Origin of the sequence: Micromonospora sediminimaris (assembly GCF_016863575.1) — a bacterium.
Lineage (GTDB): Bacteria > Actinomycetota > Actinomycetes > Mycobacteriales > Micromonosporaceae > Micromonospora > Micromonospora sediminimaris.
Window position 1 is genome coordinate 114913 of record NZ_BOPD01000011.1, and the last position, 56607, is coordinate 171519.

Below are 56607 nucleotides of genomic sequence, written 5' to 3' on the forward strand. Positions count from 1 at the left end.
GGCTCGCACTGTGCGAGAAGTACGGTCTGAAGGTCATGCTCGACGTGCACAGCGCCGAGGCGGACAACTCCGGCCACGTCTATCCGGTGTGGTGGAAGGGCAGCATCACCCCGGAGCTGTTCTTCCAGGGCTGGGAATGGATCACCACCCGCTACCGGACCAACGACACCATCGTCGCGATGGACGTCAAGAACGAGCCGCACGGGACGCCGAACGATCCCGAGCGGGCCAAGTGGGACTCCAGCACCGACCAGGACAACTTCAAGTACGCGTGCGAGACGGCGGGCCGGCGGATCCTGGCGATCAACCCGAACCTGCTGATCCTCTGTGAGGGCATCGAGATCTATCCGCGGGCCGGCGCCACCTGGGACTCGCCCAACACCAACCCCGACCGCAGCCCCAACTACCACTACAACTGGTGGGGCGGCAACCTGCGCGGCGTCGCCGAGCACCCGGTCAACCTCGGTGCCCAGCAGGACCAACTCGTCTACTCGCCGCACGACTACGGACCGCTGGTGTACGAGCAGCCGTGGTTCGAGGGCGACTTCGACAAGGACTCGCTTACCAACGACGTGTGGCGACCGAACTGGTTCTACATCCACGAGCAGAACATCGCGCCGCTGCTGATCGGGGAGTGGGGCGGCCGGCTGGGGCAGGACGCCCGGCAGGACCGCTGGATGGCCGCGCTGCGCGACCTGATGATCGAGAACGGCATCCACCACACGTTCTGGTGTCTCAACCCCAACTCAGGTGACACCGGTGGCCTGCTGCTCGACGACTGGGCGAGCTGGGACGAGACGAAGTACAACCAGATGCTCAAGCCCGCGCTGTGGCAGCACAACGGCAAGTTCGTCGGCCTCGACCACCAGGTGCGCCTCGGCGGCACCGACTCCACCACCGGCATGAGCCTCGCCGAACGCTACGCCGGCGGCCCCGGCCCCGGTGACACCACCGCGCCGACCGCACCGGGGCGGCCGACCGCCACCGACGTGACCGCCACCGCCGCCACGCTGAGCTGGGCGGCGGCCACGGACGACGTGGGCGTCACCTCGTACGAGGTGCTGCGGGCGACCGGATCCGGGGCAGCCACCGTGGTCGGCACGGTCTCCGGAACCACCTACCGGGCGACGGGGCTGAACGCCTCGACCAGCTACACCTTCACCGTGCGGGCGCGCGACGCGGCCGGCAACGTCTCGGCGGCCTCGCCGCCGTCGACCGTCACCACCCCGGCCGGCAACGACAACGGCGACGCCGGCTGCGCCGCCACGTACCGGGTCACCAGCTCCTGGCAGGGTGGCTACCAGGCGGAGGTGACCGTCCGGAACACCGGTACGGCGGCCATCTCCGGCTGGACGGTCAGTTGGACCGCCCCCGCCGGCACCACCATCTCGTCACTGTGGAACGGCCGGCTCACCACCTCCGGAACCACAGTGACGGTGCGCAACGAGCCCTACAACGGGCAACTCGCCGCCGGCACCAGCACCACGTTCGGGCTGACCGGCAGCGGATCGGGTACGCCTTCCGGGCTGACCTGCGCCGCGTCCTGACGATGGGTGCCCCTGCCCCACCCGGTGGATCGCGGGTGGGGCAGGGGCCGTCCGGGGGCGTGACGCCACCTCGGACGGCCCCGCGCGGCCCGGGCCTGGGTGGGCCGCGTCACCGCGTTCGCATCGCCGAGCGCCGGGTCACGCCAACCGGATGGCGTCCCCGTCGACGGTGACGTTCGCGGCGGGCAGCGGCGCCCCCGCCGGGCCGCTGCGTACCGAGCCGTCGGCGATGTCGAACACACTGTTGTGGCAGGCGCAGACGATGGTGCCGTCGGAGACCGAGGTGACCGTGCAGCCCTGGTGGGTGCAGGTCGCGGAGTACGCCTTGATGATCCCGTCGGTCGGCTGGGTCACCACCACGCCGGCGTCGGCGAAGATCGCGCCGCCACCGACCGGGATGTCGGCCAGCGTGGCCAGTGCCGGTGTACCGGGATCAGCGCCGTCATCGCCCGGCGTGGCGGTGCCGGACGGGTCGACACCCGAGGTGTCCGACGGGTCGACGCCGGAGCTGCCGGCGGGCGGTGCGGCCGGCGGTGCCGCCGTGGGCTGACCGTACGTCGCACAGCCGGTCAACGCGGCCACGCCCACCGCGCCGGTACCGGCCAGCAGGGCGCGTCGTGACCGGCAGCAGCCAGCCTGCTCGTGGTTCATCCGAGGTGCCTTGCCTTTCCGGGGGGATCAGAACTGGATTCCGAACGTGGTGAAGTACCAGACCGACGAGGTCAGGAAGACACCGATCAGGGCGACGAACACGACCCCGCCGATGGTGGGGAGCACCCAACCGGCGAGGCCCCGCTTGGGCAGGGTCAGCATCTTGGTGGCGAAGGCGCCGAAGAAGAAGCAGCCCAGCAGGGAGTGCAGCAGCGTACGGGTGTCGTAGTCGGCGAAGCCGAGCGCGTAGAGGCAGTGCACCGCGACCGGCACGGTGAGCAGGAACGCGATCCGCCCTGACCAGCGGTGTGCCGAGCCGGCCCAGGACGGGGAGAAGCCGCCGAGCCGACCCCACATCGCCAACGCGGACAGCAACTGGATGACGGCGAAGAACGCCGCCCCGGTGCCCAGCCACACCTTCACCGTCAACGGCGAGGAGAAGCCGGCCACGTTCACCGCGATGCCGGTGGGGGTGTGGGTGCGTCCGTAGACGCCGAGCGCCACCGCCACCCCGGCCCCGACCACCAGCGGCACCAGCAGCGAGGGCCGCCGTCTCGGTGCGCTCGGCGGCGGGGCGCCAAAGTCACGCATCACCTCGACCGTGGGCTCCGGCGCCCGGCGGGGCACGGTGCGTGCCCCGCCGTGTCGGTGCTGGGACATCACCGCGCCCCGGGGACGACCGGCTCGGCGACGAGGGTCACTCCGTTGACCACGGTGCTGTTGAAGGCGGGGTCCAACGGCGGTGCCGGAATGGGCTTGCCGTTCCAGGTGACGATGCCGATCTGGGTGCCGTCGGGCCGCATGATCCAGCCGCCGTCGTAGCCGGCCCTGCGGGTCTCCTCGGTCACCCGGTAGATCGCCGGAGCGGTGCCCGAACCGGACTTCACCACCGCTTCGTCGGCCGACGTGTCGTCGGGTCGGGCGGTGAACTTCCAGCGCCGTACGCCGACGATCATCTCACCGCTGGCGCGGTCGCCCCGGATGACACCGGTCAGCTTCGCGTCCTTGCCGGTCAGCTCGATCTTGCCGTCGCGTACCGTGCCGGACAGCCAGAGCTCCATGCTCCGGCCGTCGCAGACGTACGCCTCGGCCTTGCCGTCCTTCACGGTGATGGCGATGGTGGCACCGTTCTCGAGTTCACCGATCCAGTTCTGCTCGACCGATGTCACCTCGGTCCCCGCCGACGAGGCGTCCGGATCCGTCGGCGGCGAGGTGCCGGCCGGTCGCCGGGCGTCGGCGTCGGGGTCGGTCGGTTCCTCACCGGGCGCGACCGCGTCGGGGTCCGCCTCCACGTCGGCGGACGGGGCCGGCGCGGCGGCCGGTGCACCTCCGCCGGCCGCGGGTTGGGTGCCCGGCGGGGATGCCTGTGCACTCATTGTGAACAGCACAGCAGCCGTCACCGCCCCCGACAGGAGGGTGAGCAACGGGGTCAGGCGCTTCATGGGCCACTCCCTTCGCACTCAGGTACGGGCGGAGGTGGTGGATCGGTTCAACCGCGCGCCAGGAACCTCCTGCGGGAGCCGTCTGCGACGCCGTCAGAGACGCTTCCGTGCCGTTGACGCGCGAGTGGCCCGACGGATGCGCCCAGCTCCGGCCCGAACACCAGCAGCAGGACCGCGGCGACCAGACACAGCACGCCCAGCGCGATGGCCGGCAGCACGAGCCCGTTACCGAGGGAGAGGACCAGCAGCATGGTGGACGGTCCGAGGATGCCACCGACCTTGGTGGCCGCACCGGCGAAGCCGGAGCCGGTGGCCCGCATCGCGGTCGGGTAGATCTCGGCGCTGTACGGCAGCAGCATCGCGTTGACCGCGGACAGCGACAGCACCAGCAGGCCGATGGAAGCCAACAGCAGCGCCGTCCCGCCGCTGTCGGCGCTCCAGAGGGCCACTCCGCTGAGCCCGATCGCGGTGATCGCGATAAACAGCGCCAGCGCCCGGCGACCGCTCCAGGCCGCGTAGAGCAGCACGACGAGAGCCAGGGCCGGGGTCGAGTAGAGCGCCGAGTCGGCGAGCAGGCCACTCGCGACCCCACCGGCGAGCCCGGCCTCCCGCAGTTGCGCGGGCAGCATGACCAGGAAGCCGAAGTTCACCAGCCCCCACACCACACCGACCACGCCGATCACCGACGTCACGACGGGATACGTCCGAAGCATCGCCCCCACGCCGAGCTGTGTCTCCGCGACCCCCGCTGCCGGTGGCGTGGCACTCAGACGGGATCCGTAACGACGGAGCACGGCCTCCGCCTCGGTGCGCCGCCCGGCGCGCAGCAGGTACAGCGGCGACTCGGGGATCGACGGCGCCATCAGCAACAGCAGCAGCCCGGAGGGCAGCCCGATCAGCCAGAGCGCGCGCCAGGTCAGCGCCGGCTCGAGGTGGCGGGCCGCCTCACTGGCCGCCAGGTACCCGCCCAGACCACCGATTCCACCGACGGTCACCGCCACCCAGCCGCGGTGTCGGCGTGGGGTCAGCTCGGCGATCAGTGTGAACACCAGGGGCAGCAGGCCACCGGCGGAGGTGCCCATCGCGAAGCACATCACCAGGTTCCACTCGAAGCTGGGCATGGCCCCGCACGCCGAGGTCGCGATGAACAGCAGGGTGGCCAGGAGCAGGGCGGTCCGCCGACCGTACCGGTCGCCGAGCAGGCCCCAGAGGACCGACCCGACGGCGGTACCGGTGAGGGCGACCAGGGGCAGGATCGAGATCGATTCGAGTGACATGCCGTACTCGTCGCTCATGCCGGGCATGACGAAGCCGAGGGTGAGTGGCTTCATGATGTCGACCACCAAGGCGATGGTCAGCACCGCGCAGGTGATCCAGTAGGCCGGTCTCAGCCGACCATGCTCGATCGACTCCACGGTGACGCCTTCGGAGTCCGGTCGCTGGATGCCCGCGAACAGCGCCCGCCCAGCCAGCAGCAGGCCGGCGAGGAGCAGCAGCATGCCGAGGATCATCGTGGGCGTCCACATGTCCATCGGCTGGCCGGGGGGAACGCCCTCCATGCCGGGCATGCCCGGCATGGAGGGCTCCGCCTGTCGCATGCGGGCATGGTCGATCATCATCCGTACGTCAGGCAGTTGAAACAGGACGCCGGCCGTCACCAGCGCCACGCCGAGCAGGAATCCGAGCCGTCCGCGACGCTTCGTGGATATGACGCCGGCACTACGGGTTTCGGGCATGGATTACCGACCTCCGGGTTGTCCCGGTACGAGAAGAACGTCGGCGGATCGACGACTGCCGAAACCTACTGGGGCTTTATCAGACAATCATCAATGTCGTGCTCGGGTCGATCACGTTGCCCGTACGTGATCGGCGGCTTCTCGCCCTGGTCGGGTCGGATTTCAGGGGCAGTACCGGCATCCCGCCGAGGTCAGACGGTGACGCGGCTTGCCGGACGGCGGGCCGTGGGCAGCGAGGACACCTCGGCGGCGGGCCGTGGCACGTCGTTGGGTGTCACGTCGACCGACGAGATGCCGGCCGGAACGGCGTTCTGCACCGCTGCGGCACTCAGTTGATCGAGCGCAGCGTCGAGGCTGTCGAAGATCGGGAAGACCCCGTCGAGCTTCATGGTGTGCAGGACGGTACGAATGAACCTCGACGGCGCGGCGAGGCACAGCCGCCCACCCTGCTCGCGTACGTCCCGGTGGGCCCGGACGAGCATGCCCAGCCCGACTGAGTCGATGACCTGCACGTGGGTCAGGTCCACCACCACCGTCCCGGCCACGTCGAACGCGGCGCGCAGCGCGGTCCGCAGCGCGTCGCCGGTGCCCGGGTCGAGGTCGCTGTCGGCGGGAGCCGCCTCGGCGTTGCGGACCGACCCGCCGCGCTCGCTGTCACCGGGTGGGCTGCCCGGCGGCAGCGAACTGCACCGGGGGCAGCGGTGCGGACCGGTGGCGAACGGTGAACCGCTCCATCCGTGGTCGGAGACCAGCGTCCAGACAACCTCGGCGTCGGGCAGCACGCAGGCGGTGCCGGTGGTGGTGTCGCCACAGACGTCGCAGATCAGGGTCATCAGGTTGTCGTCCGGTACGACGGTCATCCTGCTTCCTCTCCGGTGCCGCGGCCGGTCGGCCGGGGTACGGAACTCGGGGCGGCGGGCGGAGCGCCGTCGCCGTGCGGACTACTCACCGGGAGTCGGAGCGTTCCTTGCCGGTCGTGGCGACCACGATCACCACCGCGATCGCGGCGAGCCCGGCCTGCACCACCAGACCCAGCAGGCTGAACCCCTGAACACCGGCGAGCCAGGCGGTGATGGCACCGAGCAGCGCGGCCACCGCGCCGATGGTCGTGGTGAGCCACAACGGCACGGCCGGGCGGCCGGGCAGGACCAGTCGCCCGAGGGCACCGACGGCAAGGCCCACGGCGAGGGCCGCGACGATCCCGGCGCTGGTCATGCTGCTCCTCGTGCTCACGTCTGATGCGGTCGGCTGCGGTGGGTCAGGTGCGTACGGTGACCGCGGCGCGGCCGTACGCGGCAGCGCGCGGCGCCACACTCGGCGGCGGTGTCCCGCCGGCCGGTGGGCCAATACCCGCACCGACGGAGGTAGCGGCGGCGGGGGCCGCCGGGGCGGCTCCCGCGTCGGCCGCCGTGGCCGGGGCGGCTTCCGCGTCGGTGTGCACCGGCAGGATCTGGTCCAGCCGGGCGGTCTGCAGGATCCGGGTGATGCGCGGGTTCGGATTGCGTACCGCCAGCACACCTCCGGCGCGGACCATCCGGCGGTGCACGTCGAGCAGCAGGCCGATGGCGGCGGCGTCGATGTGTCGGCAGCCGGCCAGGTCGATCACGACCTGCTGGGGACGCAGGGCCAGCAGCTGATCGAGGACCGCACCGGTCTCGGGTAGGCAGCTCAGATCGAACTCGGTGATGGACACCTCCACCAGCGGCACCGAGCACTCGGGGCGTCGTGGTGCGGTCACGGCCAAGGCCCCCTCTCCTGCGGTCTCCAAGTGGCTCTCACCCTGCCCAGCGGGGTTGGCGGGCACCGCGCGGACGGATGACAGTTGCGTGACAAAACACCCTGTTGTCGATCGTGGTTGGTCCGGTGGTCAGGGCTTGGGGATGATTCCGGTATGACAGCGGTACTGGTGATCGAGGACGACGACCGGATCCGGCTGGCGTTGCTGCTCGCTCTGGAGGACGAGGGCTACGAGGCCCGGGGAGCGGCCACCGCCGAGGAGGGGCTGCGTACGCAGCGCCGGGATCCCGCCGACTACGTCCTGGTCGACCTGATGCTGCCCGGCATCGACGGCTTCGAGGGCATCCGCCAACTGCGCCGCGACGACGACGTCCCGATCGTCGTGGTCAGCGCCCGCGACGACACCCACGACATCGTCGCCGCGCTGGAGGCCGGTGCCGACGACTACGTGGTCAAGCCGGTGGCGATCAAGGAACTGACCGCCCGGCTGCGCGCCCTGCGCCGACGCGGTCGCGCGGTGACCGCGCCGGACGGCCCCGAGCCGGTACCGGTGCTCGCCTTCGGCGAGCTGGAGGTGAGCCCGGAGGCGGGGGAGGTGCGGCGGTCCGGCGAGCCGGTCGCGGTCACCCGTACGGAGTTCCGGTTGCTGTGCGAGCTGGCCGAACACGCCGGCCGGGTGCTGTCGCGCCAGCAGCTGCTCAGCCGGGTCTGGGGGTACGACAGCGGCGACGAACGGCTGGTCGACGTGCACGTCGGTCGGCTGCGCCAGAAGATCGAGGCCGACCCGGCAAACCCCCGGCACCTGGTGACGTTGCGCGGCCTCGGTTACAAACTGCAACGATGAGACGCCTCGGACTACGTGCCCGGGTCACCGCCGCGTTCGCGATCGGCGCGTTGCTGCTGTCCGCCTCGATGGCTCTGGTGTCGTACGAGCTGACCCGCCGCACCCTGCTCAACGAGCGGGAGCGCACCGTGCTGCGGGCGGCGTACTACGACGCGGCGGTGGTCCGCGCCGGCCTGAACACCGAGAACCCGGACGTTGCGGAGGCGCTGCGGGCGCTGGACACCGGCACCGGCCGACGACCCCTGGTGCTGCTCGACGGCGAGTGGTACGCCCGCAGCGCCGACACCGGGCTCACCACAATCGTTCCGGCCCAGCTCCAGGACCTGGTCTCGGCGGGGGAGCCGGCGGTGCAGCGGGTACGCCTCAACGACAGCCCGGTGATGCTGGTCGGGGTGCCGCTGTCCGAGTCGACCGCCTTCTACGAGATCGCCTCGCTGCGGGAGCTGGAGCAGACCTTCCAGGTGCTGGCGCTGGCGCTCACCGCGGTCGCGATCATGGTCGCCGGGTCGGGGGCGGCCCTCGGGTGGTACGCCACCCGGCACGGGTTGCGCCCGTTGACCGCCGTGGCCGACGCCGCCGAACGGATCGCGGCCGGCGACTTCACCACCCGGCTCGCCCCGGACACCGACCCGGACCTGAACCGCCTTTCCACCTCCTTCAACCGGATGGTCGACGAGTTGGCCGGGCGGATCGACCGGGACCGGCGCTTCGCCGCCGACGTCAGCCATGAGCTGCGCTCGCCGTTGCAGACCCTCGCCGCGGCCGCGAGTGTGCTGTCCCGACGCCGGGAGAACCAGGACGAGCGGACCGCCACCGCCGCCCGGCTCGTCGCCGACGAGATCGAGCGCTTCCAGCAACTCGTCAACGACCTGCTGGACCTGTCCCGTGGTGATCAGCCGGTGCACCGGGAGCCGGTTGACCTGCCCGAGCTGGCCCGCCAGGCGTGCCGGGACCGGGACCTGCCGGAGTCGATGGTGCAGCTGGCGGCGGGGACCCCGCCCAGTTGGCGGGTGGACCGCCGCCGGGTCACCCAGGTGTTGACCAACCTGCTGGACAACGCCGAGCGGTACGGTGCGGGGCCGATCGCGGTGCGGCTGTCCCACACCGCGGACACGGGCGTGATCGAGGTCGACGACGAGGGCCCGGGAGTGCCGATGGAAGACCGCGAGGTGATCTTCGACCGCTTCGTCCGGGGTCGGGCGGCCAACTACCGGGGCGGCGGCGACGGCACCGGCCTGGGGTTGGCCCTGGTGGCCCAGCACGCCGCCGCGCACGGCGGAGACGCCTCGGTCAGCGACCGCCCGGAGGGCGGCGCCCGGTTCCGCGTCACCCTGCCCGGGAGCGTCTCATGACCGGGCCCGTCGCCGTCGGGTCCGCGTACGCCGGTCAACCTGCCCGGGCCGTGCGTACCGTTCGGGCCGGGTGGAAGGCCGGGGTAGCCCTGGTGGTGGCCACGGTGCTTGCCCTGCTCGGGGGGTGCGGGGTGCCCGCCGAGGACCAACCCCGCGCGGTCACCCCGCCACCCGTACCCTTCCCGTCCACCGCCACGGCGGCACCGACGGCGGCCGAGACCGGCGCGGTCACCGAGGTGCTCTACTTCTCCCGCGACGAACGCCTGGTGCCGGTGATCCGCCGCGCCGACCAGGTGCCCGCGCTCGACGCGCAGTTGCGGGCCCTGTTGGCCGGGCCGACCCCGGCCGAGCGCGACGACGGGCTGACCAGCGCTCTGCCGGGGGCCTTCACCAGCGCGGTGGTCGAGCTGGTCGACGGGTTGGCCCGGGTCACCGTCGGACTGACGGCGGTGGACACCGGCCGCATCGACGGTCGGCTGGCGTACGGTCAGATCGTCTGCACGCTCAGCGCCCGCACCGACGTCACGGCGGTGCTGTTCCTGGAGGGCGGCACGCCGTTGAGCGTCCCCCGGGCGGACGGTTCGCTGTCGTCGGGGCCGCTCACCGCGGCCGACTACGCCGTGTTGATCAATCCGCGTTGAGGAGAGGCGGACCACCCGACGCACGCGCAGCGCGACGACTCGTATCCTTTCCGCGAACCGTCGTGGCGACGACCGGAAAGGACTTGGTGTGAACGACCGGGCCGAGACGTTGGAGTTCCAGGCCGAGGCGCGTCAGCTGCTCCGGCTGATGGTCCACTCGATCTACTCGAACAAGGACGTGTTCCTCCGCGAGTTGATCTCGAACGCCTCCGACGCGCTGGACAAGCTGCGCCTGGCGTCGATGGTCGACAAGGATCTTGCCGTCGACACCGGCGACCTGCACATCGCCATCGAGGTCGACAAGGACGCCCGTACCCTCACCGTGCGCGACAACGGCATCGGCATGAGCCGCGACGAGGTGGTCTCCGTCATCGGCACGATCGCCAAGTCCGGCACCGCGGAGCTGCTGCGGCAGTTGCGCGAGGCCAAGGACGCGGGTGCCTCGCAGGAGCTGATCGGTCAGTTCGGCGTGGGCTTCTACGCCGCGTTCATGGTCGCCGAGCGGGTCGAGCTGGTCACCCGGCGGGCCGGCGAGAGCGGCGGTACCCGCTGGGAGTCCACCGGCGAGGGCACCTACACCATCACCGAGCTGGACGACGCTGCCCAGGGCACGGCGGTGACCCTGCACCTCAAGCCCGCCGACGCCGATGACAACCTGCACGACTACACGGCCGAGTGGACGATCCGGGAGATCGTCAAGCGCTACTCCGACTTCATCGCCCACCCGATCCGGATGACCGTCGAGCGGCCCGGCACCGACGACGCCCCCGCCACCACCGAGACCGTGACCCTCAACTCGATGAAGGCGCTGTGGGCCCGCCCACGCGGCGAGGTCGAGCCCGCCGAGTACCACGAGTTCTACAAGCATGTCAGCCACGACTGGGCGGACCCGCTCGAAACCATCCACATGCGCGGGGAGGGGACCTTCGAGTACGAGGCGTTGCTGTTCATCCCCACCCACGCGCCGCTGGACCTGTTCTCCCCGCAGGGGCGCCGGGGGGTGCAGCTCTACGTCAAGCGCGTCTTCATCATGGACGACTGCGACGCGTTGATGCCCAACTACCTGCGGTTCATCAAGGGTGTGGTGGATGCCCACGACCTGTCGCTGAACATCTCCCGGGAGATCCTCCAGCAGGACCGGCAGATCCGCGCCGTACGCCGCCGCCTGGTCAAGAAGATCCTCGCCACGGTCAAGGAACTCAAGACCGACCAGCCGGAGCGGTACCGCACCTTCTGGACCGAGTTCGGGCCGGCGGTCAAGGAGGGTCTGCTGGAGGACACCGACAACCAGGAAACCCTGCTGGAGATCCTCTCGGTGGCCTCGACCCACGACCCGGCCGAGCAGACCGACCTGGCCGGCTACGTGGAACGCATGCGGGAGGGGCAGAGCGACATCTACTACGCCACCGGCGAGAACCGGGTCACCATCGAGAACTCCCCGCACATGGAGGCGTTCCGCGCCAAGGGCTACGAGGTGCTGCTGCTCACCGACCCGGTCGACGAGGTCTGGGTCGAGCGGGTGGGCAGCTACGCCGGCAAGACGCTGCGCTCGGTCGCCAAGGGGCAGGTCGACCTGGACACCGAGCAGGAGCGTACCGAGGCCGAGGCCGAGCGGGAGCGGCAGCGCACCGAGTACGCCGACCTGCTCGGCTGGATGGGCACCGTGCTGGCGGACAACGTCAAGGAGGTCCGGCTGTCGTCGCGGCTGACCACCTCGCCCGCCTGCGTGGTCGGCGACGCCCACGACATCACGCCCACCCTGGAGAAGATGTACCGGGCGATGGGGCAGGAGGTGCCGAAGGTCAAGCGGATCCTGGAGATCAACCCGAGTCACCCGCTGGTCACCGGCCTGCGCAAGGCACACGAACAGGGCGGCAGCGGCGACGCCCTGGCGGAGACCGCCGAGCTGCTCTACGGCACCGCGCTGCTCGCCGAGGGTGGTGACCTGGCCGACCCGTCGCGGTTCGCCCGGATCCTCGCCGACCGCCTCGCCCGCACCCTGTAGCCACCCTCGCTTCCGGGATCGAGTGGCGTCGCAGCCAACTCGATCCCGGGAGCGGGCCTGATCGTCGCGGTGTCGGCGGGCCCCCCACATGATGGCGTCGAGACGCGGGGCGGCGTGGGGTCTCGACGTCGGTCGGGGCGGCGGGTCAGCGGGTGAGGCCGGCGAGCGTGGTCAGCCGCGCCACGCCGGCCGGTGCGGGTCGACCTCGGGCGATCTCGGCCAGCAGCGTACGCGCCGACGACCGCGACCGGACCTCGGCCGGCGCCACCGCGTCGGCGGCGACCAGCATGCGGCCGGCACCGAGCAGGTCACCGGCGAGCAGGTACGCCCGTGCGGCGTCCACCAGGTAGGCGCCCCGGTACTCGGCCGGCAGCCGTCGCCACCCGTCGCGCCGGATCACCACCTCGTGCCGGCACACCGCCTCGGCCGCGTCGCCCCGTTCGACCGCCACCAGCACCCGCGCCAACTCCACGACGACCGGCCCGAAACATATGCGCTGCGCGTCCTCCCCGGGAGTCTGATCGCCGTTCTGGCCGACACCGGCACGATCGCGAGAGCCGGCCGCGAGGTCGGCGGCCCGGTTGAGCAACTGCCCGGCCTGGCGGACCTCGCCGCAGGTGGCGGCGGCGAAGGCGGCCTGGAGCAGCAGCGTGCCACCGACCGCAGATGCGCCCGGTGTCGGCTCCGGCGCGTCTCCCGCCGTCCCGGCCAGCGCCGGCACCAGCCGTACGGCGGCGTCGAAGGTCGCCGTCAACGCGAGCCGTTCCCGACCCGCGGCGCGCAACGCCTGCCCGACCGCGACGGCCGCCGTGCCGGCCAGGAGCGCGTCACCACCCGCTACCGTCGCCGCCCGGTCGGCGGCCAGCCAGGCGAGATCCGGCTCGCCCAGCTTCACCAGCACCGCTGAGGCCATCCGGTACACCTGCACCAGCAGTTCGGCGTCGTCGCGAGGGAGGCCCCGGGCGGCGTCCAGCAGCCCCGGCAGTAGCCGGACCACCTGCGGATACCGCGCATGCTGGTAGCTCAGCCAGGCGTGCCCGACCTGCCGGCGCAGCTCGACCGCCGACACCTGGCACCCCACCTGGGGGAGACCTCCGTAGCGGGCCAGCGCGGTCCGCACCCCGTCGAGCCCGTCCACCGGCGCTGCGCCGACCAACGTCGCCGGCCGTTCGCCGAGCAACACCGCCGGCTCGACCCGCAGCACGTCGGCGATCTGCCGGATCAGCGAGAACTTGTCCAGGGCGCGGGCACCCCGTTCCACCTTGTCCACCCAGCTCTTTGATTTGCCCAACCGGTCGGCGAGCGCCTGCTGGGTCATCCGTCGCCGGGCCCGCCACTGCGCCACCCGCCGCCCGATCGGCACCTCGCCCCTACCGGTCACGCCGCCACCGCCGATCCGGCACCGCCCGCGTGATGTCTTCCACGGGTACGCGCTCCGCCTCGGCCTGTTCCAGCAGCCGCCGCCGCGCAGCGGCCCGCTCAGCCGCCTCGACATGCTCGCCCCGGCTCCCCGCCGTGCCGTCGTCCTGCGCGCTCATTCCACCTCCACCGATCTCTGCCGCGAGACCTCGGCCAGGAGGGGCTGACCACTGAACCCTTTGCCCGGACCGCCTGGCGCGCACCACCTCCGACCGTGCGGTCCGTCGGACCGCACGGGGAGGGTAAGGAGGGTTCTGTCTCATCGGCGGAAAGGGACGCCCGCCCTCTCCGCATCGGACAGTAGGGCGAGTTGGTGACTGCGTAATTACCGCCAGTTATGTGGCGAGCCTGATGCCCATTCGGCCAGCGAGCAGCCGGAGATCATCTGGGAGAGCCCGACGCCTGGCCCGCTGGGCGAGGGACACCACCGCGTCGCGCGCGAGGGGGCTCAGCGCGAACGGGATGGGTGCGGCTCGCTCGGCCTGCACGAATGCACCCAGCGCTTCCGCGTCTCGACGGCCGGTGTCCGCCAGAGCGCGGCCGAGGTCGAGCCAGTAGGACAACTGTCGGATCGTCGCTGCTAGCACCTGCGGTCGGACCGTGCGGGACAGCTCGATCACCCGGCCCATCTCACCCTGCTCCGCCGCGATGGACATCTGCCACAGCCCGACGTTGGTCGGCCCGAATCCACAGCCGTTGAAGCCGCCCCCGTCGGCAGGATCGCCGAGACTGGTCGCCTCCCGGTTCGCCTCGGCAAGATGGTCGCGAGCGACGTCCAGGCGACCGTCCACGGTCGAGGTCAACGCGGCCGAGAGGTGCAACTGGCCGAGCATCTGACGCACCCGCACGTCGCCAGCGTCAGCCTGCAACTCACCCAGTGACCGGTCGGCAGCCCTGGCTGCGAGCGCCGCCGACTCGATCGGCAGGCTCTGCACGTAGGCGAAACGCGCCGCCGCCATCCAGGCGGGATCCTCGACGCTCTCGGCTGCCGACACTGCAACCCGGGCGGCGTTGAGCGCCAAGTGCCGGTATCCGAGGTGCCGAAGACACGTCGATGCCTGGTAGGCAGCCTGCGCCAGTGTCGGACCGCCCACGGCGGCGGCCTCCACCAGCAGGTTGGGAAGTATCCGGGCCATGGCCGGATAGTTGCAGCTCATGCGGAGCCGGTCGCTTCGTCCGATGTCGCCAGCCAGCTGTTCGCCGGCTCGCGTCGAGGGACGTCGCTCGCCGTCTTCGATCTCGATCAGCGCCGACCAGATCGCCGGCACGCACTCCGCCGCCCGCTCCCGGGCGGGGTCGCCGGTCTCGGTGCCCTGGCCCAGCAGGTCGGCCACGGTGACCTGGAGAGCGGCAGCGAAAGCAACGAGGGTGGAGCGCCGGTCGATGGTCTTCCGCCCCGACTCGATCTGTGAGACGTACGACTGGCTGACTCCAGCGAGCCCGGCGAGGACGGCCTGGGACATGCCGCCCCGACGCATCCGCCAATAGCGGATCCTCGCACCCACGGTGTCGGCACTCTTCACCATACTTACCGCCTACCTCCCGAGTAGCCGGCTCGGCAAGCGGCACGCGCCCCAAGCCACAAGTTGGACGGTACCCCGCTTCGTTGCCGATGAGGCCCATGCCGTATTGGCCAAGTCGGGCACCTCTGTAATGTTTCGGCACGCCGAAGCCACGGCGGTATCACTCCAGGAGTGGAGTTTCTGGTGGCTGGGTACCACTGGCCGGCATGAGTGCGAGTGTGCTTGTGGATCCGGACCGGCCTGCGCCCGCCGTGGCGGTCGGCACCGTCGCGGTCGTGGCCCACCGGAAGAAGAACCTCGGTGGCGGCCTGGACGAGCTGCGCGCCGCCCTCGTCGGCGCGGGCGTCGAACATCTGCTCTGGTACGAGGTGCCCAAGAGTCGCAAGGCGCCGAAGAAGGTCCGCAAGGCGCTCGACAAGGGTGCCGAACTGGTCTTCGTCTGGGGCGGCGACGGCATGGTCCAACGCTGCGCCGACACCCTGGCGGGCACCCGGACCCCGATGGCGATCCTGCCGGCCGGCACCGCCAACCTTTTCGCCACCAACCTGGGCATTCCCGAGGACCTGCGCGAGGCGGTGCGAATCGGCCTGCACGGGCGGCGTCGCCGCCTCGACCTGGGCAAGCTCAACGGCGAGCACTTCGCGGTGATGGCCGGTGCCGGCTTCGACGGTGACCTCATCCGCGAGGCCGACCGGGAGATGAAGGGCCGCCTCGGCCGGCTCGCCTACGTGTGGACCGGGCTGCGCCACGTGCGCGGGGAGCTGACCCGGACCCGGATCACCGTCGACGGAGCCCTCTGGTTCGACGGTGAGGCAAGTTGCGTCCTGTTCGGCAACGTCGGCACCATCACCGGCGGCATTCCCGCCTTCGACGACGCCCGCCCCGACAGCGGCTCGCTGGAGATCGGTGTCTCCACCGCCAGCGGTGCCGTCGACTGGGCCCGGACCCTCGGCAAGATGGCCACCGGCCGTTCCGACGACTCCAAGTTCGTGCGGATCACCCGGGGACGAAAGGTCAAGGTCCGCTTCGCCGACCCCAAGACGTACGAGCTGGACGGCGGCGCCCGCAGCAAAGCCCGGAAGTTGAAGGTACGTGCCGTGCCCGCCGCCCTGACCGTAAGCTGCCCCGACCGGGACGCCGAGTAGGCGGCCGAGTCGCCGCAAGGGGCGTGACGCGGCCGAGGCCCATACCGCCCAGGCAGTTGCTCCGAAGGCGCTCATCTCGTCGTTACTGTGAACCACTGTGCCTGAGGGAGCTCCGCAGAACTTCGTCAGAGAATGCCGAGCGCAGGACGTCCCCGTCCTGGAGAAGGCCGTCCCGACCGGCCGGAGCCGCTACCACGAGGCCCGCTACCGCCGGCAGAGCGAGGGTCTCAGCACCTTCCTGATCGCTTACCTGGATGATGCTCCGGCTGGCTGCGGCGAGGTGAGGTGGCAGGGACCCAAAGAGTCGGATGTCCGTGCCCAGTTCCCAGGCTGCCCGGAGATCAACGGCTTGACAGTTGTTCCCGACCGGCGGTCTCAGGGCGTCGGAACGACGATCATCCGTGCGGCCGAGGCGCTCGCAGTACGCCGCGGTCATCACCGGATCGGCATGGGCGTCGGCGAGGACAATGCGCGGGCGTTTGCGCTGTACCTCCGACTCGGGTACGAGGACACCGGCTACCGCTATCTCGACCGGTATCACTACACGGATGACCGTGGAACGCGTCACGAGGTTGCGGATCCCTGCCGTTTCCTGGTCAAGTCGCTCCAGCGCGCCGCCGCACGGGAACGCGGCGGCTTCACCATCTGATCCGCTTGACCTCAAGCGAGGTTGAGGTCAGAGGATCGTGCCATGGGTGGAATCGGGAAATCGGCAGCCAGGGTCGCGGTCATCGGCACCGGAGCCATCGGTAGCGCGGTGGCCTATCGCCTACTGCGAAGCGGGCACGATGTCACGGTCTGGAACCGTACCGAAAGTCGGGCGACCGACCTGGTGGCCGCCGGGGCACTACCAGCGCGGTCCATTCGGGAGGCAGTGTCAGCAAGCTCCCTCGTCTTCCTGACCCTCAAGGACTTCGCAGCGGTGGAGCAGTGCCTTGCCCAGCTCGACATGGACCTGTCCGGGCGTACGGTTGTCGGGATGTACACGGGGACCGCCAGTGAGGCGCGGGTAGCGGCCCGGCGGGTAACCAGCCGAGGCGCACATTACCTCGACGCGGGGATCCAAGCCTCGCCCGAGATGATCGGCACGGATACCGCGACCATCCTCTACAGCGGATCTCCGTACGCCTTCGAACAGCATCGGACGGTCCTCGGTCTGCTGAGCACGCCGCGCTTTGTCGGTGAAGCGCCGGAAGCAGCTGCGGTCTGGGACCTCGCCCTGTTCGGCGTCTGGTACGACGCCCAACTGGGCCTGCTACGAGCCCTGGAAACGGCACGCGCGGCTGGTGTCGACGTGGTCGAATTCTCCCGCACGGCGAGTACTCAGCTCAGCCACGTCGTGGCGGCGGTTCCCAGCACTGTCTCGGAGATGCAGCGGGCCACCTACCCGCCAGGTCCCGCAGACCTCACTGAACATCTGACTGTCCTCCGTCATCTCATCGCGCTGCGGGCCGACCGACGTCTCGGCGATGGCGGATTAGCAGAGGTGGCGGCGCGAGTCGAAGCGCTCATCGCAGACGGCCGCGGCGGCGAGGGCCTGACCGCAACTGTCGGGTAGCGAATGGTCGAACCGCACGATCGGCTGGCCCGGTTCTCCTCCTGCGTCAGAGCGGCAACCTCATACAATCTGATCCTCGGATTCGGAACGACGGGGGTCGATGATGCGGGCAGGGAAGACCAGTTCGTTGGTGGCTGCTGCCCCGATGGCCGTGCTGTTGCTCGGCTGCGCCGCCCCCGGCGCCGGGGGCGACGACGTGCAGGCGACACCTACGAGCACGTCGCCGTCGCCCACCGTGGTCGCGAAGCCGGCCGCTCCGCAGGCAGGCGTACCCAACAACCATGCCGACAACAACGGCTGGAAGCGACGGCACGAGCTTTCCACCGCGGACCAGCGCACCGGGCAGAAGCTCGCCGCGCGGATCCGGCCCAGGCTCGAGGCACTACGCGAGGCCGGGGACTTCGCACCGGAGTCCACCCTGCGAGTGCTGCTCGACCTGGGCATCGAGGCAGACGCGATCGAGGTCACCACCATGCGAACGCCGATCGGGCCGGAGACGACGCCCCCGCCGGGTGCCGTGTACGCGGTGCGCTTCGCGGACGTGGGCTGTGTGATCGGGTCCGTGCGGCCCGACCGGGTCATGGCCAGGGTCACCGGCTCGGCTGCCGAATTCGGGTGCCTGGAGCCCTTCTCGCATTGACGCCGTCCGGCGCAGCTCGCGACGTCAGCCCGGGACGACCGGGCGACGCGGGGGAGGGGCGCGACGGTGAACGGTCGCGCCGACGTCGCCAGGTCAGCGTGCAGACGGTGAGGCAGACGGCGGCCGCGAGGACGAGCGGTGGGCGTGGGCCGAGCAGCACGGCGGCGGAGCCGAGCGGAGTCATCGCCGCGATCGGCCCGAACATGACCGTGTTGGCGGTGGCGGCGACCCGACCGAGCAGCGCGTCGGGACTGTGTGTCTGGACGGCGGTGACGGCGGCGACCAGCGCCCACGGCAGTCCGAGGCCGCCCAGCACCGACGCGGTGACCACTCCCGGCCACCAGGGCAGGCACCGGACCAGGCAACTGAGCGCGAAGAGTCCGGTACCGGCCAGGGCCACGGCCGTGGGGCCGAGCCGGGAAATCAGCCGGCCGGCGACCAGTCCAGCCGCGACCGAGCCGGCGCCCTGGGCGCTGAGCAGGACACCCAGGAACGTCGCCGGTAGGCCGAGCGTGTCGGTGACGACGGCGTAGCCGGCGGCGGTGGTGAAGCCGGACATGCCGATGGCGACTCCGGCCAGGACCACAGGTCGTCGGATGGACGCCGCGCCGAACAGAACGGCCAACCCGACTCGGACTCCCCGGTCCGGTTGCGCGACCGGCGGCGGCGTGCGGGTCAGGCGCAGCGCCGCGAAGCCGGCTGCGGCGAGGGCCGGCAGGCCGGCGGCGAGCAGGGCGACCAGGTGGCCGCCCTGCCAGGTGTACAGGCCGGCACCGGCCAACGGGGCCACCAGCTTGACGCCTTCCTGGGCACTGGAGCGCCATCCGTTCACCCGTCCGAGCTGGACCGGCGACAGGGCCGCCGGCAGCAGCGCGCTCTCGCCCGCGTCGACCAGGACGTACGCGATGCCGTAGACCGTGGCCACGCAGAACAGCAGCCACACCTGGCCGGGGCCACGGACCGCCAGCAGGCTGGGCAGGGTGGCGGCGAGGGTCAGGTTGGCCGCGATGACGAGCGGGCGCCGGGGCAGCCGGTCGACGAGCACACCGAGCCACGGGCCGCCGAGGGTGGGGGCGTACCCGCAGAGGCCGGCGAGCGCGGCCAGGCCGGGGGAGCCGGTGAGGTCGAGGATCCAGATGCCGGTGACCAGGGCCATCGCGCTGCCGCCGAGGCCGGACAGCAGGGATACCGCCACGAACAGGATCGCGTTGCGCCGCACGAGCCCTCCGGAAATGAGTCAGAGTGGCTCACAGCGTCCTGTCTTGAGTCGAACAGAGGCAATAGTTGGGCTCGACGTCAACGTTGCATTGACAGCGCCTCGGCGAGGCGGCCGGCGATGGCATGTACCGGGGTGGGCAGTCCGGGGTCGGCGGCCGGCAGGTCGGCACGGATCCGGGCGGCCAGGTCGTACAGGGCACCCGGCTCGGCCTCCAGAGCGAGCACGGTGGTGCGGCGGGTCAGCGCGGCCCGGGGAAAGCGGCTGTCCCAGCGACGGTCGGCGTCGATCCAGCGCCGCAGGTCGGTGAGGAGGCCGCGCAGCGCTGCCACCTCGGCCGGCCAGCGCCTGTCGGAGTCGGTCCGGCGGGCCGTGCGCGCGGCGGCCAGGCGCTGGCGGCGCTGTTCGGCGGCCTGGCGACTGCCCAGCCCGAGGGCTTCGGCCACCTGGTTCCAGGTGGCGCCGGCCTGCCGGGCCCGATCGATGAGATCGAGTTCGGTGTCGTCGAGCCGGTCCCGGGCGGACGGGATGTCGGCGAGTTGATCGAGCGGGTCGAGCACCCGTCAACGCTACATTGACACCTCGGCCCGGCCTGGCTCGCTCAAGCGGCGGCGGACTGGCGGCGGGAGTGGTCCGTCGACCAGGTCGGCCGGGCGGTCGAGTCCGCCCAGGTGTCGTCCCGGCTGGCAGCAGGAGCTGTCGTCTCGTCGGCCGTACCGCCCTGGGCGAGGTTGAGCGCCCGCTGGGCCTGCTGCCACGGTTCGCACGGCCAGTTCTGACCGGCGCACAGCAGGTGGGTGCAGCCACCGTCCTCGCCCGGCGCGTGCGCGTCGGCGACGTCCAGGGCGAGCCGCCACAACAACGGGTCGGTGACCCCGGCGGGCCGGTCGGTTGTGTGGTGGTGCCGGTCGATGGCGTTCTCGGACACGCGTGATCCCCCTCGTTGTCGAGCCTCACGCTCTTGATCTCCAGTCTGCACGCAGGTCAAACACGAGTTCCGGGACCGTCGGGCGGGGTGGGCGCGGTCACCGGGGGCGGGGCCGCCGATGATTGACAGATCCCTATCTGCGGGCGAAGGATGTCGGCATCTCGATCACTCCTACGACCCGGATGCGCGACGCTGCGTAATCGGCGATGCGGGCAGCGTCGACCGCCGAGCGCGTCGCCGTGACTGTCCCGCAGGCTGGGGCGGCCCGGCCGGTCCGCGCTGAACCCGCTGCCTCCGTGCCGCGCGCCGAGAAGAGGGGCGACCGCCTCATGTCCAAGGTCCGTACGGGCTTGCGCTGGCGACCCCAGCTGCCCGCCGCCACCGCACTGGCTGCCTTCGCGGCCGTGCTGCTGTTGGTCAATCCCGCTGCGGCGATCGTGCCGCAGGCCGCCGCGCCGGTGACCGCGCCCGCCGACCTCGGCCGGCTCGCCGACGAGCGGGCCAGCGTGGTCGAGGTGATCCTGGCCGACGACGCCGAACTGGACGCCCTGGTGGCCACCGGCGTCGACCTCGACCATCACATCACCCACACCGGCGACGGCATCGTCGTGCACGCCGTGGTGACCGGCAACGAGGTCGCCACGCTGACCCGGGCCGGCTACACCTTCGGCAAGGTGCTGCACACCCCGGAGGACGCGGCGCAGCGGCTGGCCGAGCGGGAGGCCACCATCGCCGCCCACCTGGCCGAGAACCGGGAGTACGCGGCAGCGGCCGACTTCTCGGCCCGGTCCACGGTCTCCGACGTCAAAATCATCCGGGCGGACTACTACACCTCCGGCGACACGCAGGTGCTCTCGGTCGAGGCGAAGTGGGCGCAGGGGCAGACCGACGCCAGCCCGTTGACCGTCGAGCGGGACAGCGGGCCGGGCACCGAGATCGGCTCCGGCGGCACCCAGACCATCTCCCGGTTCGTCGACGCCGGTGTCTACCTCTACCACCGGGGCGCGGCGCAGGTGACCAGTCGCCCGGCGTACGTGCGGATCACCAGTCCGAGCGGTGACATGGCGGTGGCCAAGGTCAACGAGTGGCTGCCCATTCCGCCGAAGGACCCCGAGGGGCCGGGCTACATGAAGGACTTCGTGGCCAGCTACCTGACCCCCACCGAGCTGTACGACCGGATCAAGGCCCTGTCCGCGCAGTACCCGAAGATCTCGGAGATCGTCGAGTTGCCGTACCGGACCAACGGCTACCGGCGTAAGGCGCAGGCCGTGCTCGGCACCGCCAACGACAGCCGGGTCGCGGTCGACTCGCTGGCCTGGGGCCACCAGGGCGGCAACGACATCTCCGTCGAGTTCGCCGATCCCGGCGTCGCCGACGCACCCTTGGCGGTGACCGTCACCGGCACCCAGGTCAGCGTCGACCTCGCCACCGACGGCAGCGGCACCGTCACCAGCACCGCCGAGCAGGTCGTCGCCGCGCTCAACGCGCAGGCGGGGACGCTGCTGACCGCGTACACCTATCGGGGCAGCCCGGGCACCGGCGTGGTCGCGCCGGTCGCGCGCACCGCGCTCTCCGACGGCCTCGCCGCGCCGGCGTCGGTCTCCCGCGACCCGCACCCGGTGTACGCCATCCGCATCGGCAAGCACCGCGACGGCTCCCGGCTCGGGGTGCTCGCGTACGCCCAGGAGCACGCCCGGGAGTGGGTGCCGCCGCTGGTCACCATCGAGACCGCCGAGCGGCTGCTGCGCAACTACGCGCACGACCGCAAGACCCGCGACCTGGTGGACAACCTCGACATCTGGATCGCTCCGTCGATCAACCCGGACGGCGGGCACTACTCGTTCTACGACTTCAACTCCCAGCGCAAGAACATGACAAACCACTGCGCCCCGGAGGCGCCGGCGGACTTCCTCGGCCGCAACTCGTGGGGCGTGGACAACAACCGCAACTACACCGAGTACAGCCTCTTCGACGGCTATGCGGGCGCGTCGACCAGTTGCACCAGCGGCACGTACGCCGGGCCGAGCGAGCTGTCGGAGCCGGAGAACCGCAACGTCGACTGGCTGGCCGCCCGACCGAACATCAAGTTCTCGATGAACCTGCACTCGTCGGGTAACTACTTCATGTGGTCGCCCGGCTCCTACGCCGTCCCCGGCCGGATCTCGGCGCCGCGACCGACGCTGGCCGAGGAGTCGCTGTTCTGGGGGGCGTCGTCGCGCATCCTGACCGCCATCAAGCGGCACCGCAACCTGGCGGTCACCCCGGCCCGGACCGGCCCCATCGCCGACGTGCTGTACTCGGCGGCCGGCAACTCCGGTGACATGCTCTGGTACAAGTACGGCATCTACGCCTGGAACTTCGAGGTCGGCACCTCGTTCCAGCCGGCCTGGCAGGAGGCGCACGCCGAGACGATGGAGTTCGCCAACGGCCTGACCGAGATGCTGCGGGTGGCCCGGGACTTCGACACGGACCGGAAGCGGCCGAGAAGCTCCCTGTCGGTGACTGCGAGCGCCACCCCGGGCATGGTGGACGTCACCTTCTCCACGAGCGAACCGGCGGCGGTGTTCTACACGCTGGACCGGAGCCGACCCACCTACGACTCCACGCTCTACGGCTCGGCCGGCATCCGCGAGGGCGGTGAGACGCTGACCATCCCCGTCGGTACGACAGTGCACTGGTTCTCCGTCGACGCGGCCGGAAACGTCGAGCGCAACTACAAGCCCGACGGTCGGGGCAACAACCACAACAAGCAGAAGGTCAAGGCGCCGAAGCGCTGACCGGACGCCTCGGCGAGCCGTGGGTGCCGCGGAGATCTGCCGGCACCCACGGCTTGACCTTGACAGAGTGACAAGGTCTTCACTGTGTCGAGGAGGTGATCCGGATGAGCAGGCCCCAGGAGGCCACGGACACGGTGCGGATTCTGCGCGGACTGTCGAGCGACAGCTCGTCGGTGCGGCTGCGGGCGGCGATGGCGGCCGGCACGGCCCCCGACCCCGGCTTCGTCGACACGCTCGTGGAGCGCTGCGCGGTCGAGCCCGAGTTCTCCGTACGCGAGATGCTCACCTGGGCCCTCATCCGGCACCCGGCCGAACTGACCGTGCCCCGCCTCGTCGCGGAACTTCGCTCGGAAACCGCCCAGGCCCGCAGCCAGGCGCTGCACACGCTGTCCAAGATCGGGGACCGGCGGGCGTGGCCGGCGATCACCCGGGCGTTGCTGACCGACGCCGACGACGAGGTGGCCCGCAGCGCCTGGCGGGCGGCGGTGGTGCTGGTACCTCAAGGTGACGAGCCAGCCCTGGCCGAGGTGCTGGCGACCCAGCTCGGGCGCGGCGGGCGGGAGACGCAGTTGAGCCTCAGCCGGGCGCTGATCGCGCTCGGTGAGGTGATCACTCCGATCCTGCGGGCCGGGGCGCGCGATGCCGACCCAGGGGTACGTCAGCACGCGATCGCCACGGAACGTCTGCTCGACGACCCGGACGCCGGCTTCGCATTCGCGATCGAGGAGGCGAAGCGCGTGGTGGCCCTCGGCGAGAACGACCGGAAGCGGTGACCGGCGGTGTTGATCGGTGAGGTGGCGCGACGGTCCGGCGTCAGCGCCCGCATGCTCCGGCATTACGAATCGCTCGGTCTGGTGGAGCCGACGGGCCGCAGCGGAGCCGGCTACCGGGAGTACTCCAGCGACGACATCCGCCGGATCTTCCACATCGAGAGCCTGCGGTCGTTGGGGCTGTCGCTGCGGGAGGTCCGGCGGGCGCTTGACGACCCCGGCTTCACCCCGGCGCAGCTCGTCGAGGATCTGATCCAGCAGACCCGAGAGCGGATCGCGGCGCAGACGGAGCTGCTCACCCGCCTGCGTCGGATCGGGGCCGCGCAACCCGCCGACTGGGCGGACGTGCTCCAGGTCGTCGCCCTGCTCCAGGCCCTCGGCTCGGAGAACGCCGGGCGACGCCAACGCGCGGCCCTGTCCTCGACCGGCGAGGCGGCGGTGCCGGTGGAGGCACTGGTCGAGGCGGTACTGAGCGAGTCGGACCCGAACGTCGCCGGTGCCCTTCGCTGGGCGCTGGCGCAGTCGGCCGACGGCGCCGCCGCGCTGCTGGCAGCGGGACTCGACGAACCCGACCCAGAGGTACGCAAACGCGCCGTCAAGTCCCTCGCCGAGATCCCGGACGACGACGCGACCGCGCTGCTGCGGGACGCCCTCGCCAACCCCGACCCCGTCGTCCGCAGGTATGCGGCACTCGCGCTCGGGGCACGTGGCGTGGCCGAGGCGATCCCGACCCTGATCGAGATGGTCGTCGAGGAGACGAACGAGGCCGACGCAGCCGACGCACTGACTGCGCTGGCCGGTGAGCCCGCGCTCGCGGAACAGATCGCCGGCCACCTGGTCGCGCGCCTCGGCAGCGACGGCGTCGCTTCACCCGTACGCAGTCGGCTGACCCAGGCGCTCGCCGACATCCCCGGTGCCACGGCCGCGCATGCCCTCGCCGAGCTGTCCCAGGACGCGGACCGCACGGTCGCGCTCACCGCCACGTACGTGCTCACGCTGCGCGACGGGCGATAGCGGCGGGAGCGTCGCCCGGCGCGATCCGTTCGTGCGGTCAGCTCGACAGGTCAGGTGCCGGCGTCGACCCGGGCGGCGGGAACGGGGGCGGGCTCGACGGTCGCTTCCTGGAGCGCGCTGGGCACGGCGTCGAGCAGCGCCCAGTCCCGGCTGATGTCGGCGGCGGTGCAGAGCAGGCGCGGCAAGTGCTCCTCGGTGAGGGTGCGCACCGACGTCTCGGCCGCGTGGACGGTGACGTTGATGGCGGCCACCACCCGCCCCCGGCCGTCGCGGACGCCGGTGGCGACCGACCGGATGCCCGGGGCGAGATCCTCGTCGGCGAGGGCCCAGCCCCGGGCCCGCACCTCGCGCAGCGACGCGTCGAGGGCGGCCCGGTCGGGCTGCCAGCGGGGCGTGATGCCGGACCGGCCGGGCACGGCGAGCACCCGGTCGAGAGTCTCCTCGTCCAGGGCGGCGAGCAGCACCTTGCCCATCGAGGTGGCGGGGGCGGGGAAGCGGGTGCCGATGCTCACCCCCAGTGTGATGATCTTCGGTACGGCGACCCGAGTGACGTAGACGATGTCACTGCCGTCGAGCTGGGCCATCGACGTCGACTCGTTGGTCTGGGCGACGAGCCGCTGCATGTGCGGCCGGGCGACCTCCCACACGCCCAGGGCGTTGATGTACGTCATGCCGAGTTCGAGCACCCGGGGGGTGAGGGCGAAGCCACGTTCGGCGGAGCGTACGTAGCCGAGGTCCTCGAGGGTGAGCAGGATCCGGCGGACGGTCGGCCGGGCCAGCCCGGTCGCACCGGCGATCTCGCTGAGCGTCATCACCGGTCGACCGGGCTGGAAGCAGCGCAGGACGTCGAGGCCACGAGCGAGGGCTTCGATGAAGTCGGGTCGGGCGTCGCGTGCCATCACTGCCTGCCTTCCGAGGGTCACCTGCCGGTCAATGCTTCCACTGCGCCGAGCCGGCGTCCCACTCGGTGTAGGTGTACGGGTTCTCCTGGATCTTCGTCTCCGGGATGTCGGGGTTCATGCCCTTGGCCCACGCCTCGGCGCCCATCTCGCCGACCAGGTGGTCGATGGTCTGTTCGACGTGCCGGCGGGCCTTGGCCAGGTCCACCCCGAGCAGCTGGTGGTCGTGCTTGACCAGTCGACCGTTGACCACCACGCTGTGCACGTCGCCGCGCTGCGCCTGGAACGCGACATGGCCGTACGGGTTGAGGATCGGGAACATCACCGGCGAGCGGTCGTTCTTGATCAGTACGAGGTCGGCCTTCCTGCCCGTCGCCACGCTGCCCACCACGTCGTCCAGGCCGAGCGCGCGGCTGCCGCCCCGGGTGGCCCAGTCGACGACCTGCTCGGCGCGCAGCCGGCAGTGGGTGACGGTGTCGGCCCGGGCGTGGGCCTCCAGGTGCTCACGCGAGCGGTCGGCGCCGAGCGTGGTCCGCATCGCGGAGAACAGGTCGCCGCTCCACCAGACGCTGGTGTCCATCGACAGCGACACCGGGATGTCGTGGTGGCACAGCGCCCAGGTGGGCGGGTAGCCCTGCCCCGCGCTCTGCTCACTCTCCGTCGACACCGACACCGAGCCGCCGGTCGCGGCGATGCGATGGTACGAGTCGTTGGTGAGCGTGGCGGCGTGCACGTACACCGTGGACGGGGTCATGAAGCCGTTCTCGTGCATCAGCCGGATACCGTCGTCGTTCGTCGCGCCCCACACCCCGGCGTGCGTGGTGACCGGCAGGTCCAGTTCCCGGGCCACCTCGAACGCGGCCCGCTCGGGGAAGGCTGGGTCGCCGGTGACGTCGAAGGCCAGTTGCAGGCCGAGCATGTCGTCGCGGCTGTGGAAACGACGCTCGACGAAGTCGCGGAACTGTGGGCTTGTCGACCACTCCCACGGCCCCTGCTGGATGTTGCCGTACGCGAGGACGAAGCGGCCGGGCACCTCCCGCAGGGCGTCGACGGCGGCGTCGGCGTGGTCGGTGCTCTGCAGGCCGTGTGACCAGTCGACGGTGGTGGTGACACCGGCGTCGATGGCCTCGATGGCGGCGAGCAGGTTGCCGGCGTAGATGTCCTCGGGGCGGAACAGCTTGCCGGACTCCAGGTAGTACCAGACGAAGTACTGGGTCAGTGTCCAGTCGGCACCGTAGCCGCGCATCGCGGTCTGCCACATGTGCCGGTGGGTGTCGATCATTCCGGGCATGAGGATGCCACCGGACGCGTCGATCTCGATGGCGCCGTCGGGGACGGCCAGCCCGACGCCGATCTCGGCGATCCGCTCGCCGACGACCAGGACGTCGGTGCCGGGCAGGACGCGGTGTGTGTCGTCCATGGTCAGGACGAGGCCGTTGCGGAACAGCAGGGGACGGTCGGGACTCGGGCCTGATACAGGTGCGCTCATGGCGGTCAACTCCCAGCGGTGGTCAATCCGGCCCACGTCTGCGGACATCTGTCCGTACTGCGGGCGGACCTACGTTGGGCGCAAGTGTGGGTGCCCCTTCCCGGAGGTGTCAACGGTTGACATGGCGCACATCCGCTCGAATACTCGGCAGTCACGGACAGATGTCCGCCTAGCGGTCGGGAGTGGGATGTCGATGGCAGCCGAGCACGGACGCGAACCGGAACCGACGGCGAGCGGTGGTCCACTACGGGGCCTGCTGGTCGCCGACTTCTCCCGGATCCTGGCCGGGCCGTACGCCACCATGCTGCTGGCCGACATGGGCGCCGAGGTGGTCAAGGTGGAGAGCCCCGGCGGCGACGACACCCGCACCTGGATGCCGCCGGTACGCGACGGCGTCTCCACCTACTACCTGGGGATCAACCGCAACAAGCGCTCCATCGCCCTGGACCTGCGCGACCCCGACGATCTGGCGGTGGCCCAAGCCCTCGCCGACCGCGCCGACGTGCTGATCGAGAACTTCAAGCCGGGCGGGCTGCGCCGCTTCGGCCTCGACTACGACACGGTCGCCGCCGCCAACCCGCGCATCGTCTACGCCTCCATCAGCGGTTTCGGCACCGGCCCTGGTGCCGCCCTGCCCGGCTACGACCTGATGGTGCAGGCGATCTCCGGCCTGATGAGCCTCACCGGTGACCCGGACGGCTCGCCGTACCGGGCCGGCATCTCCGTGTTCGACGTGATGACCGGCATGCACGCCACCATCGGCATCCTCGCCGCCCTGCACCACCGGGGTGTGGACGGCGACGGCCAGCACGTCGAGGTCAACCTGCTCTCCTCGGCGCTGTCCGGCCTGGTCAACCACTCCAGCGCCTACGTCGCCGGAGACACCGTGCCCTACCGGATGGGCAACGCCCACCCGAGCCTGTTCCCGTACGAGCCACTGCCCACCGCCGACGGTGAACTGGTCGTCATCGCCGGCAACGACGGCCAGTTCGCCAAGCTCTGCGAGGTGCTCGGCGTACCGGAACTGGTCGACGACCCACGCTTCGGCCGCAACCAGGACCGCACCACCAACCGCGAGGAACTGCGCCCACTGCTGCTGGAGCGGCTGCGTACCCGCAGCAAGGACGAGTGGTTCCGCGACCTGATCGCCGCGGGCGTGCCGTGCGCGCCGATCAACACCATCGACGGCGGCGTGGCGCTCGCCGACGAACTCGACCTCCACCCCGTCGTCGAGGTCGGCGCGGGCGACCGGGCGGTACCCAGCGTCCGGCACCCGATCACCTTCTCCGCCACCCCGGCCCGCTACGACCTGCCACCGCCCGGTCTCGACGAGCACGGCACCGAGATCCGCACGTGGCTCACCGAGAGGCAGGACCAGCCGTGACCAGCTTCCCGACGTCCATCGGCACCTCCGACGCCAGCACCATCCGGCTGCTCGGCCAGGATCTCGCCGCCGACCTGATGGGCCACGTCGGCTTCGGTGAACTCGCCTTCTGGCTGGTCGCGCAGCGCCGCCCCACCCCGTCGGAGGTACGCGTCTTCGAGGCGGTGCTGGTCGCGCTCGCCGACCACGGGTTCACCCCGACCGCCATCGCCGCCCGACTGACCTACCTCAGCGCCCCCGAGTCACTCCAGGGAGCCCTCGCCGCCGGACTGCTCGGCGGCGGCTCCCGCTTCCTCGGCGTCACCGAGGACTGTGGCCGGTTCCTCGCCGACACGCTCGCCGCCGTCGACGGCCCCCTGCCCACCGACGACGCCGGCTTCGACGACCTGGCCCGCGACGCCGTCAGCGTCGCCCGGTCCGCCCGGCGGCTGGTCCCGGGACTCGGTCACCCCGTGCACAAGACCGAGGACCCGCGTACGCCGGTCCTGATCCGCATCGCCGAAGAGGAGAAGCTGCGCGGTCCGCACCTGCGGCTGTTCGAGGCGATCGGCCGGGTCCACCCGGAGGTGCTGGGTCGTACCCTGCCGCTCAACGGTGCCGGGGTCTGTGGCGCGGCCCTGGCCGACCTGGGCCTGCCGGTCGACCTGCTGCGCGGTTTCGCGCTGCTGGCCCGCGCCGCCGGCCTGCTCGGGCACCTCGCCGAGGAACGCCGCACCCCGATCGGTATGGACGTCTACCTGACCGTCGACCGCAACGCCACCTACACCACGCCCGACCCGTCCTGAGAGGAGCCGTCCATGGCCACACTGGCCGCGGTCATTGCCTCCACCCACCACCCCTTCTACTACCGGGCCAGCACCGCCCAGGGTGAGGACCGGCCACCCTTCGCCGACGAATGGGTACGCAAGATCACCGCATTCCGGGAGACGCTCACCCGGGCCCGGCCGGACGTGCTGGTGATGGTCGGCTCCGACCACTTCCACCAGCTGTGGCTGGACAACATGCCGCAGTTCCTCATCGGCAAGGCGCCGTTCTACGACGCCAACTGGTACAACGAGGAACGCGAGTTCGGCCTGCCCCGGATGGTGCTGCGTGGCCAGGAGGACCTGTCGGCGTACCTGCTGCGTGAGGGCCTCGACGCCGGCTTCGACCTGGCGTACAGCAACGAGCTGCGCATCGACCACAGCATCACCTGCCCGATCATCACCCTGCGGCCCGAGGCCGACCTGCCGATCGTGCCGGTCTACACCAACATCTTCGCCCCGCCGTTGCCGCAGCCGAAACGCTTCGTGCAACTGGGCCGGACCATCCGCGAACTTGTCGAGTCCTGGCCCGGTGACCAGCGGGTCGCCGTCGTCGGCACCGGACACCTGTCGCTGGAACTGGGCGGGCCACGGCAGTTCGGCCCGCACGGCCCCGACCCGGAGTTCGACCGCCGGGCGGTGGAGTGGATTGCCAGCGGCGACCTGGAGGGCTGCCTGTCCGAGGTGACCCTGGACAGCCTGCACGCCCCCGGCAACGCCACCCACGGTTTCATGGACTTCATGCTGATGATGGGCGTCGCCGGTGAGGGCGCGAAGGCCGACTACGTCGACACGCTCGACCTGTTCCACACCATGGAGGCGTACTTCACCTGGTATCCGGACGGGGTGCCGGCGGGCGGCGACCAGGGGACGGTGACGTCGTGAGCAGGTACCTGCTGAACAAGTTCCTCTACACCGTCGACCGCGACCCGGACCTGGTCGAGCGCTACCGGGACGACCCGCGCGGCACGGTCACCTGGTGGGAGGCCGAACGCGCCAACCAGATCCTCAACTGTCACGTCCCCGAGGCGAGCACCTGGTTACGCTTCGACGAGATCGAACGGGAGGCGCTGGCCACCCACGACTACGTCAAGCTGTTCGAGTTGGGTGCCCACCCGTTTCTCACCCTGACCCTGTTCATCGCCATGTTCGAACGCGACGACCCCGAACCGTTGGGGTTCCAGAAGGAGTACGCCCGCCGGCTGGCGCACTTCTCACTGCCGTACCCGGACATCGCCACCTGATGGACGCCGCCGTCATCACCGCCTGCGGCCGCCCGCCCGCCGTCGCACGTCGCGAACCACCGCGACCCGGCGACGGGCAGGTGCGGGTCCGGGTGGCCGCCGCCCCGATCACCCCGCTGGACGTCCTCTGCGCCACCGGCACCTCGTACTTCGGCCCGCCCGCCACCCCGTACGTGCCCGGTGTCCAGGGCGTCGGTCACCTCGACAACGGCACGCCCGTGTGGTTTGCCACGGCGGCCGGCATGCGTCCCGGCGACGGCAGCATGGCCGAACACTGCGTCGTGCCGTACGCCGACGTGGTCGCCCTGCCTGACGGCGTCGACACCATCGTGGCGGCCCTCGGGCTCTCCGCGGTGGCCGCCCTGATGGCACTGACCTGGCGTGGCGAGCTGAGCCCGGGGGAGCAGGTGGTGATCCTCGGCGCCGGCGGCGTCGTCGGTCAGGCCGCCGTGCAACTGGCCCGGCTGCACGGCGCCCGGCGGGTCGTGGCCGCCGCCCGGTCGGCCGCCGCCCGGGAACGGGCCCGGCTGCTGGGCGCCGACGCCGTGGTGACCCTCGGCGACACCGACGACGTGGACACCCTCGCCGGCCGGCTTGTCGACGCCTGCGACGGGCCGGCCGACGTCGTGCTCGACCCGCTGTTCGGGGTGCCGGCCGCCGCGGCGCTGCGCACCCTCGCCCCGCACGGCCGGCTGGTCAACCTCGGCAGCTCGGCCGGCGACCAGGCGCCGTTCGACTCCGCGACGCTACGCAGCCGCTCCCTGCGCATCCTCGGCTACACCAACAACGAACTGGACCCAGCGCAACGGGCGCAGGCGATCCGGGAGATCGCCGACCACGTCGCCGCCGGTCGACTCGCCGCGACCCACGAGACCGTGCCACTGGCCGAGGTTGCCGACGCGTGGACCCGGCAGGCCGACGGTCGGGCAGCCGGCCGGATCGTGCTGACCATGCCGAGGCGCTGAGCCGCCACCAGCCCGGTCGGTTCACTACCGCCCGGTCGGCTCAGCGCCGCCCGGTCGCCCGGCTGCCGCCGCGACTGCGTAGCGGGACCCCGGCCCCATCGCGGGTCGCCGACCGCCATGATGTGACGGTGAAGATCCTGTCCATCCAGTCCTCGGTCGCCTACGGTCACGTCGGCAACTCGGCGGCGGTGTTCCCGTTGCAGCGGCTCGGCCACGAGGTCTGGCCGGTGCTGACCGTGCACTTCTCCAACCACACCGGCTACGGCGCGTGGCGCGGCCCGCTGCTGGCCCCCGCCGACGTCGCCGAGGTGATCGCCGGCATCGCCGACCGTGGTGTGCTCGGCGACGCCGACGCGGTGCTCTCGGGCTACCAGGGGGATCCGGCGATGGGCGCGGTGATCCTCGACGCGGTGACCCTGGTGAAGACCGCCAACCCGGACGCCCTCTACTGCTGCGACCCGGTGATGGGCGACGTCGGCCGGGGAATGTTCGTCCGGCCCGGCATCCCGGAGTACCTGCGCGACGTGGTGGTGCCGCGCGCGGACATCGTCACCCCGAACCAGTTCGAGCTGGAGTTCCTCGCCGGCCGACCGACGAACACGGTCGACGACCTGCTGGCCGCCGTCGACGCGGTACGCGCCACCGGGCCCCGGCACGTCCTGGTGACCAGCGTGCTGCACGGCGACCTGCCGGCGGACACGCTGGAGGTGGTGGCCGTCTCGGACGCCGGTGCCTGGGCGGTGACCACCCCGCTGCTGCCCATCAACCCCAACGGTGGTGGCGACGTCACCGCCGCCCTGTACCTGGCGCACCTGTCCACGACGGGTTCGCCGGCCACGGCGCTGGAACGCACCACCGCATCGATCTTCGCGGTGCTGGAGGCCACCCTGGCAGCCGGCACCCGGGAACTTCAGCTGATCGCCGCCCAGTCGGCGATCGCCGATCCGCCGGCCCGATTTCCCGCCCGCCGGCTGCGGTAGCCAACCGCGGCGGCGCTCGGGCGCGGACGGAGACGAGGCGCTGCTGCCCTGCGGGTGTCCCGGGCCGAGGGGAATCGGGCAGGTTGAGCAGGCGGCGGCACCCCGATTGACCATCTAAACTGCGTCAGCTCCTCCCACCGGGGCAGACGAACCGCGTCCTCCCGGGTCCGGATGGACACAGTGGATGGAGAGCGAGCCCCTGGGTGTCAGGGTCGTAGCGCAGTCGAAGAGGAGGCCGAATGGCCGTGATGTCGGTCGAGTCGGAGTTGTTGCTGCTGCTTGGCAGGCAACATGTCGCGGACCCGCAGCTGGCTCGCGTGCGCGAGATCCTTGCCCAGGACGCGCCGGGGCTGGACTGGGGGCAGTTCGCCGCTCAGGCGGCGCGCCACCGCGTCGCCGCTCTCGTGGGTTGGCACGGGTGGCGCTTCCTGACCGACAAGACGGTGACCGGTCTCGACCCCGCCGTCATGATGCTGCTGTACGCCACCTACCGCGACACCCGGCGGACCAACGAGGTCATGTTGCGCGAGATCCAGGCGATCAGCGACGCCGCCGTCACGCAGGGCGTCACCGTCCTGCTGCGTAAGGGCGGCCATCTGGCCTTCTCGGCGTACCAGGAGCCGGGCCTGCGGCCGATGGGCGACCTGGACGTCCTCGTCGTCCGAGAGCAGGCGCCGGCACTTGTCGAGGTGCTTGAGCAGCTGGGCTATGTGGAGGGCCACCCGTCGGTGAACGGGATCGTCCCGCTCAGCAAGCGGGAGCGTGCCTTCTGGCGTCTTTACGGCAGCGACCTGCCCAAGTTGAACAAGCTGACCGGTGAGATCGACTGCCCGATCGTCAGCGTCGACGTCAACGTGTCGCTGGCCCTGCCGGGCAAGGGCTACGACGTCCCGGTCAGCGCCGTCGTGGCACACGCCCAGCACCACCGGTACGGTGCGGCCTCGTTCCTCGTGCCGTCCGTCGAGGACGCGGTCGTCGATCTGGCCGCCCACATCTACAAGACGTCGACGACCCTCAGGTTCATGACCCGTGGCGGCAAGCATCGCCGGCTGATCAAGTATGTGGACATCGCCGAGTTGGTGCGTTCGGCCGGTCCGGACTTCTCGTGGGACCTGCTGCTCGCACGCGTCGACGAGTACCGCGTCGCTGAGCCCGTGTACTACGGGCTCGCCCACCTCAACATGCTCTTTCCGGACACCGTCGCGGCGGACACCCTCGCGGCGCTCCGGCAGCGATGCAGCGCGCCGGACCAACTGCTCACCCAGTACGGCCAGTGGGATCTGGCCGAGCCTCGGGTGTGGCAGCAGGACTTCCTCAGCCGGTTCTTCGACCCGGCCACCGACCGTGAACTGCCCGCCTCGAAGTCGCTCGTCTGAAAGCGGGACGGAGGCGCCTGAGCACACCGGCTCAGGCGCCTCCTACCGACTAGTCGTCACTGGCAGGCGTTGGGGCCGCCGACGATGTCGTCCAGCTCCTCGTCAGCCATCTCGCGGATGTCGACGGCCTCGAACTCGACCTCGGTCATGTGGTTTCACCCCCTTCCAGGGTCGCCGATAGGCGTGTTCCTCCACCACGGCGGTCGATCCAGGAGTAGGAGGTGGAAGTGGTCGATTTCCACCAGTAGCTCCAGAGCGGATCGATGACACCGATGGAGCGTGGAGGCCACAGGATATCTCCGAAATGTCGGCAAAGACGCCGCCCAATGGTGTTCAACCAACAGCCGGTGGCGGTCGTCATCCTGACTCCAGGTCGGCCTTGACCGCCCGTAGGAATGCCGCCGCCGACCGGCCGTTGATAAACCGATGGTCGTATGCGAGACCGAGATGGAAATACTCGCTTGTCGTGACGGATCCGTCGCCCTGAAGTGTCAACTCACGCTGCATCGAGGCAAGCGACAACGCGCAGGTGTGCTCCGGGAAGATGAGCGGCTGCGCGTGGACGATGTCGGCGTCCGTGTGGATCGTGAGCGCGATGTTGGATCCGGTGAGATCCGCTTCGGCGAACCCGCCACGTACCGCGGCATGCCGGAACCGCAGCAGGTCGGCCGCGATGTCCCGCAGCGGTCGGGTGTCGGCGTCGGCGACGACCGGCAGGTAGAGGCCCGTCCCGACGTCGATCGTGACACCGACGTGGGCACCGGGCCGTACGGTCGCCGCCTCGTCGTCCACCGGACGTGCGAAACACAGGGGGAACTCGGCCCGCCGCGCCGCGATCGCTTCGACGACAAGCTCCGCAACGCCGAGATAGCCGATGGACGCCGCCTGCTCACGCAGGCGTCGTCCGAGCCGGTCGGCGACAACCTTCGCCACGGTGTAGGCGGCGGGGATCTCCCGGTGTGCGACGGACACGGTGCGGGCGATCCGTCGCTGGGCGGGTGTGATGGTCACCCGGTCGGCCGCGTCCGGCGCCGGCTGCCCGGCGACGAGCCGTTCGATGTCCGACCGGGAGACGACCTGCTTACCGATCGAACGTATCGCCGCGTCGGTGAGGCCATGTCGGGCCATGAGCTGCCGAGCCGGTTCGGTGACGGTGAACGCGACCGGATCGGTGCCGGCGGCCACCGATCGGGCACCGGGAGCATCGGTGTCCGCCCGCGACCGCTGCGGATGGTCGCCTCCGGCGACGGTGGCGATCAACTGCCCGGGGCGGCAGGTGGCGGGTGCGTCCAACCGGTGCCACAGCATTCCGGCGACGTCCGTGACCAGTTCGTGCGCTGCCTTGGACGTCTCCACGAGAGCCACCGCGGTCCCCACGCCGACCGGTGCGCCGTCCCCGACCAGCCATTCGAGGAGCGTGTACTCGTCGTCGGTCGCATTGAGCCGGGGCAGGCGGAGGTCACCCACGGGCCACCGCCGTCACCGTGGCGCGGATATCGTCGGCCTGCACCAGCACCGCACGCTCCAGATGAGCGGCGGCAGGGATGGTGCCCGACGGCGCGTGGAGCAGTCGGACGGGCCCGGACAGCAGGTGCCACATCCGCTGGTGGATGGCGTGGGCGACCTCGGCTCCCCAAACCCCGCCGGCCACCGCGTCCTCGACGACCACCACCCGCCGCGCCCGGCCGACGAGCGGGGCCAGCGGTGCCGGGTCGAACGGGTAGAGCCGGGACGGCACCACCGCCCGCACCGCTGTCTCGTCACCGAGATAGGCGTCGCGCATCGCACCGAGGACCCGGTCGGTGAGGCCGCCCGGCGCGATCACGACGACGTCGACCGGGTCCACGTCGCGAATGCCCAGCACCGCGAAGTCGCAGGAGCCACCGATCAACTCACGGTGGAACATCTCGTCGCCGGTGGCTGCGCCGAACCGCCGCCGGCCGTAGAGCACCTTGTCCTCGAAGTACAGCGCGGGAGCGGCGGAGTCGAGGATCTGGGCGAGTGTCGCGTACCCGTCGTGCACCGGGCTCATCTCGTACAGGGCGAGATTGGGGATCCCCAGGAAGTGCTTCTGGAGGCTCTGGCTGTGGGTGGGACCGTAGCCTCGGTTGCCACCGGTCGGGCAGCGGATCACCAGTGGCATCCGCACCTGCTCGCCGTACATGCTGACCACCTTGCCGGCGAGATTCGCGATCTGGTCGAAGCACAGGGTGGCGAAGTCGGAGAACATGATCTCCACCACCGCTTCCCGGCCCCGCAGGGCCAGGCCCACCGCGAAACCGACGATCGCCTGCTCGCTGATCGGCGTGGTGAGTACCCGGTCGGGATGCTCGGTGGAGAGCCGCCGGGTGACACCGAAGGCTCCGCCGTACGGGTCGGCCACGTCCGCACCGATCAGGTAGAGATCCGGCCGCCTCGTCAGCAGGGCGGCCAGCGCACGGTTGAGGTGCGCACCGACCCGCTCCGCGCGCCGGTCATCCATGACCGGCACCGATCAGCGGCCGGGCCAGTACCTCGTCGACCACGTCGCGGATCCTGGCGGTCGCGACGGCGTCGAGCCGGTCGACCTGCTCGGGGAAGGCCGCGCGGCACCGTGCGTACCAGTCGCGTCCGGCGACGGCGTCGAGCTGCGCCGGGGTACGGGTGTCGTCGCCCTTGCTGTGCGGTCCCAGCCGTACCGTCTCGAACTCGACCACCAGCGGGGCGCCGTCGTGGCGGACCTCGGCGACGAGCGGCGCGAGGGTGGTCCGTATGCGGTGGACGTCGACATCGACCAGCTTGACGTGCCGGATGCCGAACCCGGCGCAGCGCCCGGCGACGGTCCCGGCCATCTGGGCGTGGGTCGGAGTGGACTGGGCGATCCCGTTGTGCTCGACGATGACGACCAGCGGTGCCCGCCAGAGCGCGGCGAGGTTGAGCGCCTCGTACACCACGCCCTGCCCCCAGGTGCCGTCGCCGATGTAGGCGACCGAGACCGCCCCTGCGCCGGTGCGACGCAGGTCGAAGGCGGCACCCGCCGCGACGGGTACCAGCTGCCCCTGGATCCCCGTGGAGATGAAACCGGCCCGGCGGATGTGCTGCGAGCCGCCCATCCCGCCGCACACCGCACCTACCCGGCCGGCCAGCTCGGCGAGCAGGCCGGCCGGGTCGTCGTACCTGGCCAGGTAGTGCCCGTGTCCGCGATGGTTGCTGAACACCTCGTCGTCCGGCCGGAGCAGGGACTCGACGGCCACCGGGATGTACTCCTGCCCCAGACAGGTGTGGGTGGTGCCGCTGATGATTCCGCGGCCGAGCAGGTCGAGTACCGCGTACTCGAAGCGGCGGATCGACAGCATCGCCCCGAGGTCGGCGTCGGCGGGCGGGCACATCGGCGGGCACTCAGGCATGGGCGACGCGCTCCCCGCCGGTGAGGTCTCGGGCGCGCGCGGCGAGGCCCGCACGATCGATCTTGCCGTTCGCGTTGTGCGGCAGCGCCTCGACGTGCTGGCACAGCCTCGGCACCAGGTAGCCCGGCACGAGCGAGGCCATCGGACCGCGGACGTCCAGGCCGGGCGCACCGACGTAGAACACCGCCAGTTCGGTTCGCCCGGCCGCCTCGTACGCCACCGCGACGGCCCGCTGCACACCGGGCAACTGCTCGACGTGCCACTCGACCTCGTCCAACTCGACCCGGTAGCCGCGCAGCTTCACCTGGCGGTCCATCCGGCCGAGGTAGGCGAGTTCGGCACCGGCGAGCTGCCGGACCCGGTCGCCGGTGCGGTACCAGCGCCGGCCGTCGCCGGTGTGGAAGCGGCCCTGATCGTCGGCGGGGTCGAGGTAGCCGGGGAACAGCTGCGGTCCGGTCACGCACAGCTCACCTTCGACGCCGTCGACCCCGTCCTCGATGATCCGGTACCGCAGATGCGGGTACAGCGGGCCGATCGGGACGACACCGTGCACGGCGAGGTCGGCGGAGTCGGCGCTGAGCCGATGCGCCGAACAGGCGATGGTCAGCTCGGTCGGGCCGTAGAGGTTCTCCACGGTGGACCCGGGTGCCGCCCGCTGCCAGTCCAGGGCGTCGGTCAGGCGCAGCGCCTCACCGCAGAACAGGCTCCACCGCAGCGTCGGCATCGCACCGGGGGCCAGCCCGCCCCGGCGCCGTACCACGGCGATGGCACTCGGCACGGAGAACCAGAGCGACACCCGCTCGGCGGCCAGGAAGTCCGGTAGCGCGGCGAACACCTGTGGTGGCGTGGACACCACCGTCGCGCCCGCGCCCCAGGCCATGAAGAGGTCGAACATCGCCAGGTCGAAGGTCTGGTCGAAGGTCTGCGAGCAAACGTCGTCCGGGCCGATGTCGTACCGCTTGAGGTTGTACCGCAGGAAGCTGTCCATGTTCGCGTGCGTGATCGGGGCGCCCTTGGGCTGGCCGGTGGAACCCGAGGTGAACAGCACATAGGCCGCGTCGTCGTACGCCGCTTCGGGCAGGGTGGGCAGTGGCGTCGTGGCCGGCGCCGCCACCCGAAGGCCGGGCAGGGCGGCGACGAGGTGCGGCAGGGCCGCCACCGACCGGTCGGCGATCACCGTGTCGACACCGGCGATCGCCGCCATCCGGCAGGTCCGGGCCACCGGGAAGGCCGGACTGAGCGGCACCGCCGTGGCACCGGCGTAGAGCGTGGCGAGAAGCCCCGCGTACGACTCGATGCTGCGCGCCGCGAGGATGCCGACGGTCCGGGCACCGTTGGCGGTCAGGTCACCGGCCCAGCGTCGGGCCACGTCGTCCAGCTGGGTGTAGGTCCACTCCTGACTGCCGATCCGCAGCGCGACGCGGTCGGGTGCCGTCGCCAGGCCGGCGGTGAACCACTCGTGCAGGAGCCGTCGCGGTAGCTGGCCGGTCACCAGGCGACCGCTTCCTCGGTGAACAGGCCCATCCGACCGAAGAACCGGGTGGTCTTGCGCATCACAGTCCGGTGGAACTCCTGACGGTAGGGGTCGCCGATCACCTCGGACCGGATTCGCCTGGCGCCGTCGAGGCCCGCGTCGGCGTACACCGCCGGGTTGTAGAAGGCCCGCAGGCACGAGGTGATGTAGCGCGACAGATACGTCGCGGCTCTCTCGACCTCCTCCGGTGTCGCGTTCCGGGTGGCTTCGTCGTACAGCGCCCACATCATCTGCCGGCCGAACGCGATGTGTCTCGACTCGTCCTGGTGATGGACGGCGTTGATCCGCTGCGCGATCTCCGGAAGCCGGGTGTCCGTCGCCATCTTCGCGTTGAAGTAGTCGCACAGTTCCTCGGCGATGAGAATGCGACCGAAGACCATGACGTCGCGGATCGCGTCGTTGCCCTCGGCGGCCTGTCCGACGACACGTTTGGTGCCGTAGACCCTGCCCCCGTACCGGTTGCAGAACTGGGCGAAGAACCACATGTGCTCGTTCTCTTCATGAATGAAGTCGTGGAAGAACTCCGACAGTCCCGGGTAGCGCGTGTCGTAGATCCGTCCGGCCACCTCACCGATCAGGTCCCGGATGAGGTGAACGTTGAGGCTGAAGAAGTTGACCGCCTCGGCCTGGGTCAGGCGCAGCCGATCGGTTTCCGACAGGCGGTCCCACACCGGGGTGCCGTAACACGTGGTCAGCTCCGGGCTCATCCAGTGTTGGTCGGTCGGCAGTTCGTTCGGCCAGTCGAAGACGTCGAAGACGTGGTAACGCTGGTCGCGCGACTGGTCACTCAACTTGGCGGCGACGGTGGCGAGCCGGGCCCAGGTCGGCCGCAGCTGTCCCTCCTCGGCGTGGCTCATACCAGACCCCTGACCGCGGCCCAGATGGTGCCCGGCGTCGCGAACACCTCTGGCCGCAGCAGCCCGGGCGGGAGTTCGATGTCGAACTCGGTCTCCAGATTGACGATCAACTCGACCACCTCCAGCGAGTCGACCCCCAGGTCGGACAGGCCGCGGTCGGGGTCGAGTGGCGTGTCGGCGCCGAGCAGCCGACTACGCTGCCGGATGAGCGATTCGAAGGCGGGTGGCCAGTCCACCATGTCAATCTCCTGTCTCGACGTAGGTGGGAAACTTCGCGGCAACCGGCTGACCGGCATGGGTCACGAGGTCACGTCGTCGGGCACCGACGCGGCCGAGGACGGTGCCGAGCGACGAGGTCCGCTGCCACCCCGGTCCGGCGATGCCCCAGTGCCGCAGCGCGTCCACGAGCACCGGGTCGACGGGAACCCAGACCCCGTCCAGGTGGAACTCGGCCCACGAGTGTGACGCGGAGATGGGCGGGGTCAGTGACCTGCCGTGGGAGAACCGTGCCGCCAGCCCGCGACGGCGGGCCTCCTCGACCAGCAAGTGGGCCACGCCGACGCAGTCCCCGACGCCTGTGGCCCGGACGAAACTGGCATCGGCGCGCAGCGTCTCGGGGAGCCAGAGGAACCGGATGTGCCGGGTCTCGTCCAGCAGGCCGAGCAGCGCGGCCGGCAGCTCGGGCCACCTGCGTGGCCGGTCGAACGTCACCGAGTGCAGGACGGCGCCGTCCTGCGGCACCGCGCCTGTCTCGTGCCAGTCGTCCTCCGGCACCGCGAGGCGGTACCGGCACGGCCCGGCATGGCCGGGCTCCGGGCACCGTGCCACGTAGTCCATCCGGTAACGGGTGACGGCGGCGGGGCGCTCCAGCTCCCGGATCCACCAGGCCAGCACCCTGCGCTCGCGGGACCGCGCGAACAGGTGAACCGCGACGTTGCGCAGGTCGGTGGCGTCGAACCGGCTGCCGTCCGGACCGGACGTCGAGGGTAGGCCAGCGGCGGCGAGGAAGGCGGTCGTGGGCTCGTCGATCTCGTACCTGGCGGCGGCGGTGGCGGCGTCGACCTCGAACCGCCGGTGTCTGTCCGGCACGCGCAGGATCAGCGCCAGCAGGTCGTCGAGCGCCCCGACGTCGAGGCCCTGCGGCGCGGTCACGGCGCAGCCCCTACGAGCCGTCGGTACGGGCCGTCCTCGGCGATGAGGCTCTCGTGCCGGCCGCGTTGGACGATCCTGCCGTCGCTCATCACCAGGATCTGGTCGGCGGCTTCCGGGTGGGACAGCCGGTGCGCGACGACCACCAGGGTGCGGCCCGTTCCGCGCAGGTTGGTCACGATCCGGTCCTCCGTGAGCCGGTCGAGGGCGCTTGTCGCCTCGTCGAGGATGAGCAGGTCACAACCGCGGACCAGGGCCCGGGCCAGCGAGATGCGTTGGATCTGACCACCCGACAGGCCCGCCCCGGCGGCGCCGAGCAGCGTCTCGTACCGCATCGGCATCGCGTCGATGTCGTCGTGGACCTCGGCCAGCCGCGCCGCCGCGATGACGTCGTCGAGAGTGCACTCCGGCCGGCCCAACGCGATGTTCTCCCGGATGGTGCCGGCGAACAGCCGGGCGTCCTGGCGTACGTAGGCCATCGACCGCCGCACGGCAGGTCGGTCGAGCTGCTCGAACGGCCTCCCGTCGAGCTGGACCGTGCCGGCGCTCGGCAGGTAGAGCCCGGCCAGCAGCATGGCCAGCGTCGACTTGCCGGAGCCCGACGCACCGACGACGAGGGTGAACTGACCGGGCACGATCTCGAAGTCGATGTCGGCCACCGCCGGTGTCCTGGTGCCGGGGTAGGCGAACCGGACCGCGTCGAGTCGGACCGCGCCGGTGACCCGGGCCGGCACCACCGCGTCCGGACCGGCCTCGGGGCGAGCGTCGAGGATGTCGGCCAGCCGGGTCAACGTCGCCCGTAGCCCGGCGACCTGCAGGCCGGTCTGGGTGAGACTGGCCAGCGGCACGAACATGCCCATGGCCAGGGCGGAGAAGCCCACCACCCGGGACAGTGAGATCTCGCCCCGATCGAGCAGGACCAGACCAGCGGCGAGCACCGTGAGGGGCGCCAGGAACTGGATCGCCGTGCTGGCGGCCTCGCAGACGGCGAGGAACCGCCGGCTGCTGGTCCTGGCATTCACCTCGGCGGCGAAGGTGTGGCTCCAGTTCTCGGCCGCCGCACCTTCCAGCCCGGACGCCTTGAGCGTCGGCACGCCGTCGAGCAGCTGGAACAGCTCAGTCTGTGCCCTCGCCTGCGCCTCCAGCAGGGCGGCGGTGAGGTACTCCTGCCGGCGCCAGCTGACGGCGAGCACACCGACCTGGACGACGGCGAGTGCGAGCACCAGCGTGCCAAGGCGCGGGTCGGCGATGACGACGAGCCAGCCGTACACCAGCACCAGCACGCCGTCGAGCACGGCCGACAGCGCACTCCCGGTCAGCACCTGACGGACCGCGTTGCTGGTACGGACCCGGATCGCGAGGTCGCCGGTGTGGCGGCGGGCGAAGTAGTCGAAGGGCAGGGACACGAGATGCTGGACCGTTCCCAGGGTCACCGACTTGTCGGCGAGAGTCTGGATGGACAGCAACGCCATCCGCCGCGCGGTCTGCATCCAGAAGTACATCGCGAACAGCACCAGCGGCGCGGCGACGAACAGCCAGACGCTGGCCGGTTCGCCGGGCCGGCTGGCCCAGTCCACGACGTAGGAGGAGGCGATCGGCACGACCAGGCTGCACAGGGTCAAAGCGACCGAGGTCAGGACTAGGGGCAACCAGGCGCTGGTGCGGGGGAAGAACCTGGTCGCGTAGGGCATGCGAGCGGCGCCGAGGGCGTGGCGGCCGGCAGCGCGCCTCGGATCCGCGCCGCCGATCGGCGGGTGGAACTCCAACGCCACCCCGGTGAACGCCTTGCCGGCCTCCGCCAGGCTGACCTTGCGCCGCCCGAAGGACGGATCGACGACGTATATGTGGCTGTCGGTCACCCGCTCCAACACGACGAAGTGGACGAAGTTCCAGAACAGGATGGTGGCCGGGGGAAGGTTACGTAGCCCGCCGATGGAGACGCGGACACCGCGGGCGACGAGGCCGCGACGCCGGGCGGCGGCCAGCATCGAACGGGCCGCGACCCCGTCCCGGCCGGTGTCGGTCTCCGTCCGGAGGGCATCGAGCGGCACCGGCTGACCGAAGTAGGCGAGGACCATCGCCAGGGCGGCGGCCCCGCAGTCGCTCATCTGGGACTGGAGCACGACTGGTACGCGGTTGCGCCGATGCGCCAGCGCCGCCCGCAGGTTTCGCCACCGCAGGTCGCGCAGGAAGCCCAGCCCTGGTCGGGCCCGCCAGCGCAGGTCCACCGGCTCTCCGGTCTCCCGGGTGAGGCCGTAGTTGCGTACCGCCTCGCGCCGGAAGCGTTGGCGCCGGTTGGTGAATTCGGTTGGCGGTGGGGTGGGCTGCTCCACCTGCCCACGCTCGTCCAGCGTGCTCATCCGCCGCTGCCCGAGTCGACCCGGACCACCTGCGCGGTGATGGCCGCCGCAGCGGGGGAGAGCAGGAACTCCACCGACCGCGCCACGTCGCCGGGGGTGGCGTCTCGGTCGAGCATGTTGCGACGGTGGATCGCGGCGCGGACGTCGTCCGCGATCGCGGTGGTCATCGCGGTGTCGATGAAGCCGGGAGCGACACAGTTCACCGTGATGCCCCGGCGGCCGACCTCGGCGGCGAGCACCCTGGAGAACCCTTCGAGAGCACACTTGGTGGCGGTGTAGGCGCCGAGCCCGCGGAAGGTCCGGTGAGCCGCGATCGACGAGATGTTGACGATGCGTCCACCACTGCCGTACATCGCCTTGACCGCGGCCTGGCACAGGGACATGGGCACCTCGACGTTCAGCTGCCACATCCGGCTCACGTCGGCGCTGGCGGTGGCCACGTGCAGCGCGCCGGTCGCCACCCCCGCGTTGTTGACGAGGCCGTGCAGGTCGGCGCAGCCCCGGATCCGGGTGGCCACCGCGACCCGGTCGTCGCCGCGGGTGAGGTCGGCGGGGAGGAACGTCAGGGCAGCACCGACGGTGTCCCGCAGGCTCGCGAGTTCGCCGGACAGGGTGCGCGACACGGCGACGACCCGGTATCCGGCGGTGAGCAGCTGGCGGGTGACCGCCAGGCCGATGCCGCGCGACCCGCCGGTGACGAACACCGTCCCGTTCGTCTCATCCACCACGGGCCGCCTTGCCGGAGGTGGCCACCGCGAGCTGGTCGACCACGGCGAACCGGCGCGGCTGTTCCGGCGGGGAGAGCACCCGGCGGGCGTACGCCCTGACCCGCTGGACGACCACGTCGGGGTCGTTTTCGGACCGGGTGACGATGTCCACGCCGACAACGGCGCCGAGCACGCTGCTGCGGACCGCGTACACCCGGGCCGCGGCGACGTCCGGGTGCTCCTGCAACAGCCGGGCCACGTGACCCGGCACGACCTTCGTACCGCCCACGTTTATGACATCGCCCTGACGGCCGAGGATGTGGACCCGCTCGTCGTGGACGGCAGCAAGGTCGCCGGTCGGCAGGTACGGTGCACCCGGCCCGGACGACACCAGGAGTTCGCCGTCGCGGATCGCCAACGCCTTACCCTCCGGCCCGTACCCGTCGAGGACCGAGCAGGGCAGGCCGGGAAGCCCGTCGGTGACGGTGGCGATGCGGCCGAGTTCGGTGCTGGCGTAGATCTGCAGCACGCGGCGTGGCGTGAAGGCGGCCCGGATCAGGCGCAGCAAGCTCGCGTCCACCGGTTCGCCACCCATCGAGACGGTGTCTATCCGGGGTCGGGCGCTCTCGGTGCCCAGGTGCAGCGCTGCCATCCGCCAGAACGAGGGGGTGCCGGCGACGACGTCATAGTGCGCGGCTGCGCGGGTGGCGAACTCGGTGGGGGTGAGGAAGTCGACGTGGGCGGCCCGGCCGAGCGCCTGGCTCACGGCGGCCACCGCGGCGTACGTGGACGGACTGTAGCCGACTCCCCACCGCTCGCCGCCGGCCGCGTCGAGCCAGTCGGCACCGCGGCTCAGCTCGTGCCAGCTCCAGTGGGTCGGGGTGGGGGTGCCGGTGGTCCCCGACGAGAATATCCACACTCCGGCCGGCCGGCCGCCGGGCTCGCCGTCGGCCTCGGTGATGCGCCGGATCCGCTCCTCGCCGACGTCCAGCAGGGCCTGCGGCCGGAGGTGAGCCAACGCCGGCGCGGCAGTGGTCGGGCCCACCAGGACGACGGAGACGTCGAGCGGGCGCAGCGCGCGCAGCGCCACCACGAGGTCGGCTCCGGCGGTCACGTTTACCGCGAGGTGGCGTAGGCCGGCGGCGGCGACGGCGGCCCGCAGCCGCGCGACCCGCGAGCTGATCTGGTCATCACACAGCGACACGGGCACGGATCAGCCCGCCGCCGGTCGTAGGGCCTGGCAGAGGTCACCGAGCGTATCCATGCGGTCGACGGCCACGACGTCGAGCAGGATGCCCAGTTCCTGCTCGAACTCGATGATGAGTTCCGCCATCACGAGGCTGTCGATCCCCAGGTCGGCCAGGCGCATGGCGGCGGTATAGCGTGCCGCGGCATCGGTCGGTGGCACGGTGAGGACCCGGGTGGCCACCACGTCGAGGACCTTCTCGTCGATCGTCGTGTCCGAGTGGACGTTCTCCACCGGTCAACCAACTCCATCCCTGAGTAGCGCCTCGGGCCGGTCGCCGGAGGCGGAGTCGTGTCCGACCGAGATCCGTCCGGGCACCGCCAGATATGGCCGGTGCGCGAGCGTGGCGCGGACCCGGTCGGCGAGATCGTCCGCCGTGACCGGGACGCCGCCGGCCCTGACCTCGGCGGCGACCCGCGATCCACCGTCGTCCGCGATCTCCACGGCGGCCGTGGCGCTGGTGACCTCGGGCTGCCTTTCGAGGGCCGCGGTGACCTCGGCCAGGTCGACGACCAGCAGCACCGCGCCGTCGGGTGCCCGCAGTGGCGCGAGAGCCGGTGCTCCGGCCGGGGCCGCGGCGACCCGGCCGGAGTCATCTCCGTCCAGTCGCGCCCGGAAGGCGGTGACGAACCTGGTGAAGCTCTCCTGCGACATGGTGCCGCCGTCGACGGTCAGCCGGATCCGCAGCCCGTCGGGACGCTCGTTGACGGCGATCCGCAGGCCGTCGGCGATCCGCTGGAAACCGGGGGTGTACGCGCCGCGTTCGATGGCGACCGGCGCACGACCTGACGGGTCGAGGCCGGCGGTGTCCGGGGCACGACCTGACGGGTGGAGGTCGGCGGTGTCCTCAAGGTATGTCATCAGCAGCGTGCGGTGGACGGGATGCCCCAGCCGCCGTGCCGTTGCCGCCCACATCTCGTCCAGGACCTGCGGCGACACGTCCCGACGCGAGGTCGCCGCCAGCTGCTCCCGTCTGACCTGTACCAGCAGGTCGGCGGGCCGTGCCGGTCGGTCAAGCACGACCGGCACGGTGACGTCGAACATGCCGACGATGCCGCGCTCGGCGTGACGCCTGCCGTTCAGCCGCATCGAGACGGCGATCCGGTCCTGCGGCGTGACCAGGAAGACGGTGGCGGCGAACACGGCGAGCAGCCACTGGGCCGTGGTGAAGCCGGACGCCTGCCAGCGGCGGCGCAGCGCTTCCCATTCGGGGCCGACGACGGGCAGCAGTTCGGTCCGGGCGGTGGGCGTGGCCGGTCCACCGATGCCGGGAAGGAACTGGCAGCGAGGCGGGAGCCAGGGTGCGCGCCGTCGCCAGTACGCGGACACCGCCCGCGAGCGTCCGGTGGTGGCGGCAGCTGCCCGGGAGGTCACCGCGGCGAGATAGTCGGCGTCCTTCGGCTCGGTGCCGGGCGGGCGACCGAAGTACGTGTCCCAAATCTCGCGCACGACGGTCATCCGGGCGGTGGCGTCGACGGCGAGGGCGGAGAACACCCCGATCGCCGCGTGCAGCGTCGGTGAGAAACGCAGGAGTCGGATGATGAACGGGTATTCGACCGCCAGATCGAAGGTGTGCCTGAGATCGGTCGCCAGCACGGCGCGTACGTACCGGGTGAACTGTTCGGTGTCGTTCGCGGTGACCTGGGTCAGCGTGACGATCGGGTGCTGGTCCGGCATCGGGCGAACCCACTGGACCGGGGCGCCGTCCTGCGTCGTGACGCCGATCCGCAGCCCCGCGTGCCTGGCCACCGTCGACCGCACCGCATCGACGAATGCGGAAACGTCCAGCGGACCGTCGACCCGATAGGACATCCAGAGGGATGTCATGACCTCCGGCGTTTCCTGAAGTGTGCGGTGAAGCGTGAGCTGACCCGGCAGCAATGGATAGAGCGCGCGGGTTTCTGAATGGACCGTGTCGGTTTCGGTATCGGCCGCAGTGGGGCGGGCTTGTCGAGACGACATCCGGTTCTCATCCCAACAATGGTCATCGACGGGGGCTGGCTGAAGATCGGCAGACTAACAATCACCCCGATATCGTCAAGGTGTCCGCACTTGAACGGGGGTCGGCGATCGGCGTGAGTCCACGATCGCGCGGATCCGTCGACGGTCGACTTTGCCGTGTGGGGTGAGCGGCAACGCGTCGAGCGTCACGCAGTGGACCGGCACCTTCGCCGGTTCGAGCCGGCCAGCCAACTCCCTCAGCACGTCGCTGGCTGGCCGGCCGGTGGCCACCACGACGGTGAACGGGCCCCGCTCGTCCGGCGGAAGGGTGACGGCGCCGCCGACACCGGCGACGTCCATCGCCGCCGCCTCGATCTCGGCGGTACTCGACCGCACCCCGCGATGCGTGAAGACATCGTCGCGCCGGCCGTGCAGGTACAGGTAGCCGTCCGCATCGAGGTGGCCGCGGTCGCCGGTACGCAGTCGCCGTACCCCCGCGGTCAGCTGGAAGGCGGCGGCGCTCAGCCGTCGGTCGCGCCAGTAGCCGGACATGACGTTGCCACCCTCGACGACGATGTCACCGACGCTGCCCGGAGGCAGCGGACGCCCGCGACGGTCGACGACCCGTACCACGGTGCCGGGAATCGCGCGTCCGACCGAACCGGGGCGCACCAGGTCGCCGTCCGGCTCCAGGATGGTGGCCCGTTTGCACTCGGTCAGCCCGTACATGTGCGTCAACGCGGCACCGGGGAACGCGGCGCGCAGGCCGTCGGCGAGCTGCGCCGGCATCCGGGCGCCGGTGCTCGTGAACAGCCGGACCGGCTGCTTTACCGGCGGCGGCTTTCGGGCCGCCAGCCGGAGCAGCGCGGTGGCGATCTCGGGCACCAGGGGTACGACTGTGGCCTGGGAACTGGCTATCCGGTCCAGCAGCGCGATGCCCTCTCCCTCCCCGAGGATCTCCAACCTCGCGCCCGCAGCCGTGCTGAGCAGGATCTGGTAGAGCCCGTAGTCGAACGACGGCGGCACGCAGGAGAGCACCACGTCGTCCGGCCGATATGCCAGGACCTGCCCGATCGCCTCGGTCGCGAAGAGGATCCGTTCGTGCGGGCAGACCACACCCTTGGGCTGCGCACTGCTACCCGAGGTGTACATCAGGAGTGCTGGCGCCGCCGGCGCACCGTCGGCGACGCCTGGACGCGGATCGGCGACGGGCTGGTCGAGGGTGGCCAGGATCTGCCCGAACCGCTCCGCCGACCAGGTCGGCGCGGGGACGTCGACACTCGCCGGTTCGACCCCGATCACCAGGCCCGGGGCAATGTCCGCGAGGACCGCGCGAAGCTGGAACGGGCGCATCCCGGTCGACAGCGGCGCCAGCGTCAGGTCCGCGTACGCGGCGGCGAACAGGATCGCCGCGAAGCCGGCGCCGCCGGTTCGCACGGCGATCCGGTCACTCGGCCGCAGGCCGGCTGCCCGGAACAGGTTCGCGAGGTTGATGCTGCGTCGCCGGAGCTGTTGGTAGCTCCACCGGTGGAGCCGGTCGCCGACCGCGACGCGGTGTGGATGCCGTCGCGCGGCGGTGTCCAGCAGGGAGTTGATCCGCATGTCACCTGGTATCGGGGCAGGGTGCGACGAGACACGACGCTCGTGGCGTGGGGGACCGGGGCAGCTATTCGGCAAGCATCTCGCTGAACTGGTGCCACCCACCGGCACAGGCCTGGGCGACCGCGCGTAGCGGTTCGTGGCAGTGCGCGGGCACGGTCCCGGCGGCATCCGCGGACTGCGCGATGAACGTGAGCGTTGCCGTGAGCAGCCGGAGCAGGGCCTTGCCGTGGTCGGTGTACCGCAGCGAGGGATCCTGGACGAGCCGCTCCAACCTCGGTCGGATGACGGCTTTGAGGTCCGCGGCTGTCGCCGGCAGCCGATCGGTGGATGTGGGTGCGGGTGCCGGCGGCTCGGGTGCCGTCTCAGCGGCGGTCACCTCGATCGCCGGGGCGGAAGCCTCGCCGAGCGCCTTACGCCGGACGTCGAACGCGGTGCCCACGGAGATGCCCGCCCGGCGCGCTATCTCGCGCAGGCTGACACCCGGCTCACGACGCACGATCTGCTCGGCCAACCGCCGGCCCGCCTCCGCCGACACCGGATGCCGGCGGCCGTCCCGGCCGATCCGGACGTTCAGCTGGTGACTGTTGTCGGTTGAACGTCGCCGCAGCGCGGCCACGGTCTTCGCGGCAACCCCGCACACGGACGCGATCCGGCGGTCGGACCACTGGGAGTGCGAGGCGAGGATCCGTTCAGCCGCGGTCAGCCGATCCCGAGTGCTCAGCGGCAGGCCGTGCGCGATGTTCAACTGCACCGCCGCGACGAAGGCGTCCGCGTCGGAGCCGTCGAAGTAGACCACCGGCACTCGCCTGTCGCCTCGCGCACGTGCCGCCCGCAGTCGATGCATGCCGTCCACCACCCGCAGCGAGGACCGCTGGACAACGATCGGCGGCACCACATCGGTCAACTCCCCGAGCAGCCTGGTGTGGCTCGCGCTGATCCCGTCCAACCGCGGTGAGAAGCCCCCCCGCAGCGAACTGACATCGACCATTTCGACTTGCGAAACTGTATCCGATGCCTCACTGTACGTGTTGTCGAGCTCGGCGACCTGGCCGCTATCCGGTTGCCTCTTCATTTACACCCCGGTACCTGTTCTCCCCCGCATTGCACTTTGTCGAAGGTGCATCCGCGGCGCACATGGTACGACCGGGCGTGCATATTCAGCGCACATGACGTGTACATGCGGGACCTGCGAAGTGGTGGAGTCGACGGGGTGGCGGTGTGTGCGTTCAAGTCGCTCGTTGATCGGGGCTTGTGGATCACGGTAGTGCCGGGTAGGGTCCGAATCCCGAAGCCTCCAGCGTGTTATCGGGCCAGAAAAAAGGGCGACGACGAGGCTGTGTCGTCCGTCTTACCGTACGAGGTGCCAGATGTTTCCGGCGCCTACTCGGGACGCATGGGCGGGATATCTGATGACCCGAAAATCAGAACTGTCGACCGCGGATAAGGGCGATCTCCTAGATAGGTCATGGTGGTAGCAGCGATGACGACAGAGCAGGCGAACCTGCGAATACCCGGACCGGCTGAGCCGTTGTCGGTGATCCTGAAGCTCGTCGGCGACGCCTGCAACATCAACTGCTACTACTGCTACGAGAAGCGCAAGCCCTACGCCGGCTACGACAAGCTTCCCCTCGACGCCCTCGCCCGCCTGCTCGACCTGGCCGGCGGCCGGCCACTGAGCCTGGAGTTGCACGGCGGCGAGCCGCTGCTGTACGGGATGGAGGCGACCTCCGACCTCCTGCGGCTCCTGCGGGGCTACCCGGGGAACATCTCCCTGAGCGTCCAGACGAACGCGACGATGTTGACGCCCGAGTGGTTCGATCTGTTTGCCGAGGAATGGCCCGAGATAGACATCGGCGTGTCCCTCGATGGTGATCCTGAGGCCAACCGCAACCGGGTCGACTATCGCGACCGGAGCACCTCCGAGCGCGTCCATGTGGCATTGGAAATGGCCGCCGCGCGTGGTCTCGCGGTGGGCCTGATATCGACCGTGACGAAGGACGTGTCCCGGCGCCCGGAGGAGACGCTCGACTTCGTTGCCGGGTTCGACGCGGTGAAGGCGCTGAAATTCTCTCCCTGCTTCGACTTCAACGTCATGCCGAAACGAATTCCGGTCGGTAACCGCGAGACGATGCTCCCCCTGCTGCCCAAGGGGGAGGAGCATGCCGGTTGGGCGATCACGCCACTCGAATTCTCCGCGTTCCTGGTCCGGGCGTACGACCACTGGCGCGGTTCAGGTCTGTTCCGGCGATTCCTGCTGGAGCCTTTCACCAGCGTGATACGCGTACTCGCCGGCCGCGACACCCGTTTCTGTCACTTCGCCGAACAGAAATGCGCGTTCGTGCTGACCCTCTATCCGGACGGCCGCCTCGGCAGCTGTGACGAGTTGGGCGTACCCGACGGGCTGCTCGGCACCATTCACGACCTGCCGTCCCTCGACGTGGCCACCTCCCTCGTCACCAACCCGACGCTGCGCGACGGCCTCGACGAACTGCTCGACAAATGCGTGGGCTGTGGCTATCGGAGTACCTGCGGCGGCGGTTGCCTCGCCACCCGCATGCGCTACCGCAACAGCGCCTTCTACGAGGACTACTGCACTCATCGAATCGAGATCATTGACCACATCGCGGCGGATATCGCCAGAGAGCGAGTAGCCAGTGAGCACTGACCTCGCACTGCCAGAAGTCTGGCCGGGCCTCGCCCACGAGTTGGCGACGCTACGCGAGCATCGCGTGGCACAGGTACGCACCGCCGCGGCCCGCCTCGACGGGCGGTTCGTCGTGCCACCGGCCCTCGATGCCCGGCAGTACGCCCTGATGCACCACTTCACGTACGCCATCACGGCGGCCGTGCGCGAGCGGCGCCTCGACGACGCACGTGACCTGGTCCAGCGTTGGGCAGCTGTGGATGCCGCGAGCGGCGTGCCGCTGCTGCCGGGCCATGACGTGCGGATCGTGGCGGCCGACAGTTGTGCGCGGTCCGACGACGACCGCTACGAGTCGCCGCTCTTCCTCGACCTGGAGCCGGACCGGCAGGCGGTGCCGTCGGCGCCGTGGTCGGCTGCCGGGGAGGCGATCAAACTCGCCGGCTTCGACCACTTCATCACGTCGGTGACCGGCGTCGTGGTCACCATGCAGCTACGCGCCGACCGCGACACCACCCAGAGCTACGCCCTGAAGGCACTGCCCGGCACGATCTTCATCGACGTCGTGCAGGACCCAGTCCGCCTTGGTGAACTGATCCTGCACGAGTCGGCACACACGTTGCTGAACGAGATCTTCGCGGCCTGCGGGGTCGAGCTGGATCCCGAGGCGCGCTGGTTCTCGCCGTGGAAGCAGGCATACCGCCCGGCGTACGGCTTGCTGCACGCCGGCTTCGCCTTTGGGGTCCTTCAGAAGTACTTCGAGTACCACGCGGCAGCCGACGAACGGCCGTCCGCGTACGCCCGGATCCGAGCCGAGATCGGCTCGGAACAGTGGGACCTCGCGCGCGGATCAGTACGAGACGCCCTGACCGAGGTCCGCGATGAGCGGGTGGCGTCACTGCTGTGGAGCTTCGTTGCCTGAGGGCGTGCTCCCCAGCGCCGGACGCCGGCCGGTCCAGGTAAACCACGAGCCGCAGAAAGGAGCAGCATGAAGTCAGACCAGGAGTTCGAAGAGTTCGTGGACGCGATCCAGTCCGCCAACTTCGACCCTCGCGACACCCGCGCCACCGCGCACACGGCAGCGGTCTTCGCGAGCGACTGGGATCGCGTCGAGAAGGCGATCCAAGCCGACAAGACCGACAACTGATCCGGTGCGGCCAGTGGCTCCCGAGCCTCGGTGGCCACTGGCCGCTCCCGGTCGACAGCCTCGGAAGAGTAGCAAGTGATCATGCCGTCGAGTCCCACCGAGGACGCCGTGCTGGCGATGGCCCGTACCTGGTCAGCCGATGTGGGAGTGACCCGCAGCAGCAGCATCACCCGGCTCGACCGGGTGGGGGTGCCCGTCGCCATGGCCGTGCGCCCGGGAGCACTCGTCGGATCCCTTGTCGTCACGGGGGGCAAGGGGACGACGGAGGCGGCAGCCGAGATCGGGGCGCGGCTGGAGGCGATGGAACTCGCGGCCGCCGAGCACACTCGCTGTCAGGTGCCGCTCGTACGGACCACGTACCGGGCGATCGCCGCCCAGTTCGGCGGCGCCGCCGCGCTCCTGCGGCTCTGTCCCCGCCTGGGCGTCCGGATCCCGTTGGACGAGGAGGTGACCGCGGCGCAGGGGACGGACCTGCGCAGCGCGACGCCCGTCCTGCTGCCGAGCGAACTGGTTCTGCTGCCGCCACCGCCGGACGCTGCCGCCCGGGCGTACTTCGGCGCGAACTCCTTCGGACTGGGCTGTGGCCTGACGCTGGAGCAGGCCACGATGCACGCCATGCTCGAGGTGCTGGAGCGCGACGCCCTGTCGTTTCCGGCCGCCGCCGGTCAGGAATGGGCCATCGACGAGCACTCGCTGCCCGACCGGCTCACGAGCCTGACCGCGCGGATCCGTCGCGCGAACGTGGCGATCCGCCTGCTGGCCGTCAAGCAGGACCTGGGCCTGCCGGTCGCGCACGTCGTGCTCTGGGACCGCGACGAGACGGACCGGCGGTTCGTCAACGGCGGGCATGCCTGCGCGCTCGACCTCGACCTGGCGATCGAACGTGCCCTGCTGGAGGCGCTGCAGAGCCGCGCTGCCTTCATGCACGGCGGTCGTGAGGATCTGCCGAGCCTGGTCGACGTCGCGACGGAGCAGGCCACGGTCGGTGAGTGCAGCGCGCTGTCCGACGTCCGGCAGCAGTTCAGCCAACCGGTACCCGCAGACGCCGTCGGGCTGGCCGACTGGCTGGCCGAACGCGGCATCGGTCCGGTGATCCGCTTCGTCCTGCGGGACGGGAGCACCGACGGGGCCTGGGTGGTACGCACCGTCATCGTCGGCTGCGAGTCGTATGTCGCCGGGCTCTCGCCCCGGGTGGGGCCACGGCTTGCGGCGTGGTCCCATGGCTGACCGGGATCTGATCTTCGTCGGGCCGACCGGCTACCAGTCGAACCTGCTCGGCGTCTCCGCGCGATATTCGGTGCTTCCGCCGCTGACCCGGGGAATGCTGGCACCGGCGCTACGTGACCACCCGTCCGGACGGGTGATCATCGTGGACGGTGGGTTCTACCACGAGTTCGCCGTCGACCACCGGGAGATTTGCGCCGCGCTGCGCGACGGACGTGACGTGATCGGGCTGGGCTCCATGGGCGCGCTGCGCGCCGTCGAGCTGCGTACCCACGGCATGCGCGGCTACGGCGCGGTGGTGGAACTCATCGAACGCCACGGACTCCACGACGACGAGGTGATGCTCCTGCACGCGGCCGAGCCGCCGTACCGGCCGGTGACGGTTCCGCTGGTGGAGGTGCGTGCGGCGCTCGGGCAGCTGCTGCTCGCCGGGCTGGTGGACGGCGACGAGGTGGCGGGAGTCATCGCCGAGATCGGCGACCTGTGGTTCGGCGACCGCAGCCTGCCCAGGATCCTGCAGGCGCAGCAGCGGCGAACTCCGGACCGTCCGCACGTGGCAGCGGCACTACGCGGCAAGTTGCAGGGTCCGGCGCTGTTGAAGCGGATCGACCTGGAGTGCCTGCTCACCGGCGCACCGCCACCCGTGGTCCGCATGCTGCCCTGCGGCGCGGTCATCCCGAACCCGTCGCAGCCGCCCGGACCGGCCTGATGGTCACCATGCCGGACACCACAGTGGACTGGGCCCACATCTGCGCGAACGGCATCCCGTACCGCGATCCGGTGATCGGATCCTGCCTCGCCGACGTGCAGTGCCGCGACGACAGCGAGGTCGCCGGCCGCAGCGCTGCGGCGGTGCGCCGGGAACTCGGCTGGCTCACCCTCACCGGCGACGAGCGGATCTACCACCCCTGGTGCGGCCCGGGCACCTACGCCCGCGAGATCGCGAACGGCACCGGCTGCCGCAGTTACCTCGGCGTCGATGTCAACCCGGCGGCGATCGTCGCGGCGCGCCGCCGATGCCCGGATCGACGGTGCCACTTCCAGGTCGGTGCCTTCGACACGGGCTCCGTGGTGCCGGCGCACGACCTCTGTCTGCTCACCTATGAGCTGGTCAACCAGTTCGACCCGTCGACGCTCGGCCCGGCACTCGACCGGATCGCCGCGGCCCTGCGGCCCGGCGGGCGGGTGTTCGCAGACGTGCGGACCCGCACCGGCTCGGGGATGCACCCGGTCGACCGTGAGTCCACCCACTATCCCGCCGGCACCGGCATCTTCCTGCGGGCCGAGCACGTCGTCGAGTATCAGGCGCGGTTCGCGGCGGAAGGTCGCCTCTACCTGCAACGTTTCCGGATCACCCGGGACGACGGCCCGAGGCGGGAGTTCTACTCCTGGCTGTGGCTGTACGACCAGGACGAGATCGAGCGAGCCGCCGCGTGCGCCGGGCTTGCCCTGACCGCCGCCGCGCACGTCCACGCCGGCAGTGACATGCGGCCACCTTCGGCGGCCGGCTCGATCCAACTGGTATTGGCCAAGAAGGGGAAAGGCACGGAATCATGTTGACGACCTCGGAATCCCTCCTGGTGCACAGTATCGAGCAGTTCCTGACCCCGATGGAGTGCCAGGCGATCTGCGATGCGGTGGACCGGCAGATCACCGCCGACGGCCGCGCCGCCTTCGAGGGCGAGCGCGCCGTGTCGGTGCACGCCGTCGACGGGATGAGTACCCGCGACGTGATGGAGCTCTACGAACCGGCCGGGCGGTTGGAGCTCTTTCCGCTGCCGGTGGGGGCGACGACGGTACTGGACGAGGCGGCGCGGCGGGCCCTGCCGCACCTGCGCAGCCTGTTTCCCAGCGGCCGTCGCCTGACCTCGTGGATCTATCTCGAGTACGGCGTGGGCCAGTACATCACACCGCACATCGATATGCCGTTCGACGAGACCGACCCGGATCACGTGAAGGTCGCCGGGGTGAGCATCACCCTCAACGACGGCTTCTCCGGCGGGGATTTCGTGGTCGAGACCTGCGGCAGCCCAGACCTGTGGGAGGAGCCCACGGACGGGCTGCGCAGAGTCCGCGAGGGCGCGGACCACACCACGCAGTGGTACAAGGCGCTGCCCCGGACCCGCTGGCGCACCCGGATGGCCGCCGGGGGCCTGGTCATGTTCGGCAGCCAGCTCAGCCACAGCACGGAGCCGGTCACCCACGGACGGATCAAGAAAGTCATCGGCTTCTTCACCAACTGACGGAGAGTGCAATGGACGCACGTCTTGCCTACGAGCTAGCTGAGCTCAATGCCAACATGTCCGATGTCGAACGTCTCGTCACGCTGCACTGGGGCCTGTCCTCGGTGCTCCGGGCGAACGTCGCGGGCGACGTCGTGGAGGTCGGTTGCAACGCCGGCTACACCAGCGTCTGGCTCGCGACGACCATGCGGGCGCTCGCCCCGGAACGCGAACTCGTGCTGTTCGACAGCTTCGCCGGGATGCCGCCACCGGGGGAGTTGGACACCCACCTGCCGGAGGGCGAATGCCTGGCCTCGGCGGAGCAGGTGGAGCAGAACTTCCGCAGCAGGGACCTGCCGATGCCGCGCGTCGTCGCCGGCTGGTTCGACGAAACGCTCGCCGAACTGCCCCAGCGGATATGTTTCGGTTACCTCGACGGGGACCACTACCGCTCCATCCAGCTCAGCCTGGAACAGGTGTGGCCCCGCCTGGAGCCGGGCGGACTG

The 56607-nt window shown here is 70.8% G+C and carries 56 protein-coding genes (2 of these 56 cut by a window edge); 27 read left to right on the forward strand and 29 right to left on the reverse strand.

Annotation, left to right across the window (positions count from 1 at the left end; genetic code table 11):
- Positions 1-1547, forward strand: partial view of a cellulase family glycosylhydrolase gene (locus Vse01_RS09840; RefSeq protein ID WP_093405832.1) — the 3' portion only. Its footprint begins 430 nt before the window's first position; only the last 1547 of its 1977 coding nucleotides appear in the window; its start codon lies beyond the left edge, outside the window; the stop codon is at positions 1545-1547.
- Between the two features lie 138 nt (positions 1548-1685).
- Here Vse01_RS09840 and Vse01_RS09845 read toward each other — a convergent pair whose 3' ends face one another.
- The 7 genes from Vse01_RS09845 to Vse01_RS09875 all read right to left on the reverse strand — a co-directional run bounded on the left by Vse01_RS09845 (position 1686) and on the right by Vse01_RS09875 (position 7114).
- Complete coding sequence (locus Vse01_RS09845) at positions 1686-2198, reverse strand: Rieske (2Fe-2S) protein (RefSeq protein WP_093405829.1); 513 nt, start codon at positions 2196-2198, stop codon at positions 1686-1688.
- A 27-nt stretch (positions 2199-2225) separates the two neighbouring features.
- A complete protein-coding gene (locus Vse01_RS09850) occupies positions 2226-2789 on the reverse strand; it encodes a DUF6529 family protein (protein WP_232511286.1) in 564 nt (187 codons plus the stop codon).
- Between the two features lie 68 nt (positions 2790-2857).
- Positions 2858-3640 carry a hypothetical protein gene (locus Vse01_RS09855; RefSeq protein ID WP_093405824.1) on the reverse strand — a complete coding sequence of 261 codons (783 nt, stop codon included), beginning with the start codon at positions 3638-3640 and terminating at the stop codon, positions 2858-2860.
- Between the two features lie 47 nt (positions 3641-3687).
- Positions 3688-5376, reverse strand: coding sequence for an MFS transporter (locus Vse01_RS09860; protein ID WP_093405821.1), 1689 nt, complete (start codon positions 5374-5376; stop codon positions 3688-3690).
- Between the two features lie 191 nt (positions 5377-5567).
- Positions 5568-6236, reverse strand: coding sequence for an STAS domain-containing protein (locus Vse01_RS09865; protein WP_093405819.1), 669 nt, complete (start codon positions 6234-6236; stop codon positions 5568-5570).
- A gap of 85 nt (positions 6237-6321) precedes the next feature.
- The gene (locus tag Vse01_RS09870; protein WP_093405816.1) at positions 6322-6591 is read right to left on the reverse strand and encodes a GlsB/YeaQ/YmgE family stress response membrane protein; all 270 of its coding nucleotides are present in this window, start codon (positions 6589-6591) and stop codon (positions 6322-6324) included.
- A gap of 43 nt (positions 6592-6634) precedes the next feature.
- The gene (locus Vse01_RS09875; RefSeq protein WP_093405814.1) at positions 6635-7114 is read right to left on the reverse strand and encodes an STAS domain-containing protein; all 480 of its coding nucleotides are present in this window, start codon (positions 7112-7114) and stop codon (positions 6635-6637) included.
- A gap of 153 nt (positions 7115-7267) precedes the next feature.
- Between Vse01_RS09875 and Vse01_RS09880 the strand changes: the two genes are divergently transcribed.
- The 4 genes from Vse01_RS09880 (at position 7268) to htpG (ending at position 11955) form a co-directional block, all read left to right on the forward strand.
- A complete protein-coding gene (locus tag Vse01_RS09880; protein WP_093405811.1) occupies positions 7268-7957 on the forward strand; it encodes a response regulator transcription factor in 690 nt (229 codons plus the stop codon).
- On the forward strand, positions 7954-9309 hold the full coding sequence (locus Vse01_RS09885) for a HAMP domain-containing sensor histidine kinase (protein WP_093405809.1): 1356 nt from the start codon (positions 7954-7956) through the stop codon (positions 9307-9309). The genes Vse01_RS09880 and Vse01_RS09885 overlap by 4 nt, the downstream gene beginning before the upstream one ends.
- Positions 9306-9950, forward strand: a complete 645-nt coding sequence (locus Vse01_RS09890) for a GerMN domain-containing protein (protein ID WP_093405806.1) — start codon at positions 9306-9308, stop codon at positions 9948-9950. The genes Vse01_RS09885 and Vse01_RS09890 overlap by 4 nt, the downstream gene beginning before the upstream one ends.
- A gap of 88 nt (positions 9951-10038) precedes the next feature.
- The gene (htpG, locus tag Vse01_RS09895) at positions 10039-11955 is read left to right on the forward strand and encodes a molecular chaperone HtpG (RefSeq protein ID WP_093405804.1); all 1917 of its coding nucleotides are present in this window, start codon (positions 10039-10041) and stop codon (positions 11953-11955) included.
- 145 nt (positions 11956-12100) lie between these two features.
- Here the strand turns inward: htpG and Vse01_RS09900 are convergent, their stop codons facing one another.
- The 3 genes from Vse01_RS09900 to Vse01_RS09905 all read right to left on the reverse strand — a co-directional run bounded on the left by Vse01_RS09900 (position 12101) and on the right by Vse01_RS09905 (position 14900).
- Positions 12101-13336 (reverse strand): helix-turn-helix domain-containing protein, encoded by a 1236-nt coding sequence (locus tag Vse01_RS09900; RefSeq protein ID WP_232511285.1) that lies wholly within the window; start codon positions 13334-13336, stop codon positions 12101-12103.
- The gene (locus tag Vse01_RS29290; RefSeq protein WP_232511284.1) at positions 13326-13493 is read right to left on the reverse strand and encodes a hypothetical protein; all 168 of its coding nucleotides are present in this window, start codon (positions 13491-13493) and stop codon (positions 13326-13328) included. Before Vse01_RS29290 ends, Vse01_RS09900 begins: the two co-directional genes overlap by 11 nt.
- Before the next feature lie 216 nt (positions 13494-13709).
- On the reverse strand, positions 13710-14900 hold the full coding sequence (locus tag Vse01_RS09905; RefSeq protein WP_093405799.1) for a helix-turn-helix domain-containing protein: 1191 nt from the start codon (positions 14898-14900) through the stop codon (positions 13710-13712).
- Positions 14901-15103: 203 nt separating this feature from the next.
- Between Vse01_RS09905 and Vse01_RS09910 the strand changes: the two genes are divergently transcribed.
- From Vse01_RS09910 to Vse01_RS09925, 4 genes are all read left to right on the forward strand, one after another.
- Complete coding sequence (locus Vse01_RS09910; protein ID WP_093405796.1) at positions 15104-16042, forward strand: diacylglycerol/lipid kinase family protein; 939 nt, start codon at positions 15104-15106, stop codon at positions 16040-16042.
- Positions 16043-16139: 97 nt separating this feature from the next.
- Positions 16140-16691, forward strand: coding sequence for a GNAT family N-acetyltransferase (locus tag Vse01_RS09915; protein ID WP_093405794.1), 552 nt, complete (start codon positions 16140-16142; stop codon positions 16689-16691).
- Positions 16692-16733: 42 nt separating this feature from the next.
- On the forward strand, positions 16734-17600 hold the full coding sequence (locus Vse01_RS09920) for an NAD(P)-dependent oxidoreductase (RefSeq protein WP_093405791.1): 867 nt from the start codon (positions 16734-16736) through the stop codon (positions 17598-17600).
- A gap of 100 nt (positions 17601-17700) precedes the next feature.
- Entirely contained in the window at positions 17701-18240 is a 540-nt protein-coding gene (locus Vse01_RS09925; protein ID WP_232511283.1) for a DUF6993 domain-containing protein, read from the forward strand.
- On the opposite strand, the gene Vse01_RS09930 is transcribed toward Vse01_RS09925, so the two are convergent.
- The 3 genes from Vse01_RS09930 to Vse01_RS09940 all read right to left on the reverse strand — a co-directional run bounded on the left by Vse01_RS09930 (position 18191) and on the right by Vse01_RS09940 (position 20384).
- On the reverse strand, positions 18191-19459 hold the full coding sequence (locus tag Vse01_RS09930) for an MFS transporter (protein ID WP_093405786.1): 1269 nt from the start codon (positions 19457-19459) through the stop codon (positions 18191-18193). The genes Vse01_RS09925 and Vse01_RS09930 overlap by 50 nt on opposite strands.
- Before the next feature lie 77 nt (positions 19460-19536).
- On the reverse strand, positions 19537-20016 hold the full coding sequence (locus Vse01_RS09935) for a hypothetical protein (RefSeq protein ID WP_093405784.1): 480 nt from the start codon (positions 20014-20016) through the stop codon (positions 19537-19539).
- Between the two features lie 41 nt (positions 20017-20057).
- Positions 20058-20384 (reverse strand): hypothetical protein, encoded by a 327-nt coding sequence (locus Vse01_RS09940; protein WP_198413178.1) that lies wholly within the window; start codon positions 20382-20384, stop codon positions 20058-20060.
- Between the two features lie 329 nt (positions 20385-20713).
- On the opposite strand from Vse01_RS09940, the gene Vse01_RS09945 reads away from it, so the two are divergent.
- The 3 genes from Vse01_RS09945 (at position 20714) to Vse01_RS09955 (ending at position 24945) form a co-directional block, all read left to right on the forward strand.
- Positions 20714-23161, forward strand: coding sequence for a M14 family metallopeptidase (locus tag Vse01_RS09945; protein WP_093406133.1), 2448 nt, complete (start codon positions 20714-20716; stop codon positions 23159-23161).
- A gap of 104 nt (positions 23162-23265) precedes the next feature.
- Positions 23266-23934 carry a HEAT repeat domain-containing protein gene (locus Vse01_RS09950; RefSeq protein WP_093406131.1) on the forward strand — a complete coding sequence of 223 codons (669 nt, stop codon included), beginning with the start codon at positions 23266-23268 and terminating at the stop codon, positions 23932-23934.
- A gap of 6 nt (positions 23935-23940) precedes the next feature.
- Positions 23941-24945: a HEAT repeat domain-containing protein gene (locus tag Vse01_RS09955; protein ID WP_093405781.1), complete on the forward strand. Its 1005-nt coding sequence runs from the start codon at positions 23941-23943 to the stop codon at positions 24943-24945.
- Positions 24946-24995: 50 nt separating this feature from the next.
- On the opposite strand, the gene Vse01_RS09960 is transcribed toward Vse01_RS09955, so the two are convergent.
- Entirely contained in the window at positions 24996-25844 is an 849-nt protein-coding gene (locus Vse01_RS09960) for an IclR family transcriptional regulator domain-containing protein (RefSeq protein ID WP_093405778.1), read from the reverse strand.
- A 31-nt stretch (positions 25845-25875) separates the two neighbouring features.
- Positions 25876-27333 (reverse strand): amidohydrolase family protein, encoded by a 1458-nt coding sequence (locus tag Vse01_RS09965; protein ID WP_093406128.1) that lies wholly within the window; start codon positions 27331-27333, stop codon positions 25876-25878.
- Between the two features lie 193 nt (positions 27334-27526).
- Here Vse01_RS09965 and Vse01_RS09970 point away from each other — a divergent pair, with 193 nt between their 5' ends.
- The 7 genes from Vse01_RS09970 (at position 27527) to Vse01_RS10000 (ending at position 34085) form a co-directional block, all read left to right on the forward strand.
- Positions 27527-28717 carry a CaiB/BaiF CoA transferase family protein gene (locus Vse01_RS09970; RefSeq protein WP_093406126.1) on the forward strand — a complete coding sequence of 397 codons (1191 nt, stop codon included), beginning with the start codon at positions 27527-27529 and terminating at the stop codon, positions 28715-28717.
- Entirely contained in the window at positions 28714-29502 is a 789-nt protein-coding gene (locus Vse01_RS09975; RefSeq protein WP_093405776.1) for a citryl-CoA lyase, read from the forward strand. Before Vse01_RS09970 ends, Vse01_RS09975 begins: the two co-directional genes overlap by 4 nt.
- A gap of 12 nt (positions 29503-29514) precedes the next feature.
- A complete protein-coding gene (locus Vse01_RS09980) occupies positions 29515-30405 on the forward strand; it encodes a DODA-type extradiol aromatic ring-opening family dioxygenase (RefSeq protein ID WP_093405773.1) in 891 nt (296 codons plus the stop codon).
- Entirely contained in the window at positions 30402-30764 is a 363-nt protein-coding gene (locus Vse01_RS09985; protein WP_093405771.1) for a hypothetical protein, read from the forward strand. The genes Vse01_RS09980 and Vse01_RS09985 overlap by 4 nt, the downstream gene beginning before the upstream one ends.
- A complete protein-coding gene (locus Vse01_RS09990; protein ID WP_093405768.1) occupies positions 30764-31729 on the forward strand; it encodes a quinone oxidoreductase family protein in 966 nt (321 codons plus the stop codon). The genes Vse01_RS09985 and Vse01_RS09990 overlap by 1 nt, the downstream gene beginning before the upstream one ends.
- 128 nt (positions 31730-31857) lie before the next feature.
- Positions 31858-32709: a pyridoxal kinase PdxY gene (gene pdxY / locus Vse01_RS09995; protein ID WP_093406123.1), complete on the forward strand. Its 852-nt coding sequence runs from the start codon at positions 31858-31860 to the stop codon at positions 32707-32709.
- A gap of 239 nt (positions 32710-32948) precedes the next feature.
- Positions 32949-34085, forward strand: coding sequence for a nucleotidyltransferase domain-containing protein (locus Vse01_RS10000; RefSeq protein WP_093405766.1), 1137 nt, complete (start codon positions 32949-32951; stop codon positions 34083-34085).
- 357 nt (positions 34086-34442) lie between these two features.
- On the opposite strand, the gene Vse01_RS10005 is transcribed toward Vse01_RS10000, so the two are convergent.
- The 14 genes from Vse01_RS10005 to Vse01_RS10070 all read right to left on the reverse strand — a co-directional run bounded on the left by Vse01_RS10005 (position 34443) and on the right by Vse01_RS10070 (position 49855).
- Positions 34443-35552 (reverse strand): 2-oxo acid dehydrogenase subunit E2, encoded by a 1110-nt coding sequence (locus Vse01_RS10005; RefSeq protein WP_093405763.1) that lies wholly within the window; start codon positions 35550-35552, stop codon positions 34443-34445.
- Positions 35545-36567 carry a transketolase C-terminal domain-containing protein gene (locus Vse01_RS10010; protein WP_093406121.1) on the reverse strand — a complete coding sequence of 341 codons (1023 nt, stop codon included), beginning with the start codon at positions 36565-36567 and terminating at the stop codon, positions 35545-35547. Before Vse01_RS10010 ends, Vse01_RS10005 begins: the two co-directional genes overlap by 8 nt.
- Positions 36560-37471, reverse strand: a complete 912-nt coding sequence (locus Vse01_RS10015; protein ID WP_093406118.1) for a thiamine pyrophosphate-dependent dehydrogenase E1 component subunit alpha — start codon at positions 37469-37471, stop codon at positions 36560-36562. The genes Vse01_RS10010 and Vse01_RS10015 overlap by 8 nt, the downstream gene beginning before the upstream one ends.
- Entirely contained in the window at positions 37464-38963 is a 1500-nt protein-coding gene (locus Vse01_RS10020) for an AMP-binding protein (protein WP_232511282.1), read from the reverse strand. The genes Vse01_RS10015 and Vse01_RS10020 overlap by 8 nt, the downstream gene beginning before the upstream one ends.
- Positions 38960-39862 carry a diiron oxygenase gene (locus tag Vse01_RS10025; protein WP_093405760.1) on the reverse strand — a complete coding sequence of 301 codons (903 nt, stop codon included), beginning with the start codon at positions 39860-39862 and terminating at the stop codon, positions 38960-38962. Before Vse01_RS10025 ends, Vse01_RS10020 begins: the two co-directional genes overlap by 4 nt.
- Positions 39859-40101, reverse strand: a complete 243-nt coding sequence (locus tag Vse01_RS10030) for a phosphopantetheine-binding protein (RefSeq protein WP_093405757.1) — start codon at positions 40099-40101, stop codon at positions 39859-39861. Before Vse01_RS10030 ends, Vse01_RS10025 begins: the two co-directional genes overlap by 4 nt.
- Position 40102: 1 nt before the next feature.
- Entirely contained in the window at positions 40103-41014 is a 912-nt protein-coding gene (locus tag Vse01_RS10035; protein WP_093405755.1) for a transglutaminase-like domain-containing protein, read from the reverse strand.
- Positions 41011-43371, reverse strand: a complete 2361-nt coding sequence (locus Vse01_RS10040) for a peptidase domain-containing ABC transporter (protein ID WP_093405752.1) — start codon at positions 43369-43371, stop codon at positions 41011-41013. Before Vse01_RS10040 ends, Vse01_RS10035 begins: the two co-directional genes overlap by 4 nt.
- A complete protein-coding gene (locus Vse01_RS10045) occupies positions 43368-44096 on the reverse strand; it encodes an SDR family NAD(P)-dependent oxidoreductase (protein ID WP_170863468.1) in 729 nt (242 codons plus the stop codon). The genes Vse01_RS10040 and Vse01_RS10045 overlap by 4 nt, the downstream gene beginning before the upstream one ends.
- Positions 44089-45288, reverse strand: a complete 1200-nt coding sequence (locus Vse01_RS10050) for an AMP-binding protein (RefSeq protein ID WP_093405747.1) — start codon at positions 45286-45288, stop codon at positions 44089-44091. The genes Vse01_RS10045 and Vse01_RS10050 overlap by 8 nt, the downstream gene beginning before the upstream one ends.
- A 3-nt stretch (positions 45289-45291) precedes the next feature.
- Positions 45292-45558 carry an acyl carrier protein gene (locus Vse01_RS10055; protein WP_093405745.1) on the reverse strand — a complete coding sequence of 89 codons (267 nt, stop codon included), beginning with the start codon at positions 45556-45558 and terminating at the stop codon, positions 45292-45294.
- 3 nt (positions 45559-45561) lie between these two features.
- Complete coding sequence (locus Vse01_RS10060; protein ID WP_093405742.1) at positions 45562-47286, reverse strand: condensation domain-containing protein; 1725 nt, start codon at positions 47284-47286, stop codon at positions 45562-45564.
- Between the two features lie 75 nt (positions 47287-47361).
- The gene (locus Vse01_RS10065) at positions 47362-48867 is read right to left on the reverse strand and encodes a class I adenylate-forming enzyme family protein (protein ID WP_170863467.1); all 1506 of its coding nucleotides are present in this window, start codon (positions 48865-48867) and stop codon (positions 47362-47364) included.
- A 64-nt stretch (positions 48868-48931) separates the two neighbouring features.
- Positions 48932-49855, reverse strand: coding sequence for a ParB/RepB/Spo0J family partition protein (locus Vse01_RS10070; protein WP_170863466.1), 924 nt, complete (start codon positions 49853-49855; stop codon positions 48932-48934).
- 492 nt (positions 49856-50347) lie between these two features.
- On the opposite strand from Vse01_RS10070, the gene Vse01_RS10075 reads away from it, so the two are divergent.
- The 8 genes from Vse01_RS10075 to Vse01_RS10110 form a co-directional block, all read left to right on the forward strand.
- Positions 50348-51532, forward strand: a complete 1185-nt coding sequence (locus Vse01_RS10075) for a radical SAM/SPASM domain-containing protein (protein ID WP_170863465.1) — start codon at positions 50348-50350, stop codon at positions 51530-51532.
- Positions 51522-52430 (forward strand): aKG-HExxH-type peptide beta-hydroxylase, encoded by a 909-nt coding sequence (locus tag Vse01_RS10080; RefSeq protein WP_139233154.1) that lies wholly within the window; start codon positions 51522-51524, stop codon positions 52428-52430. Before Vse01_RS10075 ends, Vse01_RS10080 begins: the two co-directional genes overlap by 11 nt.
- A 66-nt stretch (positions 52431-52496) precedes the next feature.
- Entirely contained in the window at positions 52497-52655 is a 159-nt protein-coding gene (locus tag Vse01_RS10085; RefSeq protein ID WP_170863464.1) for a hypothetical protein, read from the forward strand.
- Positions 52656-52736: 81 nt separating this feature from the next.
- Entirely contained in the window at positions 52737-53882 is a 1146-nt protein-coding gene (locus Vse01_RS10090) for a YcaO-like family protein (protein WP_139233153.1), read from the forward strand.
- Positions 53875-54588, forward strand: coding sequence for a TfuA-like protein (locus Vse01_RS10095; protein ID WP_170863463.1), 714 nt, complete (start codon positions 53875-53877; stop codon positions 54586-54588). Before Vse01_RS10090 ends, Vse01_RS10095 begins: the two co-directional genes overlap by 8 nt.
- Entirely contained in the window at positions 54588-55439 is an 852-nt protein-coding gene (locus tag Vse01_RS10100) for a class I SAM-dependent methyltransferase (RefSeq protein WP_093405724.1), read from the forward strand. Before Vse01_RS10095 ends, Vse01_RS10100 begins: the two co-directional genes overlap by 1 nt.
- Positions 55433-56122 carry a hypothetical protein gene (locus Vse01_RS10105; protein ID WP_093405722.1) on the forward strand — a complete coding sequence of 230 codons (690 nt, stop codon included), beginning with the start codon at positions 55433-55435 and terminating at the stop codon, positions 56120-56122. The genes Vse01_RS10100 and Vse01_RS10105 overlap by 7 nt, the downstream gene beginning before the upstream one ends.
- Positions 56123-56133: 11 nt before the next feature.
- A protein-coding gene (locus tag Vse01_RS10110; RefSeq protein WP_093405719.1) for a TylF/MycF/NovP-related O-methyltransferase crosses the window boundary here: on the forward strand, positions 56134-56607 show its 5' portion. The gene runs 186 nt beyond the window's last position; 474 of the gene's 660 nt are visible here — the first part of the coding sequence; its start codon is at positions 56134-56136; the stop codon falls past the right edge of the window.

Coding starts and splice junctions, on each gene's coding strand:
- Vse01_RS09845 (WP_093405829.1), bottom strand. CDS start 2,198: ATGAACCACGAGCAGGCTGGCTGCTGCCGGTCACGACGCGCCCTGCTG.
- Vse01_RS09850 (WP_232511286.1), bottom strand. CDS start 2,789: ATGCGTGACTTTGGCGCCCCGCCGCCGAGCGCACCGAGACGGCGGCCC.
- Vse01_RS09855 (WP_093405824.1), bottom strand. CDS start 3,640: ATGAAGCGCCTGACCCCGTTGCTCACCCTCCTGTCGGGGGCGGTGACG.
- Vse01_RS09860 (WP_093405821.1), bottom strand. CDS start 5,376: ATGCCCGAAACCCGTAGTGCCGGCGTCATATCCACGAAGCGTCGCGGA.
- Vse01_RS09865 (WP_093405819.1), bottom strand. CDS start 6,236: ATGACCGTCGTACCGGACGACAACCTGATGACCCTGATCTGCGACGTC.
- Vse01_RS09870 (WP_093405816.1), bottom strand. CDS start 6,591: ATGACCAGCGCCGGGATCGTCGCGGCCCTCGCCGTGGGCCTTGCCGTC.
- Vse01_RS09880 (WP_093405811.1), top strand. CDS start 7,268: ATGACAGCGGTACTGGTGATCGAGGACGACGACCGGATCCGGCTGGCG.
- Vse01_RS09885 (WP_093405809.1), top strand. CDS start 7,954: ATGAGACGCCTCGGACTACGTGCCCGGGTCACCGCCGCGTTCGCGATC.
- Vse01_RS09890 (WP_093405806.1), top strand. CDS start 9,306: ATGACCGGGCCCGTCGCCGTCGGGTCCGCGTACGCCGGTCAACCTGCC.
- Vse01_RS29290 (WP_232511284.1), bottom strand. CDS start 13,493: ATGAGCGCGCAGGACGACGGCACGGCGGGGAGCCGGGGCGAGCATGTC.
- Vse01_RS09905 (WP_093405799.1), bottom strand. CDS start 14,900: ATGGTGAAGAGTGCCGACACCGTGGGTGCGAGGATCCGCTATTGGCGG.
- Vse01_RS09910 (WP_093405796.1), top strand. CDS start 15,104: ATGAGTGCGAGTGTGCTTGTGGATCCGGACCGGCCTGCGCCCGCCGTG.
- Vse01_RS09920 (WP_093405791.1), top strand. CDS start 16,734: ATGGGTGGAATCGGGAAATCGGCAGCCAGGGTCGCGGTCATCGGCACC.
- Vse01_RS09925 (WP_232511283.1), top strand. CDS start 17,701: ATGATGCGGGCAGGGAAGACCAGTTCGTTGGTGGCTGCTGCCCCGATG.
- Vse01_RS09945 (WP_093406133.1), top strand. CDS start 20,714: ATGTCCAAGGTCCGTACGGGCTTGCGCTGGCGACCCCAGCTGCCCGCC.
- Vse01_RS09950 (WP_093406131.1), top strand. CDS start 23,266: ATGAGCAGGCCCCAGGAGGCCACGGACACGGTGCGGATTCTGCGCGGA.
- Vse01_RS09960 (WP_093405778.1), bottom strand. CDS start 25,844: ATGGCACGCGACGCCCGACCCGACTTCATCGAAGCCCTCGCTCGTGGC.
- Vse01_RS09965 (WP_093406128.1), bottom strand. CDS start 27,333: ATGAGCGCACCTGTATCAGGCCCGAGTCCCGACCGTCCCCTGCTGTTC.
- Vse01_RS09970 (WP_093406126.1), top strand. CDS start 27,527: ATGGCAGCCGAGCACGGACGCGAACCGGAACCGACGGCGAGCGGTGGT.
- Vse01_RS09980 (WP_093405773.1), top strand. CDS start 29,515: ATGGCCACACTGGCCGCGGTCATTGCCTCCACCCACCACCCCTTCTAC.
- Vse01_RS09990 (WP_093405768.1), top strand. CDS start 30,764: ATGGACGCCGCCGTCATCACCGCCTGCGGCCGCCCGCCCGCCGTCGCA.
- Vse01_RS10000 (WP_093405766.1), top strand. CDS start 32,949: ATGGCCGTGATGTCGGTCGAGTCGGAGTTGTTGCTGCTGCTTGGCAGG.
- Vse01_RS10010 (WP_093406121.1), bottom strand. CDS start 36,567: ATGGATGACCGGCGCGCGGAGCGGGTCGGTGCGCACCTCAACCGTGCG.
- Vse01_RS10015 (WP_093406118.1), bottom strand. CDS start 37,471: ATGCCTGAGTGCCCGCCGATGTGCCCGCCCGCCGACGCCGACCTCGGG.
- Vse01_RS10025 (WP_093405760.1), bottom strand. CDS start 39,862: ATGAGCCACGCCGAGGAGGGACAGCTGCGGCCGACCTGGGCCCGGCTC.
- Vse01_RS10030 (WP_093405757.1), bottom strand. CDS start 40,101: ATGGTGGACTGGCCACCCGCCTTCGAATCGCTCATCCGGCAGCGTAGT.
- Vse01_RS10040 (WP_093405752.1), bottom strand. CDS start 43,371: ATGAGCACGCTGGACGAGCGTGGGCAGGTGGAGCAGCCCACCCCACCG.
- Vse01_RS10060 (WP_093405742.1), bottom strand. CDS start 47,286: ATGTCGTCTCGACAAGCCCGCCCCACTGCGGCCGATACCGAAACCGAC.
- Vse01_RS10065 (WP_170863467.1), bottom strand. CDS start 48,867: ATGCGGATCAACTCCCTGCTGGACACCGCCGCGCGACGGCATCCACAC.
- Vse01_RS10070 (WP_170863466.1), bottom strand. CDS start 49,855: ATGGTCGATGTCAGTTCGCTGCGGGGGGGCTTCTCACCGCGGTTGGAC.
- Vse01_RS10075 (WP_170863465.1), top strand. CDS start 50,348: ATGACGACAGAGCAGGCGAACCTGCGAATACCCGGACCGGCTGAGCCG.
- Vse01_RS10085 (WP_170863464.1), top strand. CDS start 52,497: ATGAAGTCAGACCAGGAGTTCGAAGAGTTCGTGGACGCGATCCAGTCC.
- Vse01_RS10090 (WP_139233153.1), top strand. CDS start 52,737: ATGCCGTCGAGTCCCACCGAGGACGCCGTGCTGGCGATGGCCCGTACC.
- Vse01_RS10095 (WP_170863463.1), top strand. CDS start 53,875: ATGGCTGACCGGGATCTGATCTTCGTCGGGCCGACCGGCTACCAGTCG.
- Vse01_RS10100 (WP_093405724.1), top strand. CDS start 54,588: ATGGTCACCATGCCGGACACCACAGTGGACTGGGCCCACATCTGCGCG.
- Vse01_RS10105 (WP_093405722.1), top strand. CDS start 55,433: ATGTTGACGACCTCGGAATCCCTCCTGGTGCACAGTATCGAGCAGTTC.